57 protein-coding genes, 1 tRNA gene and 1 pseudogene (1 of these 59 running past the window's edge) are annotated in these 55604 nt (G+C 71.2%); 34 read left to right on the top strand and 25 right to left on the bottom strand.

All coding sequences use genetic code 11. The annotated features are described in order from the left end of the window. Together ilvD and PD653B2_RS17785 are read left to right on the top strand one after the other, a co-directional pair. A protein-coding gene (gene ilvD, locus PD653B2_RS17790) for a dihydroxy-acid dehydratase (RefSeq protein WP_085873734.1) crosses the window boundary here: on the top strand, window positions 1-1612 show its 3' portion. The gene continues 71 nt to the left of window position 1, outside the view; the window shows 1612 of its 1683 coding nt (coding positions 72-1683); its start codon lies beyond the left edge, outside the window; its stop codon occupies window positions 1610-1612. Between the two features lies 1 nt (window position 1613). Further along, window positions 1614-2630: a hypothetical protein gene (locus PD653B2_RS17785; RefSeq protein WP_085873733.1), complete on the top strand. Its 1017-nt coding sequence runs from the start codon at window positions 1614-1616 to the stop codon at window positions 2628-2630. On the opposite strand, the gene PD653B2_RS17780 is transcribed toward PD653B2_RS17785, so the two are convergent. Then, window positions 2617-3510, bottom strand: coding sequence for an aldose 1-epimerase family protein (locus PD653B2_RS17780; protein WP_165763529.1), 894 nt, complete (start codon window positions 3508-3510; stop codon window positions 2617-2619). The genes PD653B2_RS17785 and PD653B2_RS17780 overlap by 14 nt on opposite strands. 36 nt (window positions 3511-3546) lie before the next feature. On the opposite strand from PD653B2_RS17780, the gene xylB reads away from it, so the two are divergent. From xylB to PD653B2_RS17760, 4 genes are read left to right on the top strand one after another with little or no spacing between them, the layout of a single operon-like run. Next, window positions 3547-4944 carry a xylulokinase gene (gene xylB, locus PD653B2_RS17775; RefSeq protein WP_085873731.1) on the top strand — a complete coding sequence of 466 codons (1398 nt, stop codon included), beginning with the start codon at window positions 3547-3549 and terminating at the stop codon, window positions 4942-4944. Between the two features lie 46 nt (window positions 4945-4990). Continuing rightward, window positions 4991-6628 (top strand): cadherin repeat domain-containing protein, encoded by a 1638-nt coding sequence (locus tag PD653B2_RS17770; protein WP_085873730.1) that lies wholly within the window; start codon window positions 4991-4993, stop codon window positions 6626-6628. 30 nt (window positions 6629-6658) lie between these two features. Beyond that, window positions 6659-7861 (top strand): kynureninase, encoded by a 1203-nt coding sequence (locus PD653B2_RS17765; RefSeq protein ID WP_085873729.1) that lies wholly within the window; start codon window positions 6659-6661, stop codon window positions 7859-7861. Window positions 7862-7864: 3 nt separating this feature from the next. Then, complete coding sequence (locus PD653B2_RS17760; RefSeq protein ID WP_085873728.1) at window positions 7865-8878, top strand: S66 family peptidase; 1014 nt, start codon at window positions 7865-7867, stop codon at window positions 8876-8878. Between the two features lie 17 nt (window positions 8879-8895). Here PD653B2_RS17760 and PD653B2_RS17755 read toward each other — a convergent pair whose 3' ends face one another. The 3 genes from PD653B2_RS17755 to PD653B2_RS17745 all read right to left on the bottom strand — a co-directional run bounded on the left by PD653B2_RS17755 (window position 8896) and on the right by PD653B2_RS17745 (window position 12334). Then, window positions 8896-9546: a response regulator transcription factor gene (locus PD653B2_RS17755; protein WP_085873776.1), complete on the bottom strand. Its 651-nt coding sequence runs from the start codon at window positions 9544-9546 to the stop codon at window positions 8896-8898. Beyond that, on the bottom strand, window positions 9539-11551 hold the full coding sequence (locus tag PD653B2_RS17750) for a sensor histidine kinase (protein WP_085873727.1): 2013 nt from the start codon (window positions 11549-11551) through the stop codon (window positions 9539-9541). The genes PD653B2_RS17755 and PD653B2_RS17750 overlap by 8 nt, the downstream gene beginning before the upstream one ends. A gap of 63 nt (window positions 11552-11614) precedes the next feature. Next, window positions 11615-12334 (bottom strand): hypothetical protein, encoded by a 720-nt coding sequence (locus PD653B2_RS17745; RefSeq protein ID WP_085873726.1) that lies wholly within the window; start codon window positions 12332-12334, stop codon window positions 11615-11617. 153 nt (window positions 12335-12487) lie between these two features. On the opposite strand from PD653B2_RS17745, the gene PD653B2_RS17740 reads away from it, so the two are divergent. The 5 genes from PD653B2_RS17740 to PD653B2_RS17720 all read left to right on the top strand — a co-directional run bounded on the left by PD653B2_RS17740 (window position 12488) and on the right by PD653B2_RS17720 (window position 17334). Next, window positions 12488-13180 (top strand): 4a-hydroxytetrahydrobiopterin dehydratase, encoded by a 693-nt coding sequence (locus PD653B2_RS17740; RefSeq protein ID WP_085873725.1) that lies wholly within the window; start codon window positions 12488-12490, stop codon window positions 13178-13180. Between the two features lie 222 nt (window positions 13181-13402). Then, window positions 13403-15160: an acetolactate synthase large subunit gene (locus PD653B2_RS17735; protein ID WP_089504009.1), complete on the top strand. Its 1758-nt coding sequence runs from the start codon at window positions 13403-13405 to the stop codon at window positions 15158-15160. Beyond that, complete coding sequence (ilvN, locus tag PD653B2_RS17730) at window positions 15157-15711, top strand: acetolactate synthase small subunit (protein ID WP_085873723.1); 555 nt, start codon at window positions 15157-15159, stop codon at window positions 15709-15711. The genes PD653B2_RS17735 and ilvN overlap by 4 nt, the downstream gene beginning before the upstream one ends. Window positions 15712-15741: 30 nt before the next feature. Beyond that, window positions 15742-16770 (top strand): ketol-acid reductoisomerase, encoded by a 1029-nt coding sequence (ilvC, locus tag PD653B2_RS17725; protein ID WP_085873722.1) that lies wholly within the window; start codon window positions 15742-15744, stop codon window positions 16768-16770. Between the two features lie 99 nt (window positions 16771-16869). Continuing rightward, window positions 16870-17334 carry a hypothetical protein gene (locus PD653B2_RS17720; RefSeq protein ID WP_085873721.1) on the top strand — a complete coding sequence of 155 codons (465 nt, stop codon included), beginning with the start codon at window positions 16870-16872 and terminating at the stop codon, window positions 17332-17334. Window positions 17335-17364: 30 nt separating this feature from the next. On the opposite strand, the gene PD653B2_RS17715 is transcribed toward PD653B2_RS17720, so the two are convergent. Beyond that, on the bottom strand, window positions 17365-17727 hold the full coding sequence (locus PD653B2_RS17715) for a DUF6907 domain-containing protein (RefSeq protein ID WP_085873720.1): 363 nt from the start codon (window positions 17725-17727) through the stop codon (window positions 17365-17367). 170 nt (window positions 17728-17897) lie between these two features. Between PD653B2_RS17715 and PD653B2_RS17710 the strand changes: the two genes are divergently transcribed. From PD653B2_RS17710 to efeB, 5 genes are all read left to right on the top strand, one after another. Next, window positions 17898-18179: a helix-turn-helix domain-containing protein gene (locus tag PD653B2_RS17710; protein WP_242665335.1), complete on the top strand. Its 282-nt coding sequence runs from the start codon at window positions 17898-17900 to the stop codon at window positions 18177-18179. Between the two features lie 75 nt (window positions 18180-18254). Continuing rightward, window positions 18255-18980 carry a DsbA family oxidoreductase gene (locus tag PD653B2_RS17705; protein ID WP_242665334.1) on the top strand — a complete coding sequence of 242 codons (726 nt, stop codon included), beginning with the start codon at window positions 18255-18257 and terminating at the stop codon, window positions 18978-18980. 66 nt (window positions 18981-19046) lie between these two features. After that, window positions 19047-19946: an iron uptake transporter permease EfeU gene (gene efeU, locus PD653B2_RS17700; RefSeq protein WP_085873717.1), complete on the top strand. Its 900-nt coding sequence runs from the start codon at window positions 19047-19049 to the stop codon at window positions 19944-19946. Window positions 19947-19952: 6 nt separating this feature from the next. Then, a complete protein-coding gene (gene efeO, locus PD653B2_RS17695) occupies window positions 19953-21116 on the top strand; it encodes an iron uptake system protein EfeO (RefSeq protein WP_085873716.1) in 1164 nt (387 codons plus the stop codon). Beyond that, window positions 21113-22402, top strand: a complete 1290-nt coding sequence (gene efeB / locus PD653B2_RS17690; protein WP_089504013.1) for an iron uptake transporter deferrochelatase/peroxidase subunit — start codon at window positions 21113-21115, stop codon at window positions 22400-22402. Before efeO ends, efeB begins: the two co-directional genes overlap by 4 nt. On the opposite strand, the gene PD653B2_RS17685 is transcribed toward efeB, so the two are convergent. Next, window positions 22384-22947 (bottom strand): GNAT family N-acetyltransferase, encoded by a 564-nt coding sequence (locus PD653B2_RS17685; protein ID WP_165763528.1) that lies wholly within the window; start codon window positions 22945-22947, stop codon window positions 22384-22386. The two genes, efeB and PD653B2_RS17685, sit on opposite strands and share 19 nt — an antisense overlap. A 176-nt stretch (window positions 22948-23123) precedes the next feature. Beyond that, complete coding sequence (locus tag PD653B2_RS17680; protein ID WP_085873774.1) at window positions 23124-24677, bottom strand: ATP-binding cassette domain-containing protein; 1554 nt, start codon at window positions 24675-24677, stop codon at window positions 23124-23126. A 226-nt stretch (window positions 24678-24903) separates the two neighbouring features. Between PD653B2_RS17680 and serA the strand changes: the two genes are divergently transcribed. Beyond that, complete coding sequence (gene serA, locus PD653B2_RS17675; RefSeq protein ID WP_085873714.1) at window positions 24904-26484, top strand: phosphoglycerate dehydrogenase; 1581 nt, start codon at window positions 24904-24906, stop codon at window positions 26482-26484. Between the two features lie 8 nt (window positions 26485-26492). On the opposite strand, the gene PD653B2_RS17670 is transcribed toward serA, so the two are convergent. Continuing rightward, window positions 26493-26741: a hypothetical protein gene (locus tag PD653B2_RS17670; protein WP_133058859.1), complete on the bottom strand. Its 249-nt coding sequence runs from the start codon at window positions 26739-26741 to the stop codon at window positions 26493-26495. 143 nt (window positions 26742-26884) lie between these two features. Between PD653B2_RS17670 and PD653B2_RS17665 the strand changes: the two genes are divergently transcribed. After that, window positions 26885-27355 carry a tRNA (cytidine(34)-2'-O)-methyltransferase gene (locus PD653B2_RS17665; RefSeq protein ID WP_085873712.1) on the top strand — a complete coding sequence of 157 codons (471 nt, stop codon included), beginning with the start codon at window positions 26885-26887 and terminating at the stop codon, window positions 27353-27355. A gap of 9 nt (window positions 27356-27364) precedes the next feature. On the opposite strand, the gene PD653B2_RS17660 is transcribed toward PD653B2_RS17665, so the two are convergent. Continuing rightward, window positions 27365-27438: transfer RNA gene (locus tag PD653B2_RS17660), tRNA-Gly, on the bottom strand. Window positions 27439-27663: 225 nt separating this feature from the next. On the opposite strand from PD653B2_RS17660, the gene PD653B2_RS17655 reads away from it, so the two are divergent. After that, the gene (locus PD653B2_RS17655) at window positions 27664-28458 is read left to right on the top strand and encodes an SDR family NAD(P)-dependent oxidoreductase (RefSeq protein ID WP_207559224.1); all 795 of its coding nucleotides are present in this window, start codon (window positions 27664-27666) and stop codon (window positions 28456-28458) included. A gap of 67 nt (window positions 28459-28525) precedes the next feature. Here PD653B2_RS17655 and PD653B2_RS17650 read toward each other — a convergent pair whose 3' ends face one another. After that, window positions 28526-29542, bottom strand: a complete 1017-nt coding sequence (locus PD653B2_RS17650) for an FUSC family protein (RefSeq protein ID WP_085873710.1) — start codon at window positions 29540-29542, stop codon at window positions 28526-28528. A 99-nt stretch (window positions 29543-29641) separates the two neighbouring features. Here PD653B2_RS17650 and PD653B2_RS25120 point away from each other — a divergent pair, with 99 nt between their 5' ends. Then, window positions 29642-30166, top strand: coding sequence for a MarR family winged helix-turn-helix transcriptional regulator (locus tag PD653B2_RS25120; RefSeq protein ID WP_165763527.1), 525 nt, complete (start codon window positions 29642-29644; stop codon window positions 30164-30166). Between the two features lie 25 nt (window positions 30167-30191). On the opposite strand, the gene PD653B2_RS17640 is transcribed toward PD653B2_RS25120, so the two are convergent. From PD653B2_RS17640 to PD653B2_RS17620, 5 genes are all read right to left on the bottom strand, one after another. Continuing rightward, window positions 30192-31328: a Gfo/Idh/MocA family protein gene (locus PD653B2_RS17640; protein ID WP_085873708.1), complete on the bottom strand. Its 1137-nt coding sequence runs from the start codon at window positions 31326-31328 to the stop codon at window positions 30192-30194. Further along, window positions 31329-32336: a Gfo/Idh/MocA family protein gene (locus PD653B2_RS17635; protein ID WP_207559223.1), complete on the bottom strand. Its 1008-nt coding sequence runs from the start codon at window positions 32334-32336 to the stop codon at window positions 31329-31331. Continuing rightward, window positions 32333-33223, bottom strand: coding sequence for a ribokinase (locus PD653B2_RS17630; protein WP_085873706.1), 891 nt, complete (start codon window positions 33221-33223; stop codon window positions 32333-32335). Before PD653B2_RS17630 ends, PD653B2_RS17635 begins: the two co-directional genes overlap by 4 nt. Then, on the bottom strand, window positions 33220-34257 hold the full coding sequence (locus tag PD653B2_RS25390; RefSeq protein ID WP_085873705.1) for a nucleoside hydrolase: 1038 nt from the start codon (window positions 34255-34257) through the stop codon (window positions 33220-33222). The genes PD653B2_RS17630 and PD653B2_RS25390 overlap by 4 nt, the downstream gene beginning before the upstream one ends. A 79-nt stretch (window positions 34258-34336) precedes the next feature. Continuing rightward, complete coding sequence (locus PD653B2_RS17620; RefSeq protein WP_165763526.1) at window positions 34337-35311, bottom strand: LacI family DNA-binding transcriptional regulator; 975 nt, start codon at window positions 35309-35311, stop codon at window positions 34337-34339. A gap of 303 nt (window positions 35312-35614) precedes the next feature. On the opposite strand from PD653B2_RS17620, the gene PD653B2_RS17615 reads away from it, so the two are divergent. The 5 genes from PD653B2_RS17615 to PD653B2_RS17595 all read left to right on the top strand — a co-directional run bounded on the left by PD653B2_RS17615 (window position 35615) and on the right by PD653B2_RS17595 (window position 41645). Then, a complete protein-coding gene (locus tag PD653B2_RS17615; protein ID WP_345775753.1) occupies window positions 35615-36559 on the top strand; it encodes a mycofactocin-coupled SDR family oxidoreductase in 945 nt (314 codons plus the stop codon). Window positions 36560-36622: 63 nt separating this feature from the next. Beyond that, on the top strand, window positions 36623-37912 hold the full coding sequence (locus tag PD653B2_RS17610; RefSeq protein WP_085873702.1) for an ABC transporter substrate-binding protein: 1290 nt from the start codon (window positions 36623-36625) through the stop codon (window positions 37910-37912). A 71-nt stretch (window positions 37913-37983) separates the two neighbouring features. Next, window positions 37984-38847, top strand: coding sequence for a carbohydrate ABC transporter permease (locus tag PD653B2_RS17605; protein WP_133058858.1), 864 nt, complete (start codon window positions 37984-37986; stop codon window positions 38845-38847). Beyond that, window positions 38844-39653, top strand: coding sequence for a carbohydrate ABC transporter permease (locus tag PD653B2_RS17600; RefSeq protein ID WP_085873700.1), 810 nt, complete (start codon window positions 38844-38846; stop codon window positions 39651-39653). Before PD653B2_RS17605 ends, PD653B2_RS17600 begins: the two co-directional genes overlap by 4 nt. Before the next feature lie 48 nt (window positions 39654-39701). Continuing rightward, window positions 39702-41645, top strand: coding sequence for a glycoside hydrolase family 127 protein (locus PD653B2_RS17595; protein ID WP_085873699.1), 1944 nt, complete (start codon window positions 39702-39704; stop codon window positions 41643-41645). Window positions 41646-41657: 12 nt separating this feature from the next. On the opposite strand, the gene PD653B2_RS17590 is transcribed toward PD653B2_RS17595, so the two are convergent. Continuing rightward, on the bottom strand, window positions 41658-43094 hold the full coding sequence (locus PD653B2_RS17590; RefSeq protein ID WP_085873698.1) for a PLP-dependent aminotransferase family protein: 1437 nt from the start codon (window positions 43092-43094) through the stop codon (window positions 41658-41660). 61 nt (window positions 43095-43155) lie between these two features. Between PD653B2_RS17590 and PD653B2_RS17585 the strand changes: the two genes are divergently transcribed. Further along, complete coding sequence (locus PD653B2_RS17585; protein WP_085873697.1) at window positions 43156-43815, top strand: YczE/YyaS/YitT family protein; 660 nt, start codon at window positions 43156-43158, stop codon at window positions 43813-43815. A gap of 224 nt (window positions 43816-44039) precedes the next feature. On the opposite strand, the gene PD653B2_RS17580 is transcribed toward PD653B2_RS17585, so the two are convergent. Then, the gene (locus PD653B2_RS17580; protein ID WP_085873696.1) at window positions 44040-44606 is read right to left on the bottom strand and encodes an O-methyltransferase; all 567 of its coding nucleotides are present in this window, start codon (window positions 44604-44606) and stop codon (window positions 44040-44042) included. 389 nt (window positions 44607-44995) lie between these two features. On the opposite strand from PD653B2_RS17580, the gene PD653B2_RS25115 reads away from it, so the two are divergent. The 3 genes from PD653B2_RS25115 (at window position 44996) to PD653B2_RS17570 (ending at window position 47391) form a co-directional block, all read left to right on the top strand. After that, complete coding sequence (locus PD653B2_RS25115; protein ID WP_165763525.1) at window positions 44996-45133, top strand: hypothetical protein; 138 nt, start codon at window positions 44996-44998, stop codon at window positions 45131-45133. A 10-nt stretch (window positions 45134-45143) separates the two neighbouring features. Beyond that, window positions 45144-46223 carry a 3-isopropylmalate dehydrogenase gene (locus tag PD653B2_RS17575; RefSeq protein WP_085873695.1) on the top strand — a complete coding sequence of 360 codons (1080 nt, stop codon included), beginning with the start codon at window positions 45144-45146 and terminating at the stop codon, window positions 46221-46223. A 91-nt stretch (window positions 46224-46314) separates the two neighbouring features. Further along, window positions 46315-47391 carry a branched-chain amino acid aminotransferase gene (locus PD653B2_RS17570; protein ID WP_085873694.1) on the top strand — a complete coding sequence of 359 codons (1077 nt, stop codon included), beginning with the start codon at window positions 46315-46317 and terminating at the stop codon, window positions 47389-47391. Here PD653B2_RS17570 and PD653B2_RS17565 read toward each other — a convergent pair. Both PD653B2_RS17565 and PD653B2_RS17560 read right to left on the bottom strand, forming a co-directional pair. Further along, entirely contained in the window at window positions 47388-47717 is a 330-nt protein-coding gene (locus PD653B2_RS17565; RefSeq protein ID WP_085873693.1) for an ArsR/SmtB family transcription factor, read from the bottom strand. The two genes, PD653B2_RS17570 and PD653B2_RS17565, sit on opposite strands and share 4 nt — an antisense overlap. Window positions 47718-47719: 2 nt before the next feature. Then, window positions 47720-48355 (bottom strand): SRPBCC family protein, encoded by a 636-nt coding sequence (locus PD653B2_RS17560; RefSeq protein WP_085873692.1) that lies wholly within the window; start codon window positions 48353-48355, stop codon window positions 47720-47722. A 103-nt stretch (window positions 48356-48458) separates the two neighbouring features. Between PD653B2_RS17560 and PD653B2_RS17555 the strand changes: the two genes are divergently transcribed. After that, window positions 48459-49517, top strand: a complete 1059-nt coding sequence (locus tag PD653B2_RS17555; RefSeq protein WP_085873691.1) for an ABC transporter substrate-binding protein — start codon at window positions 48459-48461, stop codon at window positions 49515-49517. A 16-nt stretch (window positions 49518-49533) separates the two neighbouring features. Continuing rightward, a complete protein-coding gene (locus tag PD653B2_RS17550) occupies window positions 49534-50445 on the top strand; it encodes an MBL fold metallo-hydrolase (RefSeq protein WP_085873690.1) in 912 nt (303 codons plus the stop codon). A 4-nt stretch (window positions 50446-50449) separates the two neighbouring features. Here PD653B2_RS17550 and PD653B2_RS17545 read toward each other — a convergent pair whose 3' ends face one another. Next, window positions 50450-51154: a lysoplasmalogenase gene (locus PD653B2_RS17545; protein ID WP_165763524.1), complete on the bottom strand. Its 705-nt coding sequence runs from the start codon at window positions 51152-51154 to the stop codon at window positions 50450-50452. A gap of 78 nt (window positions 51155-51232) precedes the next feature. Between PD653B2_RS17545 and arr the strand changes: the two are divergent. Further along, window positions 51233-51625 (top strand): annotated as a pseudogene (gene arr, locus PD653B2_RS25740) (NAD(+)--rifampin ADP-ribosyltransferase); the annotation flags it as partial. Between the two features lie 55 nt (window positions 51626-51680). After that, complete coding sequence (locus PD653B2_RS17535) at window positions 51681-52205, top strand: GNAT family N-acetyltransferase (RefSeq protein WP_207559222.1); 525 nt, start codon at window positions 51681-51683, stop codon at window positions 52203-52205. A 107-nt stretch (window positions 52206-52312) separates the two neighbouring features. Here PD653B2_RS17535 and PD653B2_RS17530 read toward each other — a convergent pair whose 3' ends face one another. Beyond that, window positions 52313-52663: a hypothetical protein gene (locus tag PD653B2_RS17530; RefSeq protein ID WP_085873688.1), complete on the bottom strand. Its 351-nt coding sequence runs from the start codon at window positions 52661-52663 to the stop codon at window positions 52313-52315. Window positions 52664-52745: 82 nt separating this feature from the next. Continuing rightward, window positions 52746-53198 carry an HIT family protein gene (locus PD653B2_RS17525; protein WP_085873687.1) on the bottom strand — a complete coding sequence of 151 codons (453 nt, stop codon included), beginning with the start codon at window positions 53196-53198 and terminating at the stop codon, window positions 52746-52748. 161 nt (window positions 53199-53359) lie between these two features. On the opposite strand from PD653B2_RS17525, the gene PD653B2_RS17520 reads away from it, so the two are divergent. After that, window positions 53360-53785: a DUF4262 domain-containing protein gene (locus PD653B2_RS17520; RefSeq protein ID WP_085873686.1), complete on the top strand. Its 426-nt coding sequence runs from the start codon at window positions 53360-53362 to the stop codon at window positions 53783-53785. 84 nt (window positions 53786-53869) lie between these two features. On the opposite strand, the gene PD653B2_RS17515 is transcribed toward PD653B2_RS17520, so the two are convergent. The 3 genes from PD653B2_RS17515 to PD653B2_RS25385 all read right to left on the bottom strand — a co-directional run. Continuing rightward, complete coding sequence (locus PD653B2_RS17515) at window positions 53870-54787, bottom strand: tyrosine-type recombinase/integrase (RefSeq protein ID WP_085873685.1); 918 nt, start codon at window positions 54785-54787, stop codon at window positions 53870-53872. A gap of 165 nt (window positions 54788-54952) precedes the next feature. After that, complete coding sequence (locus PD653B2_RS17510; RefSeq protein ID WP_085873684.1) at window positions 54953-55327, bottom strand: hypothetical protein; 375 nt, start codon at window positions 55325-55327, stop codon at window positions 54953-54955. A gap of 95 nt (window positions 55328-55422) precedes the next feature. After that, the coding region (locus PD653B2_RS25385) for a hypothetical protein (RefSeq protein WP_207559221.1) at window positions 55423-55604 on the bottom strand (182 nt) is incomplete at its 5' end.

Genomic DNA, 55604 nt, shown 5'->3' with positions numbered 1-55604 from the left:
CATGTTGCGGGCGGTGGGCATGGGCGACGACGACTGGGTCAAGCCGCAGATCGGCGTCGCGTCCAGCTGGAACGAGATCACCCCCTGCAACCTGTCGCTGCAGCGGCTCGCGCAGGCGGTCAAGAACGGCGTGCACGCGGCCGGTGGTTACCCGCTCGAGTTCGGCACCATCTCGGTGTCCGACGGCATCGCGATGGGCCACGAGGGCATGCACTTCTCGCTGGTCTCCCGTGAGGTGATCGCCGACTCGGTCGAGACCGTGATGATGGCCGAACGCCTCGACGGCTCGGTGCTGCTGGCCGGCTGCGACAAGTCGCTGCCCGGCATGATGATGGCCGCCGCGCGCCTCGACCTCTCCAGCGTCTTCCTGTACGCCGGGTCGATCATGCCCGGCCAGGTCGACGGCAACGACGTGACGATCATCGACGCCTTCGAGGCGGTCGGCGCCTGCCTGGCCGGCAAGATCACCCGCGAGGAGGTCGACCGCATCGAGCGGGCGATCTGTCCGGGTGAGGGCGCCTGCGGCGGCATGTACACCGCCAACACGATGGCCGCCGTGGCCGAGGCCATCGGCATGTCGCTGCCCGGGTCGGCCGCGCCGCCGGCCGTCGACCGGCGCCGCGACGGGTTCGCGCACCGCTCCGGCGAGGCCGTGGTCAACCTGCTGCGCAAGGGCATCACCGCGCGCCAGATCATGACCAAGGAGGCGTTCGAGAACGCGATCACCGTGGTGATGGCCCTCGGCGGCTCGACCAACGCCGTGCTGCACCTGCTGGCGATGGCGCGCGAGGCCGACGTCGACCTGACGATCGACGACTTCAACCGGGTCGGCGACAAGGTGCCGCACCTCGCCGACCTCAAGCCGTTCGGCCGCTACGTGATGAACGACGTCGACAAGATCGGCGGCATCCCCGTCGTGATGAAGGCGCTGCTCGACGCCGGCCTGATGCACGGCGACTGCCTGACGGTGACCGGCAAGACCATGGCCGAGAACCTCGCCGAGCTCGCCCCGCCGGCGCTCGACGACGACGTGATCCGCAGGCTCGACCGGCCGATCCACGCGACCGGCGGCCTGACGATCCTCAAGGGGTCGCTGGCCCCCGAGGGCGCGGTCGTCAAGACCGCCGGCTTCGACGACTCCGTCTTCACCGGCACCGCCCGGGTCTTCGACGGGGAGCGCGCCGCCATGGACGCCCTCGAGGAGGGCACGATCGCGCCCCGCGACGTCGTCGTGATCCGCTACGAGGGCCCCAAGGGCGGCCCGGGCATGCGCGAGATGCTCGCGATCACCGGCGCCATCAAGGGCGCCGGGCTCGGCAAGGACGTCCTGCTCATCACCGACGGCCGCTTCTCCGGCGGTACGACGGGCCTCTGCGTCGGCCACATCGCGCCCGAGGCCGTCGACGCCGGCCCGATCGCGTTCGTGCGCGACGGCGACACCATCACGCTCGACGTCGCCAACCGGCTGCTCGAGATCGAGGGTGTCGACGACGAGGAGTGGGAGAAGCGGAAGGTCGGCTGGGAGCCGCTCCCGCCGAAGTACACCCGGGGCGTGCTCGGCAAGTACGCCCAGATGGTGCAGTCGGCGGCGCACGGCGCCATCACCGGCTGACGTGTCCACCGGAGGAGAGCCCGACCAGCGCGGACCCGTCCTCTTCCTGGTGTTCCTGCTGCTGGCCGGGTTCCTCCTGATCGCGTGGGGTCTCGGCCGCGACGAGGCGAACGGCGAGCCCGTACCCCCCTCGGTCGAGCGGGGAGGGGCGCCGCCGCCGACCGAGGTCGAGACGCCCGCGGACGACGCGTCCGCACCCGCGCCGACCACGCGGCCGACCGACCCGCGGCCGGCGACCCTGCCCGACGGCGGCACCCGGGTCTTCGGCGGCCACCACGTCCTCGTGGCCTACTACGGCACCGCGCAGACGGGCGCGATGGGCGTCCTCGGCGAGACCGACCCGGACACGATGGACGCGCGCCTGCACCGGGCGGCCGCACCCTTCCGCCGTCCCGGGCAGCCGGTCCGCCACGTCTACGAGCTGATCGTCACCATCGCCGACGCGAGCGCCGGGCCCGACGGCGACTACAGCCACGACATCCCGCGCGCGGAGGTCGAGCGCTACGTCCGGGCCGCGCACCGCAACCACGCGCTGCTCCTGCTCGACATCCAGCCCGGGCGCTCGCCGTTCCCCGACGTCGTGAAGCGCTGGGCGTGGGCGCTGCGGGACCCGTGGGTCGGGCTGGCGCTCGACCCCGAGTGGCGGATGGGCCCGCACCAGGTCCCGGCCCACACCGTGGGCCAGGTGAGCGCCCGCGAGGTCAACCGCACCTCGTGGTGGCTGGCCCGGCTCACCCGTGCGCAGGGGCTGCCCGAGAAGCTCTTCGTGCTGCACCAGTTCCGCACCGACATGGTCGCGCGCATCGCGCAGGTCAAGAGCCGCCCCGGGCTGGCGATGGTGCAGCACGTCGACGGGTTCGGCACCCCGAGGCAGAAGCTCGCGACCTACCACGCCGTCGCCCGGCCGCGGCAGTTCACGATGGGCTTCAAGCTCTTCTACGACGAGGACGTCCACCGGATGGGCGCGCCCCAGGTGCGCGCCGTGCGCCCGACCGTGCGGTTCGTCAGCTTCCAGTAGCGGCGACCGTGAACGACACCTCATGGGTCTCGCCGGGCTGGAGCACGAGCAGGTCGACCCCGGTGCGGAACGCGTCCGGCGGACACGTCATCGGCTCGATCGCGAGCGCCTGACGGGGCGGGTCGTGCGGGTCGCAGCTGAAGAGGTGCACCCAGTCGAAGCCGTCGCCGAGCGTGAGCTCGATCCCGCGCCCGGACTGCGGGTCGACGACCGAGACGACGCTGTCGGTGAGCCCGCCGAGCGGGTGGTCGAGGACGGTGTCGCCGACCGCCCGCGGCGTGCGGAAGTCGTACGGCGTGCCGGCGACCGGCTCGGCGGCGCTGGGGAGACCGCGGTCGTCCATCGGGCAGTACGTCGTGGCCGGCACGGTCAGCACCAGGTCGTCGACCGGGCGGCCCAGGGTGAAGTAGGGGTGGTGGCCGGTGCCGTACGGCGCCGGCCCGTCGCCGACGTTGTGGGCAGCCAGGGTGACCCGGAGCCCGTCCGGGCCGAGCTCGTAGGTGACGGTGAGGTCGAGGGAGAACGGGTAGCCGGTCTGGGGTGGCATCTCGTAGCGCAGCGTCGTCCGCGACTCGTCGTACGACGCCACCGTCCAGGGGACGAAGCCGACCAGGCCGTGCAGGGCGTTGCCGCGGGCCACCTCGCTGAGAGGGAGCTGCAGCGACGCGCCCGCGAACTCGTAGGCGCCATCGCCGACCCGGTTGGGCCACGGCATCAGCACCCAGCCGCGGAACTGGGGGCACATCGTGCCGGCCGGGTAGCCCGCGACGAGGTCCACGCCGTCGTGGGTCAGGGTCCGCAGGCCGGCACCGACGGTCACCACCTCCGCGCGGTAGGTGTCGTGGGAGAGCAGCAATGTCTGTCCGGCAGGGTCGCGCACGCGCACACACTGACACAAAGTCGGTAGCCTCTGCGCGTGCCTCTCGTTGCCGGCGTCGACTCCTCGACGCAGTCCTGCAAGGTCGTCGTCTGTGACGCGGAGAGTGGTGAGCTGCTCCGCAGCGGCCACGCCCGCCACCCCGAGGGCACCGAGGTGCACCCCGACGCGTGGTGGGAGGCGCTGCAGGAGGCGATCGCCGCGGCCGGCGGTCTCGACGACGTCGAGGCGGTGGCCGTGGGCGGCCAGCAGCACGGGATGGTCTGCCTCGACGAGTCCGGCTCCGTCGTGCGACCTGCCCTGCTGTGGAACGACACCCGCTCGGCCCAGGCCGCGCTCGACCTGACCGCCGAGCTCGGCGGTCCCTCAGCCTGGGTCGACGCCGTCGGCCTGGTGCCGGTCGCGTCGTTCACGGTCACCAAGCTGCGCTGGCTGCGCGACCACGAGCCCGAGAACGCCGCCCGGACGGCTGCGGTCTGCCTGCCGCACGACTGGCTCACCTGGAAGCTCTCCGGCTCGACGTCCCTCGACGACCTGGTCACCGACCGCGGCGACGCGAGCGGCACGGGCTACTGGTCGCCCGCGACGGGGGAGTACCGCCGCGACCTGCTCGAGCTCGGCCTCGGCCACGACGCGATCCTGCCGCGGGTGCTCGGCCCGGCCGAGGTCGCCGGCCGGCTGCCGAGTGGTGCCCTGCTCGGCCCGGGCACCGGCGACAACGCGGCGGCTGCGCTCGGCCTCGGAGCGGTGGCCGGCGACGTCGTCCTCTCGATCGGCACGTCGGGCGTCGCGTGCGCCGTGGCCGACCGCCCGGTCGGTGACGTGTCGGGTGCGGTGGCCGGCTTCGCCGACGCGACCGGTCGCTTCCTGCCGCTGGTCGCGACCCTCAACGCCGCGCGCGTCCTCGACGCCGCCGCGCGGATGCTCGGCGTCGACCACGCCGGGCTCTCCGAGCTTGCGTTGGAGGCGCCCGCCGGCGCCGGGGGCCTGGTCCTGGTGCCCTACCTCGAGGGCGAGCGCACCCCCAACAAGCCCGACGCCACGGGCGCGATCCACGGGCTCCGGCTCGAGACCGCGAACCCGTCCTACCTCGCGCGCGCCGCCGTCGAAGGGATGCTCTGCGGTCTCGCCGACGCCGTCGACGCGGTGCGCGCCCTCGGCACCCCGGTCGAGCGGATCATCATGGTCGGCGGCGCGGCCCGCTCGCGTGCGGTGCAGGAGGTCGCCTCGGCGGTGCTCGGCCTGCCCGTGACGCTGCCGCAGCCGGGGGAGTACGTCGCCCGGGGCGCCGCGCGCCAGGCCGCCTGGGTGCTGGCCGGCGGCGCCGACCCGCCGCCGTGGCCGCTGAGCGACGTGGTGTCGACGGAGGTCGGGCCGACGCCCGCCGTCCGCGACCGGTACGCCGCGGTGCGCGACCTGACCGCGCCGCGACCCTGATCCTCAAAACGGACACGCGGCGACCGAGAATCTGACACGCTGCGGCGTGCGCACTCTCACCTCTGCCCTCGTCACCTCGCTCGTCGCTGCCGGACTGCTGGTCGGGGGTGCTCCGAGCCAGGCCGCGGTCGCCGAGCGACCCGGGCCGATGCGGCTGAGCTCCACGAGCGTGCCGGAGGACGCCGGTGTCGGCACCTCGATCGGCCGGCTCTCCGCGGGCCGCACCGAGTCGACGTTCCGCCTCGTGCCGGGCGCGGGCTCCCGCGACAACGCTCTCGTCGAGATCCGGGAGCGTCGGCTGACGGTGGCCGGGCCGCTGGACTTCGAGACCGCGCCCCAGCTGCGGATCCGGGTGCAGGCCACCAGCCCCGACGGCAAGCACCGGGTGGCCCGCTTCACGGTCCCGGTGCGCGACGTCGTCGACCAGCCGCCGACGGACATCACGCTGACCGGCGGCTCGGTCGCCGAGAACCTGCCCGCCGGCACCCCGGTCGGCACGCTCGGGACCGTCGGCGCGGACGCCACCGGCACGTACGCCGTCGTCGGCGCTCCCGACTTCACGGTCGTCGGCGACCAGCTGCGCACCACCGCACCGCTCGACCACGAGGCCGCGGCGCTGCGCACGGTCCGCGTCCAGGCCACGACGGCTGCCGGCACGGTCGAGAAGGACCTGGACGTCACGGTCACCGACGCCAACGACGCACCGACCGACCTCCAGCTGAGTCCCGCCTCCGTCCCGGAGCTGTCGGCCCCGACCCTGGTCGGCACCCTCGCCGGCACCGACCAGGACCAGCCCGAGACGCTCACCTACGCCCTGGTGGCCGGCGCGGGGGACCGTGACAACGGACTGTTCTCGATCGCCGGAGCCCAGCTGTGGACCGCGAGCCAGCTCGACCACGAGGCCGGCGGCGCCTACAGCGTGCGGGTCCGCGTGACCGACGCGGCCGGCGCGACGTTCGAGAGGTCCCTGACGATCACCGCGACCGACGTCTACGAGGCGCCGTCCGTCAACCAGGCGCCGTACGACCTGCACCTGACCGACGACCACGTGGACGAGAACCAGCCGGCCGGCACCGTCGTCGGCAACGCCGTCGCCACCGACCCCGACGGCGACGCGCTGACCTACGAGCTCGTGGTCCCGGTGCGCTGCCGGGCGGCCGCGCACCGCGGCTGCCGGATGTCGCCCCTCCCCGAGGACCCGTTCGAGGTGTCGGCCGCGGGCGAGGTCACGACCGCCTTCGAGTTCGACCACGAGGACACCCAGACCTGGGCCCTCCGCATCCAGGTCACCGACAGTCGCGGCCTGAGCGTGGAGCAGGACTTCACGGTCACCGTCGACGACGTCAACGAGGCGCCGTTCGGCCTCGCGCTCGACGTCACCTCCCTCCCCGTCGACACGCCGGTGGGCACCGTCGTCGGACACGCGAGCGCCACCGACCACGACGCCGGCGACCAGCTGACCTACACCCTGGTCAGCGGCTGCCCGGTCCGCGCGCGCTGCCGGACGACGACCACGATCGGCGCCTTCTCCATCACCTCGGAGGGTGAGCTCTCGACCGCCACGGCGCTCGACTTCGGCGGGTACTCGGTCAGGATCAGGGTCACCGACCGCGCGGGTCTCAGCCAGACCGAGGTCTTCGGGATCGGCGTGAGCTGCCCGGGGCGCCCCGCGGCGCGCTGCTGATGCCCGGGCCCCTGCGGTAGACATGGGCGCATGAACGCCCTCGATGACGCCGACCCGCTGGCGTCGTACCGCGAACGCTTCGTCGGCGCCTCGTCGCCGCTCGTGTACTTCGACGGCAACTCGCTGGGCCGGCCGCTCTCGGTGACCGGCCCGCGGCTGGCGGCGTTCGTCGAGGAGGAGTGGGGCGGGCGGCTGATCCGCGGCTGGGACGAGCGCTGGATGGAGCTGCCGCACCGGATCGGCGACGAGATCGGCCGGATCGCCGTCGGTGCCGCTCCCGGCCAGACGGCGGTCGGTGACTCGACGACCGTGCTGCTCTACAAGTTGATGCGCGCCGCGGCCGCCGCGCGTCCGGGCCGGACCGAGATCGTCATCGACCGCGACAACTTCCCGACCGACCGCTACGTCGCCGCCGGGGTGGCCCGTGAGTGCGGTCTGACGCTGCGCTGGATCGACGTCGACACCACTGCCGGCGTGACGGCCGCGCTGCTCGAGGAGGCCGTCGGGCCGGCGACCGCCCTGGTCGTGCTCAGCCATGTCGCCTACCGCTCGGCCTGGCTCGCCGACATGGCCGAGCTGACCCGGATCGCCCACGGGGCCGGGGCCCTGGTGCTCTGGGACCTCTGCCACTCGGCGGGGTCGGTGCCGGTCGAGCTGGACGCCTGCGACGTCGACCTGGCCGTCGGGTGCACGTACAAGTACCTCAACGGCGGCCCGGGCTCGCCGGCGTTCGCCTACGTGGCGTCGCGCCACCTGGCGGAGCTGACCCAGCCGATCCAGGGCTGGCTCGGCAGCGTCGACCCGTTCCTGATGGGGCCGAGCTACGCGCCGGCCGAGGGGGTCCGGCGCTTTCTCTCCGGCACCCCGCCGATCGTCGGGATGATCGCGTTGCAGGACATGCTCGCGCTCCTCGACGAGGCCGGGATCGACGCGGTGCGCGCCAAGTCGGTCGCGCTCACGTCGTACGCCGTGGAGGTCGCCGACGAGCTGCTCGCACCGGCGGGCGTCGTGCTGGCGTCGCCGCGCTCTGCCGAGCAGCGAGGTGGGCACGTGACGCTCAACCACCCGCTGATGCGCGAGGTGACCGCGGCCCTGTGGGAGCGCGACGTGATCCCCGACTACCGCGATCCGGGCGGCCTGCGGATCGGGCTGTCGCCGCTGTCGACGTCGTTCGAGGAGGTCCGCCGCGGGCTGGAAATCGTTCGCGAGACGCTCGACGGGCTGACAGCCTGAGGCATGCGCTTCCCACGGCCGCTCGTCCCCGGAGACCGGATCGGCGTGACCGCGCCGTCGAGCGGGGTCCAGCCCGAGATGCGGGCGCGGTTCGAGGTGGCGCTGTCGTCGCTGCGCGACCGCGGCTACGAGCCGGTCGTCGGTGACTGCCTCGGCACGCCGTCGGTGGTGTCCGCGCCCAAGGAGGCGCGGGCGGCCGAGCTGACGGCGATGCTGGTGGACCCGTCGATCCGCGCGGTCGTCCCGCCCTGGGGCGGCGAGCTCGCGATCGACCTCCTCGACCAGCTGGACTGGGACGCGTTGGCCTCCGCCGAGCCGACCTGGTTCGTGGGCTACAGCGACCTGACGACCGTGATGCTGCCGATCACGCTGCGGCTCGGCTGGGCGACCCTGCACGGCAGCAACCTGATGGACACGCCGTACTCGCCCCCGGAGGGGCTGCTGCACTGGACGACCCTGGCCTCGGCTCCCGGCCCGTTCACGCAGTCCAGCCCGGGCCGGTGGCGGTCGACGAGCCGGGACGACTACGTGAGCCGGCCCGCGGTGTCGCGGCTGACCCTCGACGCGGTGGGGTCGTGGCGAGTGCTGGACGGCTCTCCCGTGGATGTCTCGGGCCGGCTGATCGGTGGCTGCATCGAGACCGTCGGGCCGCTCGCGGCCACGCCGTACGGCGACGTGGCGGCCTTCGGCCGGTCGCACGCGCAGGAGGGCCTGGTCGTCTACCTCGAGGCGTGCGAGGACGGCGCCTACACGATCGCGCGGGCCTTGCACTCGCTGCGCTACGCCGGCTGGTTCGAGCACGCGTCGGCGGTGCTCATCGGGCGGACGTCGGCCCCGGCCGTGTCGGACATGACCCAGGCCGAGGCGGTGGCGGACGCCCTCGGCGGCCTCGACGTCCCGGTGGTGCTCGACGTCGAGTGCGGCCACGTCGCGCCGTACCTGCCCCTGGTCAACGGGGCGCTGGCCCATGTCGTGGTCGACGGCGACCGGCGCGAGATCACGCAGACGCTGGCCTGACCGCCCCGGCGGTCAGCTCACGAGGCTCCGAGCCCCTCGTCCCGGGCCCTGATCATCGCCTGCGCCCGGTCGGGCACACCGAGCTTGGTGAGCACGTTCGAGACGTGGTTGCGCACGGTCTTGGGTGACAGCACCATCCGGCGCGCGATGGTCGCGTTGTCGTAGCCCCGCGCCAGCAGGTCGAGCACCTCGCGCTCGCGGTCGGACAGCTCGGGGAAGGGCACCCGCACCGCCGTACGGCCCGACGTCAGCGTCGCCATCGCGCGCGAGGCGACCTGCGGACCGAGGATCGCCTCGCCGTTGGCGACCGCACGGATGCCGCGCTCGACCTCGGTGGGTGACGCGCTCTTGAGCAGGTAGCCGCGGGCGCCGGCGCGCATCGCGGCGACCACCGACTCGTCGTCCTCGTCCATGGTGATCACCAGGACCGCGAGTCCGGGCAGCGCGCGGACCAGGTCGCGGGTCGTCTCGATGCCGGAGTCGGCACCGAGGTGCAGGTCCATGAGGACGACGTCGACGGACGCGTCGATGCGCGCCATCGCCTCGGCGGCGCTCTCGGCCTGGCAGGCGACCTCGATGCCGTCGAGGGAGGCGAGCAGCCCGGCCATCCCCAACCGGAAGACGGGGTGGTCGTCGACGACCGCGACGCGCAGCGTGGGATCAGGCACGGGCAGCTCCCGGGACGGGCAGGACGGCACGGACCTCCGTGCCACCCTCGGGTCGAGGACGGACGTGCAGGCTGCCGTCCTGCTCGGCGGCCCGCTCCCGCATCGAGCGGCTGCCGACGCCCGGCACGGCGTCCGCGTGCACGCCGGTGCCGTCGTCGCCGACGGTCAGCACGAGCCACCCGTCCTCGCGCGCGGCGCGGATCCAGCAGTGCGTCGCTCCCGCGTGGCGCACGACGTTGGTGGTCGCCTCGCTGACGATGCCGTACGCCGCCGCCGCGAGCTGCGGGTCGAGGTCGACGAAGCGGTCGCTGTCGACCGTGACCTCCAGCCCGCTGCCCGCGTAGCGGCCGGCCAGCTCGGTCAGCGCGGCGGCGAGGCCGAGCTCGTCGAGCACCGGTGGCAGCAGGTGGTGGGAGAGGCTGCGGACACCGTTGGTCGCCGCCTCGACCTCGTCCTGCAGGTGGTCGAGCAGGGTCAGCCCGGCCTCCGGGTCGGTGCGCAGCAGGTTGCGGGCGCCCTGGAGGCCGAGCCGGATCCCGGCCAGCGAAGGACCGAGCCCGTCGTGGATCTCGCGCCGGATCACCCGCCGCTCCTCGAGCCGCACCTCCGAGAGCCGGGTGCGCAGGTCGGCCACGTCGGCGGCCGCGCGGGCCACGGCGACGGCGGCGGCGACGACCGACGAGAGGTCGCCGAGCGTCGTCAGGTCGCGCGCGGACAGGGACTCCCCGGGGATCGGCGAGACCTCGAGGACGCCGACCCGCTCGCCCCGGTGCCGGAGGTCGACCCGGGTCGGCGGCTCGGTCGGCTCGCCCCACCCCACCGGGCCGAGGCCTTCGGCGAGGACCGTCACCGACTCGAGGCGCATCGAGCGGCCGATGTCCTCGGTGACGCCGCCGAGCAGCTCCTCGACGGTCGCGCTGCCGACCAGCTGGGAGCCGAGCCGCCGTACGACGCGGCCCGGGTCGGAGGCGTCGCCGTACACGAGCCGGTGCACGCGCCGCGCCAGCACCAGCCGGGCCGGCTGGACGGCCACGGCGACCGCGCCGGCGGCGAGCAGCTGGGGCACGCCGTCGCCGGGCAGGACCTGCGCGAGAAGCAGGGTGGCGACCAGGTAGAGCCCGAGCAGCCCGGTCGCCATCAGGCCGGCCAGCACCGCCCGGCTGACGACCATCCGCAGCCCCCACATCCGGTTGCGGAGCACGGCCACGAGCACCGCGGCCGGGAAGACCGTCTGCGAGGCGAGGTGCAGGATCGGCGTGATCCAGTACGGCAGCCACGTCCACGGCGAGAGGACCGGCACGAACGACACCGACAGGATCGTCGTACCGACCACCAGCCACCCCAGCCCGTTGCGCTCCTCGACCGGCCCGAGCCGGTGCCGCAGCTCGACCGACAGTGCGGTGACGAGCCCCAGACCGATCGCGGTCCAGTAGAGCTCCTCGAGGCCGCTGCCCTCGAGGATCTCGACCGTCGTGATGGTCAGGGTGAGCGCGGAGCCGGCCAGCAGCCCGACCCACTCCAGGCCGAGCGGGTGGTCGCGCACCAGCCACGGGACGACGAGGAAGAGCGCCAGGGTCCCCGGCACCCACGCGGTGTTCTGCAGGAGCGCCACGTGGCTGCTCGGGTCCAGGCCGCCGGGCCGGGCCGACCACAGGTCGTAGGCGTAGCCGAAGGCCGCGAGCCCGCCGCCGACCGCGGCCAGCCCGAGGAGCCACGGCACCGGGTGGGCACGACGGCTCAGGGTGACGGCTGCGACGGTGCCGTACACGCAGGCGACGGCGACGTCGACGACGAAGAACAGGAGGTTCTGGTCGACGGTGGGCCGGGCCAGGACGAGCAGCGCCACCGCGACCACGGCCAGGGCCCAGGCGGCCACGGCGATCGCCGCGGCCGCCCGGGATCGGCCGATGCCGGCACGGGGCCGGTCACGGCGCTCCGGGTCCGCCTGGAGGAGGCCGGCGGGCGCCGGCGGCGGTGGAGCGCCCGGGGCGGTTTCCACACTCATGATGGGCCGAACCCTAGGCTCCGCAGCGGTGGCATCGGACGGATTTCGGTGAACCGGTGCCGGTCAGCCGACGGCTCGGTTGTGGCGGTCGCCGAAGGCGAAGCCGACGCCGAGGAGCAGGACGAGGACGGGGCCGGTGAAGCCCGCCATGTACTGGAGCGGCGAGATGCCGAACAGCATCGTGATCCCGCCGAGGACGGCGGCGGTCCAGCCGATCCACCGCGGTGCGGCGGCGTGCCGCAGGGCCGCGACGGCGACGGTGACGCCGGTGACGCCCGCGCCGACCCACAGCCACGGGATGGTGCCGACCCAGTGGCCGACGAGCGCCGCGAACTCCGGGTCGAGCCGGACGTCGTCGTTGCTGACGCCGAAGACGATCTCGGTCGTGAAGCCGGCACCCAGGACGGCGACCACGGCGGTGAGCAACAGCCCACCCGCGGCGACCTCCGGCAGCAGGCTGTCGGCCGGCGCCTGGGCCCGGAGCCGCCGCCGCAGACCGGCGGCGAAGACGAGCATGAGGAGGGCCGCCCCGACCATCGAGAAGTGCAGGGCGAGGAGCTGCGGCACGAAGTCGCCGAGCCGGTCCGCGATCCGCTCGGCGTCGCCGGCGTACGTCTCGTCGTAGACGGCGTCGATCTGGAGCGACGCCTGGATGCCGACGACGCCGGCGAGGCCGGCGGCGGCACCGGCGAAGGCCCATGCGCGGCCGGCGGTGGGGGTGACGCGCCGCGGGCGGAGCTCGAGCTCGTCGCGCTGCTGGCCGGTGGTGCTGGTGGTGGTCACGGTGGTTCTCCTGGGTCGTGGTGGTGGACGACCTCCAGGCTGGGCCACCCGGCGTCCCGGTCGTCAGGGCAGCGCGTCCCGACTTGTCGGGATGCTGTGCGAGGGTGGAGAGGCAGCCGTCAAACCCGGACCGATCGGACAGGTGGTGCTCCCATGAGCGAGCGAGACATCCAGGACCGCGACCCGAAGCAGCCCCTCCGCTACCCCGAGGTGGTGGCCGAGGAGGGTCTCGACGACTGGCGCTTCTTCCTCATGAAGCTGCACGCCCGCTTCAAGACCGGCAGCTTCGCGAAGGGCCTCGAGCTGGTCACCCGGATCGCCCAGGCTGCCGAGGAGGCCGACCACCACCCCGACGTCGCGCTGACCTACCCCCAGGTGGACGTCGACCTGCAGAGCCACGACGTGCACGGCGTGACCAGCCGCGACCTCGCCCTGGCCCGCAGGATCTCCGAGATCGCCGCCGAGCTCGGCGTCGAGGCGGCACCGCGGGAGGTCTCCACCCTCGAGCTCGCCCTCGACGTGCCCGACGCCGGCGAGGTGCAGCCGTTCTGGGCGGCCGTGCTCGGCTACGACGCCGGCCCGGGTGACGTCGTCGACCCGGGCGGCCGCAACAACGCGCTCTGGTTCCAGCCCGCCCCCGACGCGACCGGCGAGGTGCAGCAGCGCTTCCACCTCGACATCGTGGTCCCGCGCGAGGTCGCCGAGGAGCGGGTGGCGGCCGCGGTCGCCGCCGGCGGGACCCTGGTCAGCACCGACGACGTGCCGGCCTTCTGGGTGCTCGCCGACGCGCACGGCAACAAGGTCTGCGTGTGCACCGCGGACGGCCGCGAGCCCGCCACGGAGTGAGACGCCCGTCCCGCATGTTGGGACGCGTGGCACACTCGGATGACGGCTGCGAGGGCGAGCGGCTACCGTGAGCCCATGCGCAAGGACATTCTTGTACGCACGCGACGTGTGGGCTGAGTCGACCTCGACTCGAGCGCGCACGTCACCCCTCGCCGCCCCACCGGGCCGAGGGGTTTTTTGTTGGGCAGGGCACGGGCAGCAGCGAGACAGGAAGCAGATCCGATGAGCGAGCAGATGACGGGCGCACAGAGCCTGATCAGGTCGCTGGAGGCCGCAGGGACCGAGCACATCTTCGGGATCCCGGGCGGCGCGATCCTCCCGGCGTACGACCCCCTCATGGACTCCTCGATCCGCCACATTCTGGTGCGGCACGAGCAGGGCGCGGGTCACGCCGCCCAGGGGTACGCCGCCGCCACCGGGCGGGTGGGCGTCTGCATGGCGACCTCCGGTCCCGGGGCCACGAACCTGGTCACCCCCCTGGCGGACGCGCACATGGACTCCGTGCCGATGGTGGCCGTCACCGGCCAGGTCGGCGCGATGCAGATCGGGACCGACGCCTTCCAGGAGGCCGACATCCGCGGCATCACGATGCCGATCACCAAGCACAACTTCCTGGTCACCGACCCGGCCGACATCCCGCGCACCGTCGCCGAGGCGTTCTACATCGCCTCGACCGGTCGCCCCGGCCCGGTGCTCGTCGACGTCGCGAAGTCCGCGCTCCAGGCGATGACGACGTACGCCTGGCCCGCCGAGCTCAACCTGCCCGGCTACCGCCCGGTGACCCGGCCGCACTCGAAGCAGATCCGGGAGGCCGCGAAGCTGATCCTCGAGGCCCGACGCCCGGTGCTGTACGTCGGCGGCGGCGTCATCCGCGCGCGGGCGTCGAAGGAGCTGCGCGCGCTCGCGGAATTCACCGGCATCCCCGTGGTCACGACCCTGATGGCCCGGGGGGCGTTCCCCGACAGCCACCCGCAGCACCTCGGCATGCCCGGGATGCACGGCACCGTCCCGGCGGTCGCCAGCCTCCAGCGCAGCGATCTGATCATCAGCCTCGGCGCCCGCTTCGACGACCGGGTGACCGGCAACCTCGACACGTTCGCCCCCGGCGCCCGGATCATCCACGCCGACATCGACCCGGCCGAGATCGGCAAGAACCGCGCCGTCGACGTGCCGATCGTCGGCGACTGCCGCGAGGTCATCGGCGACCTCGTCGTGGCGCTCCGGGCCGAGGCCGACGCTGGCCACACCGGGGACTACGAGTCCTGGGTCGAGTTCCTCGCGGGCGTGAAGAAGAAGTACGCACTCGGCTACGACAAGCCCACCGACGGCGGGCTCTCCCCGCAGTACGTCATCGAGCGGCTCGGCGCGATCGCCGGCCCGGAGGCGATCTACACCTCCGGGGTCGGCCAGCACCAGATGTGGGCCGCGCAGTTCATCGGCTACGAGCACCCGAACACCTGGATCAACTCCGGTGGGCTCGGCACCATGGGCTTCTCGGTGCCCGCCGCGATGGGCGCGAAGGTCGGCATGCCCGACTCCACCGTCTGGTCGATCGACGGCGACGGCTGCTTCCAGATGACCAACCAGGAGCTCGCCACCTGCGCGATCAACGACATCCCGATCAAGGTCGCGATCATCAACAACGAGTCGCTGGGCATGGTCCGCCAGTGGCAGACGCTCTTCTACAACGAGCGCTACTCCAACACCGACCTGCACTCCAAGCGGATCCCCGACTTCGTGAAGCTGGCCGAGGCCTACGGCTGCGTGGGCCTCGCGTGCGAGAGCCCCGAGGACGTCGACGCCACCATCACCAAGGCGATGGGGATCAACGACGTGCCGGTGGTGGTCGACTTCCGGGTCCACCGCGACGCGATGGTCTGGCCGATGGTCGCCGCCGGCACCAGCAACGACGACATCAAGTACGCCCGCGACATGGCGCCGAGGTTCGACGACGACGATGACCTGGAGGTGCGGCCGTGAACGCCGTTCCCGACTCGAAGCACACGCTCTCGGTCCTGGTGGAGAACAAGCCCGGCGTGCTCGCCCGGATCGCCGGCCTCTTCAGCCGCCGCGGCTTCAACATCGACTCGCTCGCGGTCGGCCCGACCGAGCACCCCGAGGTCTCGCGGATGACGATCGTGGTCAACGTCGAGGGCTCGCCGCTCGAGCAGGTCACCAAGCAGCTCAACAAGCTGGTCGAGGTGATCAAGATCGTCGAGCTCGACGGCCCCGCGTCGGTCAACCGCGAGCTGCTCCTGGTCAAGGTCAGGGCGGACGCCGAGTCCCGCGGCCAGGTCCTCGACACCGTGCAGCTCTTCCGGGCCAAGGTCGTCGACATCGCTCCCGACGCCGTGACGATCCAGGCCGTCGGCAACGCCGACAAGCTCGCCGACCTGCTCCGCGTGCTCGAGCCGTTCGGTATCCGCGAGCTCGTCCAGTCCGGCATGGTCGCGATCGGTCGCGGCTCCCGCTCCATCTCCGAGCGCAACCTGCGCCCGGTCACCATCCCTGCCCCGCCCGCAGCGGGCTGACGTAACACCCCTACAGAAGGAGAAGCCCCCGTGGCTGAGATGTTCTACGACGACGACGCCGACCTGTCCCTGATCCAGGGCAAGAACGTCGCGGTGATCGGGTACGGCAGCCAAGGCCACGCCCACGCGCTGTCCCTCCGCGACTCGGGCGTCGACGTCCGCATCGGCCTGCAGCCGGGCTCGAAGAGCCGGGCCAAGGCCGAGGCCGAGGGCCTGCGCGTCCTGACCCCCGCCGAGGCGGCCGAAGAGGCCGACGTCATCGTGATCCTGGCGCCGGACCAGCACCAGCGCAAGCTCTACGCCGAGGAGATCGAGCCGCAGCTCGCCGAGGGCGACACCCTCGTCTTCGGCCACGGCTTCAACATCCGCTTCGGCTACATCACCCCGCCCGAGGGTGTCGACGTCTTCATGGTCGCCCCGAAGGGCCCCGGCCACCTGGTCCGTCGCGAGTACGTCGACGGGCGCGGCGTCCCGGTGCTCGTCGCGGTCGAGAAGGACGCGTCCGGCAACGCCTGGCCGCTCGCCCTGTCGTACGCGAAGGGGATCGGCGGCCTGCGCGCCGGCGGCATCAAGACGACCTTCACCGAGGAGACCGAGACCGACCTGTTCGGTGAGCAGGCGGTCCTCTGCGGTGGCGCCTCGCAGCTGGTGATGTACGGCTTCGAGGTCCTCACCGAGGCCGGCTACCAGCCCGAGGTCGCCTACTTCGAGTGCCTCCACGAGCTCAAGCTGATCGTCGACCTCATGTACGAGGGCGGTATCGCCAAGCAGCGCTGGTCGGTCTCCGACACCGCCGAGTTCGGCGACTACGTCTCCGGCCCCCGCGTCATCACGCCCGACGTGAAGGCCAACATGGAGGCGGTCCTCGAGGACATCAAGAACGGCAAGTTCGCGGAGCGCTTCATCTCCGACATGGACAACGGCTCGCCGGAGTTCACGGAGTTCCGCAAGAAGGGGGAGGCGCACCCGATCGAGCAGACGGGCCGCGAGCTCCGCAAGCTGATGGCCTGGGTGAAGTCGCACGACTCCGACTACGTCGAGGGCACCTCAGCCCGCTGACCACCTGCCGAGCCGGCGTGGGTGACCGCCCACGCCGGCCGGTGTCGACCGCTCGCCGCATCGACGCGTATGGCCATACAGGTATGGTACCTTGCCCGGGTGGACATCGACGTGCCGCCGGGCAGCAGCTGCCGTACGGCGGTCGTCGCGGGCCTGGTCGCCGCGGCCCGGGCCACCGGGGACGCCGCGATGGTGACCGTCGGCCGGTCGACCCACGAGCGGGTCCGCGAGGCGCTCGACCCGAGGCTCGCCGGCCGGGAGGTGATGCTGTCGTTCCCCACCTCGGTGCTCCAGTCGGACCTCCGGTGCGAATGCCTGGTGGTGGTCGTCCCGGACGCGATCCTCGTTGCGTCGACGTCACCGCTGCGGCACCCGCGGACCGAGGTCCTGGAGATCCGGCGCTCGGAGATCACCCGGGTCGAGCTCGAGGCGGGCCCGAGGGCCGGGCGGACGTGCCTGGTCGCGACGCTCGAGGGTGCCTTCGGGTCGTGCTCGCTGATCCTGCCCCCGGGTGCCGGCCTGTTCGCGGGGTGGATGACCGGTCCGAGCCCCCGAGCGCCCTGACATCGCACCGGAGACCTCGGGCGGAGCCCGTCAGTCCTCGCCGGGGAGGCAGTGCCGGAGCCGGGTTGCGCTCTCACGAGTCAGGATCATCGCGCGGTCGGCGTCCTCGCTCTCGGCGATGACGACCCAGGCGTCCGCGTCTGCCGGGCCCTGGACCAGCTGCACCACGATCTCCGACGGGCGAGGCAGGTGGCGCAGCGTCGTCGCGTCGACATCGGCGAGCACCGCGGCGAAGACCGCGCCGCGGTCGCGGTGGACGTGGTCCTCGGGGTGGACGACCTCGCGGTGCTCGCCCGTGCACCACGAGGGGCAGGTCTCGCTCCGGCGGGAGTGGCGATGCGCCTCGCCGTCACCGTCACCGTCACCTGGAGGGTGGTGGTTGCCGTTCGTCATGCCTGTGCCTTCCCGGCGGGGAGTGGGGCTGGTCCCTGGTTGGTGACCGTAGGACTCGCAGCCGACATCGGGCCTCCGATCTCGCGCGTTGTCCACAGGTGAGGCGATCATCAGCCGTTTCCCATACTGGTATGACCATCTCCGACCTGTCGACAGGCAACGCTGGACGCGTGCCTGGCCGCGAATCACGTCCGACCTGGGAGGCGTTCGCGCGCGAGCTGGGCCACAACCTGGTGCGAGCGCGTGAAGCGACCGGCCTCAGCCAGGAGCGGGTCGCGCACGCGGCGGGCATCGCGTCGTACACGTACCAGAAGTTCGAGAAGGGCGAGTCCAAGCCGGGGACGCCGATGAACCCGCGCCTCACGACGCTGGTCGCGCTCAGCCAGGTCCTGGACGTGCCGCTGGTCGACCTGCTGCCCCGCGACCTGCCGGACCAGACGTCCGGGCGCTGACCGCGGACCCGTCGAGGGCGCGGTTGGGGGCGCCGGGGGACGCGGCACCCGGCAGGCCGGGAATGTGCGGCCCGGGTGGCTGGTTCCACCGACATGCGCATCGAGATCTGGAGTGACGTCGTCTGCCCGTGGTGCTATGTCGGGAAGCGTCGTCTCGAGACCGCCCTGTCGACGTTCGACCACGCCGACGAGGTCGAGGTGGTCTACCGCTCCTTCGAGCTCGACCCGAGCGCTCCGCACCACGGCCACGAGCTGTCGACCGCCGTGATCGCGCGCAAGTACGGCCGCAGCGAGGACGAGATGCGCGACATGCAGCAGCAGCTCGTCGACCTCGCCGCCGAGGAGGGCCTCGCCTTCCGGCTCTTCGAGACCGTGCACACCAACACCGTCGACGCGCACCGACTGCTCCAGCTCGCCCTGGAGACCGGTGGCCCCGCCCTGCAGCGCGAGCTCAAGGAGGCGCTCCTCGCGGCGTACTTCCTGCGCGCCGAGGACGTCGGCGACCACGCCGTGCTGACCGCCGTCGCGACCTCCGCCGGCCTCGACGAGGCCCGGGTGGGCGAGGTGCTGGCGAGCGACGAGTACGCCGAGGCGGTCGCCGCCGACATCGCCCAGGCCCGCGCGTACGGCGCGACCGGCGTGCCGTTCTTCGTGATCGATCGCAAGTACGGCGTCGCGGGCGCCCAGCCCGCCGCGGCGTTCAGCCAGGTGCTCGACCAGGCGTGGAGCGAGGCGCACCCCACCCTGCAGATGGCCGGTGGCGACGCGGAGGCCTGCGGGCCCGACGGCTGCGCGATCTGACCCACCAGGCGAGAAGTCCCAACAATGGTTAGGCAAACCTAACTCCTCGGCGTACGATCGGGTTTCGTGTTCGCGAACTACCTGATCGGCCTGCGTGAGGGCCTCGAGGCGGCGCTCGTCGTCAGCATCCTCGTGGCCTACCTCGTCAAGACCCGCCGACGCCACCTGCTGCCGCGGATCTGGGCCGGCGTCGCCATCGCCGTCCTCGTGTCGCTCGGCTTCGGCTTCGCGCTGTTCTACGGTCCACGCGGTCTGACGTTCGAGGCCCAGGAGGCCATCGGCGGCACGCTGTCGATCGTCGCGGTCGCCCTCGTCACCTGGATGATCTTCTGGATGGCCCGCGCCGCCCGGGGCCTCAGCGGCGAGCTGCGCGGCCAGATCGACGACGCGGCCGAGGGCACGTGGTTCGGCCTCGTGGTGGTCGCGATGCTGGCCGTGGGCCGCGAGGGGCTCGAGACCGCGCTCTTCCTCTGGTCGACGACCGAAGCCGCCACCCGCGACAGCAACGCGTCCTGGCAGCCGCTGGCCGGCGCCGCCCTGGGCATCGCCACCGCGGTCGTCCTCGGCTACCTCATCTACCGCGGCGCGATCTCGATCAACCTCAGCAAGTTCTTCGCCTGGACCGGCGGCTTCCTGATCCTGGTCGCGGGCGGCGTGCTGTCGTACGGCGCCCACGACCTCCAGGAGGCCGGCATCCTGCCCGGCGTCGACGACCTGGCGTGGGACGTCTCCGACACGGTCGACCCCACCAGCTGGTACGCCACGATCCTCAAGGGCGTCTTCAACTTCTCGCCGGCCACGACCTGGCTGGAGGCAGTGGTCTGGGTCCTCTACGTCGCCGTGACGATGACCCTCTTCATCCGCGGCGTCCGCCGCCGCAGCGCTCCCGTCGCCCCCACCGGCACGCCCGCCGACCACCCCGTCCCCGCAGCCGCCGAGTCGGCTCCGACGACCGAAGGATCCTGACACCCGATGCGCACGCCCCTGATCGTGGCCCTGCTGCTGGCCACGCCCCTCGTCGCCGCCTGCACCGAGAACGCCCCGGCCGGCGGCGGCGACGCCGGTGACGCCCGCACCGTCTCGGTCACCTCGACCGACGACGGCTGCGACGTCTCGACGGCCGAGGCTCCCTCGGGCACCCTCACCTTCGACGTCACCAACGCCGGCTCCCAGGTCACCGAGTTCTACCTGCTGGGCGAGGACGGCCTCCGGATCGTCGCCGAGGTCGAGAACGTCGGCCCGCAGCTGTCGCGCCAGCTGGTCGTGAACGCGCCCGCGGGGTCGTACTTCACCGCCTGCAAGCCGGGCATGAAGGGGGACGGCATCCGCGCCGACTTCACGGTCACCGAGTCCGCCGACGAGCCGAGCGTCTCCGCCGACGACCAGGAGCTGGTCGACGCCGCGCTGACGAACTACTCGGCGTACGTCCAGGACCAGTCCGACCAGCTGGTCGCGAAGACCCGGGAGTTCGTCGACCTCTACGAGGCCGGCAAGGACGACGAGGCCCGCGCGCTCTACCCCGAGGCCCGCACGCACTGGGAGCGGATCGAGACCGTGGCCGAGTCGTTCGGCGACCTCGACCCGCGGACCGACGCCCGCGAGGCCGACCTCGAGCCCGGGCAGAAGTGGACCGGCTGGCACCGCATCGAGAAGGACCTGTGGCCCCAGCTCGCGGAGGACTACACGCCGCTCACCCCCAAGCAGCGCGCCTTCTACGCCGACGACCTGATGAAGAACATCACCACGCTCGACAACCGGGTCCAGGGCCTCGACTACACGGTCGACCAGATCGCCAACGGCTCGCGCGGCCTGCTCGAGGAGGTCGCGGCCGGCAAGGTCACCGGCGAGGAGGAGTACTGGTCGCACACCGATCTATGGGACTTCCAGGCCAACGTCGACGGCGCCCGGGTGGGCTTCGAGGGCCTCGAGCCGATCGTCGAGCAGAAGGACCCCGCGCTCGCGAAGACGCTGACCGCCCGCTTCGCCGACCTGCAGACGCTGCTCGACGCGCAGAAGACCGACACCGGCTTCACGTTCTACGACCAGCTCGGCCAGGACGAGATCAAGGATCTCGCCAACGCCGTCAACGCGCTCTCCGAGCCGCTGTCCCGGCTCACCGCGGCGGTGCTGTCCTGAACGAGCAGCAGCCTCAGGAGAAGCAGGGCCGCGGGCTCTCCCGGCGCGGCCTGGTCGGCGGCGGCGTCGCCGCGGCCGGGCTGGCCGCGGGCGCGTTCGCGGCCGGTCGGGCGACCGCGGCCGACGGTGAGCCCGCTCCCGGCGGCGGCGACGCCTTCGCGTTCCGCGGGGAGCACCAGGCCGGCATCGTCACGCCCGCCCAGGATCGGCTGCACTTCGCGGCGTTCGACGTCACCACCAGCTCGCGCGGCCAGCTGGTCGCGCTGCTGAAGGCCTGGACCGAGGCCGCGGACCGGATGACCCGGGGCCTGCCCGCCGGCGAGATCGGCCCGACCGAGGGCTCGGTCAACCTGCCGCCCGACGACACCGGCGAGGCCATCGGCCTGCCCGCCGGCGGGCTCACGATCACCTTCGGCTTCGGCCCGACGCTCTTCCGCGACGACGACGGCCGCGACCGGTTCGGCCTCGCCGACCGCCAGCCCCAGGCGCTGCGCACGCTGCCGCACTTCCCGGCCGACGTGCTCGACCCCGCCAAGTCGTACGGCGACCTCTGCGTCCAGGCGTGCGCCGACGACCCGCAGGTCGCCGTGCACGCGATCCGCAACCTGGCCCGGATCGGCTTCGGCACCGTGGCGGTGCGCTGGTCCCAGCTCGGCTTCGGCCGCACGTCGACCACCTCGACGGCCCAGTCCACGCCGCGCAACCTCTTCGGCTTCAAGGACGGCACGTCCAACATCAAGTCCGAGGAGACGAAGGACGTCGAGGAGCACGTCTGGGTCGCCCCCGGCGCCGACGCGAAGGCCGACTGGCTGGCCGGCGGCTCCTACCTGGTGGCCCGCCGCTTCAACATGAACATCGAGATCTGGGACCGGCAGACCCTCGGCGACCAGGAGGACTTCATCGGCCGCACCAAGGACACCGGTGCCCCGCTGTCCGGCGGCACCGAGTTCACCGAGCCGGACTTCTCGATGCCCGGCAGCAACGGCCCGGTCATCGCCAAGGACGCGCACGTCCGGCTGGTGCACCCCGACTTCAACCACGGGGCCCGGATGCTGCGCCGCGGCTACAACTTCGTCGACGGCTCCAACGCGATCGGCGGCCTCGACGCGGGGCTCTTCTTCATCGCCTACGTCTGCGACCCCGACACGCACTTCATCCCGATCCAGAACGCGATGGCGAAGTCCGACGCGCTGATGGAGTACCTCAAGGTGACCGGCTCCGCACTGTTCGCCGTACCGTCCGGCATCAAGCCGGGGGAGTACGTCGGTCAGTCGCTCTTCGCCTGATCCCGCCACGCGTCGGCGGTCATGACGAAGCAGGCCGACTCGCCCTCGTACCAGGTGTCAACGATGCCGCGGTCCTCCATGCCGAGGCGGCGCATCACCGCCTGCGACGCGACGTTGTCGGTGTGGCTGACGGCGATGATCTCCGGGAGCCCGGCGTCGAAGCCGTGGCCGAGCACCGCCCGCGCGGCCTCGCTGGCGTAGCCGTGTCCCCACGAGTCGGGGTGCAGGTGCCAGCCGATCTCGACCTCGCCGTGATCGGCGTGCGGGAGGGTCAGCAGCAGCACCGTGCCGAGCACGACACCGTCGGCGACCCGCTCGACCGACCAGAAGCCGAGCGGCGGGGTGGCGCTGAGCTCGGCGTACCGGTCGATCCTCCGGTGCGCCTCGTCGAGGTCCTTCATCAGCACGGGCTCGCCGTCGCCCAGCCACTTGACGACCTCGATCCGGCTCTGGATGTCGAGCAGTCGGGCGGCGTCCTCGTGGCGCCAGGGCCGGATCAGCAGGCGGTCGGTCTCCAGGTGCACGACGCTCAGCCTGTCAGTCACCCGGCCGATCGCTTTGCGGTTTGGTCCCAAACCGCAAAGATTCAGGCCGAAATCCTGCGGTTTGTGACCAAGGGAGCGCTCCCGCGACCGGGGCGGCGACGCCGCGCGTGCGACGACCGGCCGGCGGTGAGCCCGCAACCGATGTTCGTCCGGGCCGGGTGCTCACTCACCGCTGGTCAGGTCGCCCGGCGCGAAGGACCGCCCTCGGCCCCGAGGTCCAGCACCCGCTCGACCCCGATGTCCTCGAGGAACCCCTCGTCGTGGCTGGCCACGACCAGCGCCCCGCGGTACGACTCGAGCGCGGAGACCAGGGCGTCGTACGACGCGAAGTCGAGGTTGTTGGTGGGCTCGTCGAGCAGCAGTAGCTGCGGCGCCGGGTCGGCCAACAGCAGCGCGGCCAGGGTCGCCCGGAAGCGCTCACCCCCGGACAGGTCTCCGACCCGCTTGTCGGCGAGCGCGCCCCGGAAGAGGAAGCGCGCGAGCCGGGCGCGGACGAGGTTGGGGTCGGCGCCGGGTGACCGCGCCGCCACGTTCGCGTAGACCGACCCGTCGTCGTCGAGCACGTCGAGCCGCTGGGGGAGGAGCGCGACCGGCACCCGCGCCTGGCCGGCGAGCCGCCGCAGGAGCGTGGTCTTGCCCGAGCCGTTGGGCCCGACGACCGCGATCCGGTCCGGGCCGGCGACCGCGAGGTCGTCGCCGTCCAGCACCACCCGGCCGCGGGGCACCTCCGTGCCGGGCAGGTCGATGCGGATCTCCCGGTCCTCGCGCAGCCGCGACTCCGCGTCGGTGAGCCGCTCGCGCGCCTGGTCGAGCCGGTCGTCGTGGACGTGGCGGTACTTCGCGGCGGACTTCTCGGCCTGGTTGCGCTTGGTGTTGATCGCCGCCTTGCCCAGGCCCGTGGTGGCCTCCGCCTTCCTGGCGGTACGGCGGCGCTGGGCGAGCACCCGCTCGGCCTCGGCCCGGTCGTTGCGCTGCCGGCGCACGTCGGACCGGGCGCTCGTCACGGCCTGCTCGGCCGCCGCCTGCTCGGCGGCGACCTGGGCGGCGTACGCCGAGTGACCGCCGCCGTACCAGCGCACCACGCCGTCGCGCAGGTCGCCGATCCGGTCCATCCGCTCGAGCAGGTCGCGGTCGTGGCTGACGACGAGCAGCGATCGGGTCCAGCCCTCGACGACGTCGTACAGGCGTGCTCGTGCGTCGGTGTCGAGGTTGTTGGTCGGCTCGTCGAGGAGGAGCACGTCGGGACGGCGCAGCAGCAGGCGCGCCAGCCCGAGCTGGGTGACCTCGCCGCCGGACATCTCGCCGAGCCTCCGGTCGAGCAGGTCGCCGGGGAGACCGAGCCGGCCGAGCTCGGCGACGGCGCGGTCCTCGACGTCCCAGTCGTCGCCGATCGTCTCGAAGAGGTGCTCGTCGACGGCGCCCCCCTCGACGGCACGCACCGCGCGTCGTACCTCGCCGATGCCGAGGAAGTCGGCGACCGGCTGGTCGACGGCGAGGGTGAGGTCCTGCGGGAGGTAGCCGACCTCGCCGGCGACGTGGACGTGCCCGCCGGTGGGTTGCAGCACGCCGGCGGCGAGACGCAGCAGGGTGGACTTCCCGGCGCCGTTGACACCGACGAGGCCGGAGCGTCCGGGGCTGACGAGGAGGTCGAGGCCGCGGAGGACCGACGTGCCGTCCGGCCAGGTGAAGTCGAGCCGGGAGGCGCTGATGACAGGGGTGGGTGAGGACATGACGAAGCTCTCGGTGGGAGGGAGGACGGCCTGCACCTCAGAGCTTCAAATCGACCTGCCACCGGGAGGGGATACGACCTCTCGAGGGTAGGCACTCCGGGCTGTGGACGCCACCGGTTATCCCGGACCGGTCGGGTACAGTTTCGCGAAGCACAGCGCCGTGCCCGACCGGTCCACCGGTCGTTATTCATCCCGCACCAATGCCGAGGAATGAACCGCTGTGAGCATGCCTGTCGTCCTGATCGCCGAAGAGCTGAGCCCCGCGACCGTCGAGGCGCTCGGTCCCGACTTCGAGATCCGGCACTGCAACGGCGCCGACCGCGGCGAGCTCCTCGAGGCCATCGCCACCGCCGACGCGATCCTGGTCCGCTCGGCCACGAAGGTCGACGCCGAAGCGCTGGCCGCCGCGCCCCGCCTCAAGGTCGTCGCGCGCGCCGGGGTCGGCCTCGACAACGTCGACGTCCGCGCTGCGACCCAGTCCGGGGTGATGGTCGTCAACGCGCCCACCTCCAACATCGTCTCCGCCGCCGAGCTCGCCGTCGCGCTGATGCTCGCCGCGGCCCGCCACGTCTCGCCGGCCCACGCCGCGCTCAAGAACGGCGAGTGGAAGCGGTCGCGCTACACCGGCATCGAGCTCTACGAGAAAACCGTCGGCATCGTCGGCTTGGGCCGGATCGGGGTGCTCGTCGCCCAGCGCCTGTCGGCCTTCGGCATGAAGGTCATCGCCTACGACCCCTACGTCCAGGCCGGTCGCGCCGCCCAGATGGGCGTCCGCCTGGTCGACCTCGACACCCTGCTCGCGGAGTCCGACTTCATGTCGGTGCACCTCCCCAAGACCTCCGAGACCGTCGGCCTGATCGGCGTCGAGCAGCTCCACCGGGTCAAGCCGTCGCTGGTCCTGGTCAACGCGGCGCGGGGCGGCATCGTCGACGAGGCCGCGCTCTACTCCGCGCTCAAGGAGGGCCGGGTCGCCGCAGCCGGCCTCGACGTCTTCGCCCAGGAGCCGTGCACCGACAGCCCGCTCTTCGAGCTCGAGAACGTCGTCGCGACGCCCCATCTGGGTGCCTCCACCGACGAGGCACAGGAGAAGGCCGGCATCGCCGTGGCCCGCTCGGTCCGGCTCGCGCTGTCGGGCGAGCTGGTGCCCGACGCCGTCAACGTCCAGGGCGGCGTGATCGCCGAGGACGTCCGGCCCGGCATCCCGCTGTCCGAGAAGCTCGGCCGGATCTTCACCGGTCTGGCCGGCGAGGTCGCCCAGCAGATCGACGTCGAGGTGCGCGGCGAGATCACCGACTTCGACGTCAAGGTGCTCGAGCTGGCCGCCCTCAAGGGCGTCTTCGCCGACATCGTCGAGGAGCAGGTCTCCTATGTGAACGCGCCGCTGCTCGCGGCCGAGCGCGGGACCGCCGTACGCCTCGTGGTCGACCCGGAGAGCCCCGACCACCGCAACCTGATCACCATCCGCGGCACGCTCGGCGACGGCTCACAGGTCTCGGTCAGTGGCACCCTGGTCGGGATCAACCAGCGGGAGCGGATCGTCGAGGTCAACGGCTTCGACGTCGACCTCGAGCCCACCCAGCACCTCGCGTTCCTGACGTACGGCGACCGCCCCGGCATGGTCGGCACCGTCGGCGGCATCCTGGGTGACGCCGGCGTCAACATCGCCGGCATGCAGGTCTCCCGCGACGCCAAGGGCGGCCAGGCCCTCGTCGCGCTGTCCGTCGACTCGGCCATCTCGGCCGACACGCTCGCGGACATCCAGCACGCCATGGACGCCGCCTCGGTGCGCGCCGTAGACCTCGTCTGACGACCCGGCTACGAGGTCCCGCGGGGGACGGCCCGGTACTCGGTGGCCGGACCACCCGTGACCGGGTTGGTCCATTTCTCGCTGTCGCGGGTCTCGTACAGCCCGAGCTCGAGGCCGTGCAGGAAGGCGAGTCGGACGGTCACCCGGTGGAAGCCGATGCGCTTGCCCATGGCAGCCGGCGTGGTGAAGTCGCCGAAGGCGAGCATGTGCTCGTAGATGACCTCGTCGTTCAGTCTCTTGGTTTCTCTCTGTGGCACACCAGCACCGTAGCCGGAGGCGCCGACCATCGATCTCGTCGAGACGCCCGGGCTGCTCGCTCCCGATGCCCGAGGAGCCGGTCACGAGCCAGGCTCCAGGAGGCTGCATCGCGGCACGCGGAGGTCGGCCGATAGTTTGAGGCGTGTTCCACGTGATGTTCCTCGAGCCCCGCATCCCACCCAACACGGGCAACGCGATCCGGATGGTGGCCGGGACCGGCGCCAGCCTGCACCTGGTCGAACCCCTCGGGTTCGACCTGTCGGAGCCCAAGCTGAAGCGCGCGGGACTCGACTACCACGACCTCGCGTCGATCACGGTGCACCCCGACCTCGACACCGCGCTGACCGGTGCGGCGCTGGCGTCGTCGCGGGTCTTCGCCTTCACCGCCCACGCCACCCGGTGGTACACCGACGTCGAGTTCCAGCCCGGCGACGTGCTGCTCTTCGGCCCCGAACCGACCGGCCTGTCGGACGAGGTGCTGAGCCACGAGCGCGTCACGGACCGACTCCGCATCCCCATGGTGGCCGGGCGCCGGTCCCTCAACCTGTCCAACTCGGCGGCGGTGGTGACCTACGAGGCGTGGCGCCAACACGGGTTCCCCGGCGCGACGTAGCCGAGAGGGTGGAGCGGACGCGAGGATTTGAACCTCGACCCCTTCCCTGGAAGGGAAGCGTGCTGCAACTACACCACGTCCGCGAAGCCAGCCTCTGTCGAGCCTGACACGTTCGTAGTATGAACCACCTCTCGGACCGTCCGGGCGCCAGGGTGAGACCCCCGGCCCGGGACATGCGGCGGCAGACTTCCGCGAGGTCGACCAGCATCCGCACGGTGCCCGTGGGGTAATGACGAGTCATGGACGAGAATTCGAACGCCTCTCCTCCGCGAGGGCGCGCAGGCGACATCCAGCCACTCGAGGAGCCGGTGGCACCCGAGTTCCGCGCGGACGGCGTACGCGTGCTCGTCACCGGCGGCACCAGCGGCCTCGGTCACGCCATGGCCGCCGCGCTCATCGAGGCCGGCGCCCACGTGGCGATCACGGGCCGGGACCCCGCGCGTACCGCGGACGCCGCGGCGCGGCTCGCCGCGGACGGTGGCGTGGAGGACACCCGAGTGGTCGGTGTCGCCATGGACGTGCGCGACGAGGAGAGCGTCGAGCGCGGGGTGGAGGAGACCGTCCGCGCCTTCGGCGGCATCGATGTGGTGGTCAACAACGCCGGGATCGGCATGCGGACGGTGAACCCTCGGTTCCTCACCGACCCGCAGCCGTTCTGGCAGGTCAGCCCGCCCGGGTTCCGCGACCTGGTCGCCACCAACCTGACCGGGTACTTCCTGGTGGCCCGCGCCGTGGTGCCGCGGATGCTCTCGGCCGGCCGGGGCCGCATCGTCAACGTGACGATGAACCACTCCACCATGGTCCGACGCGGTTTCGTCCCGTACGGGCCGGCGCGGGCCGGCGCGGAGGCCTTGGCGCGGATCATGGCGGCCGACTTGGCGGACACGCCGATCACGGTGAACCAGGTGTTGCCCGGCGGCGCCACCGAGAGCGGCATGATCCCCGAGGACCTGCCGCTCGAGGCACGGGAGGGGTTGCTGCCGGCGGACGTGATGGCGGGCCCGATCCGCTGGCTGTGCTCGCCGGAGGCGGCCGGCGTCCACGACGAGCGGATCGTCGCGACGGAGTTCGCCAGCTGGTTGGCCTCCCGGTCCGCGCGCTGAGCTCCGCGCCGGCTCGGACGCCGGCGGGCGACCGGCGCGTAGCGCGACCGCGGCAGAGCCGGATGTCTCACTCTCGCGGATCGGTGATGAGGGTGGCGGCCAGCGCGATCGCGAGGCCGAGGAGGGTCTCGAGGGCGCGCTGAGCCAGCAGGGTGCCGATCGAGGCGGGCAGCATGAGGTCGCCGAGCACAAGCGCCATCGGGGTGAAGAAGACCAGGCCGAGGCTGTAGTTGCGCCCGGTGGTCAGCTCGGTGCAGGCCTGGAGCGCGGCGATCACGATGATCGCGGTGTAGCCGGTGGGATGGGCGGCCAGGACGAGGGCTGCGACGCCGAGCCCGGTGGCCGTGCCGATCACCCGCTGGGCGGCGCGCGCGAGGCGGGCGTGCAGGTCGGGTGCGGACATGGGCACGGATGCCGTGACGAAGGTCCAGTAGGGGTGGCCGATGCCGGTGGTCGCGACGGCGACGCCCGCGGCGCCGATGCCGAGCACGTAGCGGGCGGCGTGGCGGCCCGCCTGGTCGGGCGGGCGCAGGCCGCGCGTCGGCAGCCGACGCCGCGCCGGTTCGTCGCGGGCGCTGCACCCCGGGAGGGCCAGCAGGAGCGCGAAGGCGGCCGCGCCGGCCGCAGTGAGGGCGGCCGCGGGCACCGTGCTCAGCGGGATCGGGACGGTGGCCGAGGCAGTGAGGGCGAAGACCGGGTTGAGCGCTCCGGCCGGATGCCATCGTCCCCACTCGGCCAGCAGCACCGCGACCCCGGCCCAGGCGGCCCCGACCGGGATGAGCAGCCAGAGGCGGAACGGGAGGGTCGCCACCAGGGCACCGACGGCGACGCCGACCACCAGGACGACGCTCGCCTGCGCCTGCATGGCCAGGCGTGCCCGGGCCGGCTCGTGTCGTCCGTACAGGGCGGCGAAGGCGCCGATCGCCGCATACAGCAGCAGCTCGCCGCGGCCCGACGCCCAACAGGCCACCAGGGGCACGAGGATCGCCAGGCTCGCGCGCCCGGCGGTCCAGTGGGCGCCGGCGTGCGGGCCCAGGTCGAAGACCGTCGCCCACCAGGAGCGAGGCGGGGTGGCCTGCGTCATGGGGTCGCTCCGAGTTGCTACATGAGTGAAGTACCACCAGGTTACTACAGTGATGAACTAATCTGGGCAGGACCGGGGCCACGGATCGGGAGGACACGGATGGACCAGGACGCAGACGGCATGCCCGCCGGCGACGACGTCGTGGACCGGATGCAGCGCGAGTGGGCCCGGCTGCGCCCGGACCTGAGCTTCACGAGCCTCGGGGTGATCCACCGGCTGCTGCGCGCTGCCCGGCTCGTCCTCGAGGCCAGCGACGCCTTCCTCGCCGGCTACGGGCTGACCCGCGGTGAGCTGGACGTGCTGTCTGCCCTGCGCCGTTCGGACGAACCCCTGAGCCCGACATCGCTGGCCCAGACGCTGTTGGCCCCCCGCTCCGCGATCACCATGCGGCTGAACGCCCTCCAGGCTCGGGGGCTGCTGAGCCGGTCGACGAACCCGGCCGACGGCCGCTCGTCCCTGGTGGTCCTCACCGACGCCGGGGTCGCGCTCGTGGACGACGTGGTCCCCGCGCAGCTCGCCTTCGAAGACGCGCTGCTCGCCGAAGCCCCGGCCGGGGACATCGAGGGCCTCGCCGGCCGGCTGCGCGCGCTGACCTCGGCCTGGGAGCAGCGACGCAGCCCCTAGCCGGCTCCAGCGGAGCGACGGCCGGCTAGTCGAAGGTCGGGACCGACATCGTGGTGCCGCCTGCGATCGCCGACCGGTGGGCCGTGAGGCCGGCCGCCGTCCAGCGCGCCGCCGTCTGTGCGTCCACCAGCGACGGCCTGTCCTCCACGATGGAGCGGATGAACTCGTGGACGAGGTGGGGGTGCGACCCCCCGTGTCCGCTGCCCTGGGCCACCGACAGGTGTCCGTCCGCGCCGTAGACACCCTCGCGGGTGAACCTCGCGAGGCTGGGAGGGAGCAGGTCGCCGGTCTCGGGTGCCTTCAGGCGGGTCACCGTGATCGGGCGGTGCCGCGTGTGCTCCGGGTCGCCCATGGCGAAGAGCAGTGGGGTCTCGTCCTCCTCCAGCTGGCTCCACTCGAAGCCGCCGCGGTCGCCGTACAGGTCGAAGGACTCGGTGTACGGCCGCGCCACGCGCGACAGCGACCGGGTCACCTCGAGGGCGGCGTCATGCCCGTGCAGGCGGAAGATCGCCGTCTCCGCAGGGTAGGGGTTGCCGTACCTCGACTCCTCGGCCGGGTCCAACCGGCCCGAGCCGAAGCAGTGCACCTCGACCGCATGGGTGTCGAGCAGGGCCAGCAAGGGCGCGACGGCATGGGTCCCGTACCACATCGGGGGGAGTCCCTCCCAGTACGGCGGCCACCCGGACATGTCCTGGTAGTGCGCACCGCGAGCGAAGGTGATGCTGCCCAGCTCGCCCCGGGCGACGAGCCCCTTGACGTGGAGGAACTCGCGGGTGAAGACCGCCGTCTCCATCATCATGTACGTGAGGCCGGTCGACCGCTCGAGGGCGATGATCTCGCTGAGGTCCCGCTCGTCGACCGCCATCGGGACCGTCGAGGCGCAGTGCTTGCCGGCCCGGAGCGTCGCGATGCTCTGGAGGCCGTGCTCGGTGAGCGGCGTGACCAGGTGCACGGCGTCCACCTCGTCGTCATCGAGGACCGCCTCGAGCGAGGGATAGACCCGGTCGGCACCGTAGGTCGCGGCGAGCCGGTCGGCCCGCTCGGCGTCGACGTCACACAGACCCACCGTGGCCACGTCGGGGTGGACGCGGTAGATCGGGACGAACTCGGCGCCGAAGCCGAGGCCGACGACGACAACGTTCAGACGCTGGGGGGATGCCACTCAGCTCACTCCTCTGTCCGGGTTCTCACTCGGGAACCTCAATCCGATGGCGGTGCGGATGCCGTCCAGCGTCTCCATCACCGCCACTGTCTCTGCTGTCGGGCGTTGGGTGCTCTCGAGCAGGCCCTCCTCGATGCATCGGCGTGCCTCGGCCGCCTCGACGTGGAGCCCCACGCCGGGCACCGGTCGTTCGAAGAGCTCGGTCTCACCGGTCTCGCCCGTCAGCTCGAGCCGGTTCGGCCGGTACCAGACGGCCGGGATCTCCACCCGGCCGCGAGTGCCGGACACCGCCGCCCGGTTGGAGGTGTCCGCGCCGATGGTGGCAGTGAGCACCGCCTGGGCATCGCCGTACTCGAGCACGACCGAGGTCTGACGGTCGACGCCCGTGGACGTCATCACGGCTTGCGCGGTGATCCGCGTCGGCTTCCCGCCGAAGGCGAGCACAGCAAGCGAGACGGGGTACACGCCGAAGTCGAGGAGGGCGCCGCCGCCCAGCGACGGCTCATAGAGACGGGCCGCCAGCGCCGACGGCAGGTTCAGCCCGTGGTCCGCGGTCACGAGCCGCACGTCGCCGAGGGCTCCGGTGCCGAGCAGCTCGCGCAGTCGCCCGATGTGGGGCAGGTGCCAGGACCACATGGCCTCCATCAGGAACACCCCTGCCGCCCGGGCGGCGTCGACCAGGCCGACGGCCTGGGCCGCGTCGAGCGTGAAGGGCTTCTCGATGAGCACGTGCTTGCCGGCCGCGATGGCACCGTGCCCGAGCGCGGCGTGCGTGGCGGGCGGGGTGGCGACGTACACGATGTCGACCTGATCGTCGGCGAACAGGTCGTCGTGCGAGCCGTGGCAGCGCGGGACGCCCAGGCGATCGCCGAAGGCGCGAGCGCTCTCCTGGGAGCGGGACGCGACCGCGGTGACCACGGAGCCCGGTTCGTGGCGCAGGTCCTCCACGAACAGTGAGGCGATCGTGCCCGTGCCCAGGACCCCCCACCGCAGCGGGCGCGCGCTCACGGATGTGCCCCGTGCCAGGTCGTCGCCTCGGAGCCGGCTGCGGTCGCCGAGGCCAGAGCCTGGTCCGCGCTCCGGCCGGCGAGGAGGTCGGCGGCGAGCGTGCCGGCGAAGGCGTCACCGGCGCCCGTGGTGTCGGCGACCGCGACCCGCGGGGCGGGCGCCGTCAGGTAGCGCTGGTGGTCGCGCCACACCGCGCCCCCAGCACCCCAGGTCACCACCACCGACTGGGCTCCCAGGCCCAGCAGGTCGGAGCTGAGCTGTCGCAGGTCGTCCGACCCGGCCACGTCGCGCTCGTCGTCCCCGAGCAGGCGGAGCGCCTCTCGTGCGTTCACCACGAGGGGGTCACAGAGCCGGAGGAGGTCCTGGGGGAGCTCGGTGACGGGGCTGGCGTTGAGGATCACCCGGACTCCCTGATCCGCGGCGATGGTCGCCGCCGCGAGAACCGTCGCCAACGGCACCTCGAGCTGGCAGAGGAGGACGCTGCCCGGGGGGAGCGCCCGCAGTGGTGCGAGGCAGTCCGAGTCCAGTGCTCCATTGCTGCCCGGCAGCACCACGATGGCGTTCTCGCCGTCCTCGGTCACGGTGATGAAGGCGCTACCGGTGGACTGCTCCGGCAGCGTCCGCACGTGCGTCGCGTCCACGCCGTACCGCGTCAGCGCCTCGCGTAGCTCCGCGCCGTCCCGGTCGTCCCCGACCCCACCGATCATCGTGGTCGGCGCACCTGCTCGGGAGGCCGCCACCGCCTGGTTGAGTCCCTTGCCTCCGGCGGAACGTCTCACGGACGCGCTGAGCACCGTCTCTCCGGGCTCCGGCCGGCGCTCGAGTCCCACCACGGTGTCCATGTTGAGCGAGCCGAGGACCACGACCCGGGGCTGGGGACCGGTCACGGGACGGACGGCTGCTCGGCGGCAAGCAGACGCTGCATGAAGAGGGTGGTGAAGGCGTCGACGTCGGTGTCCACGGCCACCTCGGCGTTCGCGGGCGGCGCCGGGGCGAGGGCCAGGGAACGGTCCACGACGACGAGGCCCCGCGCCAGGCCGTCGGCGCATTCGACGTCGACTCGCGCGGGCTCCCACGTCAGGATCTCGCGGCCGAGGAGGGCGGCGACCGTCAGCGGGTCGTGCAGGAAGCAGCCGTCAGCGTGCTCGGGCCGGTTCGGCCACGCCTGGTGGAGGAAGTCGATCCACTGCTCCGCGCAGTCGGCGACCCACGTGGCGAAGGCGGACCCGTGGGCGCGCAGCGTACGGACGTGGTCGCGGGTCATGCGCACCCGAGAGGTCTGGTCGATCCCGACGGTGCGGATCTTCGCGCCACTGTCGAGGACCCGCTGCAGTGCCTCGGGGTCGACGAAGGCGTTGAAGTCACCCACCGTCGTCACGTTGTGGGCGTAGTTGGTCGCTGAGCCGACCATCAGGACGAACTCGCGCGCCGCCTGGGCGATGCGAGGCTCGAGCGCCAGGGCCAGGGCGACGTTGGTCATCGGCCCGATCGCCACCACGGTGATCTCACCCGGGTTCGCCATCACGGTCTCGACGATGTAGTTCGCCGCGTGGAGCCGCTCCGGAGTACGAGTCGTGTGGGGGAGCTCGACCCGGGCGGACGCCAGGTGCGGAGCGTAGAGCTCGTGGACGTCGTCGACGTTCTTGACCAGGGGCCGGTCGGCCCCGGCGTAGACGCCGACGTCCTCTCGCCCGAGGCGCTCCAGGAGGTACAGCGCGCACTGCACGCCCGTCTCCAGCTTCGAGTTGCCGTTGACGATGGTGATGCCCTCGACGGAGATCTCCGGAGAGGTCAGGGCCAGGGCGATGGCCAGACCGTCATCGATGTCGGCGTTCGGAACGCCGAGAGCCGGGTCGGTGTCGATGATGATGCGGAAAGGGCCCTCGGGGCGCTCAGCATCCTGCCCTGCACGTTCTTCCATGGTGGGTCTGTTCTCCTCGTTCGCGTATGACGTCAGGTCGGTGGTGCCAGTTCGGGTCCAGAGAGAGCAACGGTGCGGGTCATGCGGTGTCGCGGACCACGAGACTGTGCTCGATCAGCACGGTCTGTCGGGCCCCCAGGCGCCCGGCTCCCAGGCGGTTGAGCAGCAGTCGGCCCGCCACGCGGCCCAGCTCCCGGTAGGGGATGCGGATCGTCGTCAGCTGCGGGGACACCAGGGACGCGACCTCGATGTCGTCGTTGCCGATGATGGCGAAGTCGTCGGGGATGCGCAGCCCGGCGGCCCGGGTGGCGTCGATGGCGCCGATGGCCATGAGGTCGTTGGCCACGTAGACGGCGCTCGGCCGCTCCGGGAGTGCGAGTAGCCGGCTGGTCGCGGCGCGCCCGCTGTCGCGCGTCCAGTCGCCCTCGACGACCACCTCGTCCGACGTGGGGAGGCCCAGGCGGCGGCACGCGGCGTGGAACCCGGCCAGCCGCTGCTGGGCGACATCGGATGCGGCCGGGCCCGCGATGGTCGCGATGTGTCGGTGACCTCGCTCGAAGAGGTACTGGACGGCGTCGACGGCCATGCGGTGGTCGTCGCCCGAGACGATGTCGATGCCGGCGCCGGACAGCTGGTGACCGATCCCGATCACCGGGATGTTGGCGACGTGCAGCCGCTCGAACTCCTCGCTGCGCAGCGCGAAGGCGGAGATGACGACGGCGTCGACGCCGCGACGGGTGAACTCGGTGAGGAGCGCCAGCTCACGCCCGCGCTCCGAGTCCGAACCCGCGACGAACGTCAGGTAGCCGTCGGTCATCACGGTCTCCTGCAGCCCGGCCGCCACGCCGGTGAAGAACGGGTTGGTCAGGTCGGACACGATGAGCGCGACGGTGTGGGAGCGCTTCGAGCGCAGCGCCTGCGCCGCCCCGTTGGGCTGGTAGTCGAGCTCCGAGATGGCGCGGTTGACCCGGCGACGCGTGGCCGTCGAGACCGGCCGCTTGCCGGTCAGGACGTTGGACACCGTCGCCTTGCTGACGCCGGCCCGCTCCGCCACGGCTCCGATGGTCGCGAGCCGAGGAGGGCTTCCTCGGTCTTCGGACTCTGTCACTCCCCGCCTCGTTCACTCGACGTGCAAACCGTTTCAATAAACCGTGGCCTATCCGGGCCCTCACGTCAACACAGAAGACGGCCCCGATTTCCGTCCGCGCACCCCGACCTCAACCGCCTCTGAGGCGCTGAGTCCAGGGTGAGTAGCGGTTTCCGGAAGATGACGGCCAGGTTGAAAAGTTGTTGCGAAGTGCTTGACGAACACTCCGCTGGACAGGCAGATTGCGTGTGAACCGATTTATACCGATCGGTGAAACACGTGGCCGCAGGGTGCGGGCCGGGATGCGCGGACGAGCTACCTGCTGGTCCGAGTCCCGGAGAGCGTCAGGAAAGGGCGGGGTCCGAGTTGGCCAGGTTCGAGGGCAAGAAAGTGTTCATCACCGGGGCCGCGCGCGGTCAGGGTCGCTCGCACGCGCTTGCATTCGCACGCGAGGGCGCAGACATCATCGCCGTGGACGTGCCTGCAGAGGTCGCCACGTCGCCGTACGCCATGGCCTCCGAGGAGGACCTCCAGGAGACGGTCCGCCTCGTGGAGGAGTGCGGAGCGCGCATCGTGGCGCAGCAGGCCGACGTCCGGTCGCAGGAGGACCTGGACGCCGCAGTGACGGCGGGCCTCGCTGCCTTCGGGCACATCGACGTGGTCGTCGCCAACGCGGGCATCTACTCGGCCGCCCCCGCCTGGGAGCAGACGGAGCAGCAGTGGACCGAGATGGTGGACATCAACCTCAACGGTGTGTGGAGGACCGCGAAGGCCGCGATCCCGTCGATGATCGACGCCGGTCGCGGGGGCTCGATCATCTTGACCAGCTCGAACCTGGGCCTCGTGGGAGCGCTGAACTCCAGCTCGTACGTCTCCTCGAAGCACGGAGTCGTCGGTCTGATGCGCGCGCTCGCGAACGATCTCGGTCGGTACCGGATCCGGGTCAACACCGTGAACCCGACCAACGTCCCGACCGACATGATCATGAACCCCACCCTTTTGAAGATCTTCCGGCCCGACCTCGACGACCCGAAGCCGGCCGACGTGGTGGACGCACTCTCAGCAGGGCACCTGCTCCCCGTTCCGTGGGTGGAGCCCGAGGACATCAGCAGCGCAGTGCTCTGGCTGGCGTCCGACGAGTCGCGGTTCGTCACCGGCACGACCCTCCAGGTCGACGCAGGGGCGGTTGGACAGCTCGGGAATGTGCGCCAGTAGCACCAGCACCACGGTCCACGTCCAGTGGGTCGCCTTCGTAGAGGTGAGAAAAGGGAGATTCCAATGATCCGCAAGCTGTGGATCCCGATCGTCGCGATGGCCATGTTGCTCTCGGCCTGCGGCTCGGGTTCCGACGACGACCAGGCGGCGGACGGCAGCATCCGCGTCCACATCTGGTCCAACTTCGTCCCCGACATCCCGCGCGGCAAGGTGCTCGACGAGCTCATTGCCGAGTTCAACAAGGAGCACAAGGGGGAGATCGAAGTCGTCTCGGACCCCGAGCCCGATTGGCTCACGCTCCAGCAGAAGATCCGTTCCTCGATCTCTGCCGGAGACGCGCCCGACGTGTTCCTGTACAACTTCAACCCGAACGACATGTCGCGGGAGTCCTCGGGCCAGCTCATGGACCTGACGCCGTACATGGATGCGGACCCGGAGTGGAAGGCCCGTTTCAAGCCGGAGCAGCTCGAGGCGATCCAGTCCGACGGCAACCTCGGCGGTATCCCGAGCGACCAGTCCCCGGTGCTGTTCTACTACCACAAGGACCTGTTCGAGAAGGCCGGCATCACCGAGTTCCCCCAGACCTGGGACGAGTTCACCGCTGCGGCCGACAAGCTCAAGGCCAGCGGCGTGGCGCCGATCGCACTGTTCACCGGTGACGACGCCTGGTACTCGATGAACGCCTTCAGCTACTACGCGATGAGCGTGGGCGGCCCCGACGCCTGGCTGCCGGGCACCGACCTGGACTCCGACGCGGTCGTCGAAGGCGCCCGCTTCACGCAGAAGCTCTTCGAGGACTACACGACGCCGGACGCCGTGGGCTCCAACTACTCCGTGGCGGTGCAGAACTTCCTCTCGAAGAAGGCTGCGATGGTCGTCGACGGACCGTGGCTCATCGGTCCGATCCAGGAGCAGGTCGACTCGCCGTGCGACGTCGGTGTCGCTGTCGCCCCGACCATGGGTGACGGGACCGTCGAGCCGGGCACCAACCTCACCGACTCCATCAACACCTGGGGAGTCGGGAAGCAGGACAGCCAGGAGAAGGCGGACGCCGTCGTCGAGTGGCTCAAGTTCATGACGTCGCAGGACAACGCGGTGAAGTTCTCGATCGAGGGCCAGTACCCGCAGGCGCTCAACACCGAGTTCTCGGACGAGGACCTCGCGAAGACGTCGTGCCAGATGGCGTCGGTCCTGGAGATCCAGGCCGACGCGCCGGCCTCCGTCGTGCAGCTGCAGCGGTCGATCACCGCCCCTGCCCAGGAGAAGGTGAACGGCATGCTCGAGCAGTTGGCGCTGGGGGACATGACGCCCGAGGACTTCGCCTCGCAGCTCCAGGCAGCCAACCAACCCTGAGAAATCGATGAGTCCGGCTGGTGACCCGCCCGCAAGGGCGGGTCACCAGCTGCTCAGAGGAGACGACTTGCGTGAGCAACCGTAGACACGCCTACTTGTACCTGGCTCCAGGTGCCGCACTGGTGACCCTGTTCCTGGTGGGACCGATGGTCGCGCTGATCTACCTGGGCATGACGCGTTGGGTCGGCGTCGGCACGCCGGAGTTCGTGGGTTTCGCAAACTACCGGCAGCTGGTGGAGGACCCCTCGTTCCGTCAGGCGGTGGGGAACACCATCAAGTGGGCCGCCGTGGGCGTCTTCATCCACACCCCGCTCTGCCTGCTGGTTGCGTTGATCCTGGCTCGTCAGCCCCGGTTCTGGAAGTTCTTCCGCACGGTCTTCTTCCTCCCGAGCGTCATCTCGACCACGGCGATCGCGTTCCTCTGGTACTTCATCCTCCACGTGGATCTCGGCATGCTGAACAAGACCCTCGAGGTGGTCGGACTCGGTTCGCTCACCCGGGCGTGGCTCTTCGACCCGAGCACTGCTCTCATCTCGACCCAGCTTCCGTTCATCATCTACATCGGCTTCGGGATGGTGCTGTTGATGACGCAGATCTCCACCATCCCCGCGGAGGTGTACGAGGCGGCCGTCCTGGACGGCGCCTCCACCCTGCGCCAGGAGCTCTCCATCACCATCCCGCTGATCAGGAGAGGCATCGCCTTGCAGTGTCTGTTCGTGATCGCCTACGCGCTGCGCGCGTTCGAGTACCCGTTCATCATGACCAGCGGTGGTCCGGGTGATCGCACGACCAACCTCTCGTTCTACATCTACCGCCAGATGATGACCGCCAACCAGTACGGGCTGGCAGCTGCTGCCGGCGTGGTGACTCTCGTCCTCGGCGCCGCGATGGTCGCGGCGGTCTTCGTATTCCTCAACAGAGCGGAGCGGGCATGATTGGCCGGCTGTTCCGATGGGTCGTGCTCATCGGCTTCACTGTTGTCACGATCGTCCCGTTCCTCTGGCTGGTGATGTCGTCGTTCAAGACGAACGCCGAGATCTTCGCCGGCCCCTTCGAGCTGCCGTCCAAGTGGTCGCTCGACAACTACACGAGCGCGCTCGACGCGCACCCCATCTTGGTGTTCCTCCGGAACAGCTTCGTGATCGCGGCCTTCTCCGCCCTGGTCACCATCGCGGCGTCGCTCCTCGCGTCGTACGCCCTGCTCCACAAGTTCGTGCTCAGCAGGTTGGCGTACCTCTACCTGATGTTCGGCATCCTGCTTCCGGTCAACGCCTTCATCACGCCGATCTTCTTCCTGGTGCGCTGGTCCGGGCTCTACAACTCGGTGTGGGGCGTGGGTCTGGTCTACGCCGGGATCTTCTTCCCCACCGGCTTCCTGATCATCAAGGTGTACGTCGACACCATCCCGCACGAGCTGCTCGAGGCGGCGCGCATCGACGGCGCGTCCTACCACGCCATCTTCCGGCGCATCGTGGTGCCGCTGAGCGTCCCGGGCGTCGTCACCGCCGGCATCTTCTTGATGATGCTGGCCTGGAACGAGCTGCTGTTCGCCAGCATCCTCACCCAGGACGAGAGCTCACAGACGGTCCAGGTCGGAGTCCGCTACTTCCTGACGACCTACGCCGCGCAGTACCCCCAGGCCTTTGCCGCCACGGTCATGGCGATCGTGCCGCCGGTGCTGGTCTACGTCTTCTTGAGCAACCGCGTCATTGCCGGCATGACCGCCGGCAGCGTGAAGTGACCTCCGCCTTCAGCCACTGAACTCCTAGAGGAAGCACGTTCTATCACCATGCCCATGCGACATGTCCCGGTCTCTCTCACGCGATCCTCGATCGAGGACCACTTCTGGTCTCCGAAGATCCAGCAGATGCGCGAGGTGACGCTCCCGGTCCAGCACGCCATGCTGCAGGAGACCGGGCGGTTCGACGCGCTGCGCCTCCAGTGGAAGCCCGGTGACGACCAGCCGCATCCCTTCTGGGAGAGCGATGTCGCGAAGTGGATCGAGGCAGCGAGCTACGTCCTGGCCAAGCACCACGATCCGGACCTCGAGTCCAAGGTGGACGCCGCCATCGACCTGCTGGCGGGAGCGCAGCAGCCCGACGGCTACCTGAACGTGTTCTTCACGGTCGTCAAGCCGGGCGAGCGCTGGACCGACCTGCTCGACGCGCACGAGCTCTACGGGGCCGGGCACCTCATCGAGGCCGGCGTCGCGCACCATGCGGCGACGGGGAAGCGCACCCTCCTCGAGATCGTGATGCGGTACGCCGACCACATCGCCTCCGTGTTCGGACGTGGCCCGGGACAGAAGCGGGGGTACTGCGGACACGAGGAGATCGAGCTCGCCCTGGTGCGCCTCTACCGGGCGACCGGTGTCTCGCGCTACCTGGAGCTGGCCACCTACTTCGTCGACGAGCGGGGCCAGCAGCCGTTCTACTTCGACCTGGAGGACGCCGAGCGTCCCTCGCCGAGCTACTTCGCCGACGAGTGGCGCTTCGCCACCCGGGCCGAGGAGGTGCAGCTCTTCCGCGAGTACAACCAGGCCCATGCGCCCGTGCGGGAGCAGGCGGATCCGGTGGGGCACGCGGTCCGGGCGATGTACCTCTACAGCGCGATGGCGGACCTGGCGGGCGAGAACGACGACGCGTCGCTCCTCGAGGCGTGTGAGCGTCTCTGGTCCCGGCTGACGGGGCGTCGGATGTACGTCACCGGTGGGCTGGGTTCGTCGGCGCTCCTCGAGGGCTTCACCGAGGACTACGACCTTCCGGACGAGACGGCGTACGCCGAGACCTGTGCTGCGATCGGCCTGGTGTTCTGGGCGCACCGGATGCTGATGCTCCGCCGCAAGAGCTCCTACGGAGACATCCTCGAGCGGGCGCTGTACAACGGCGTGCTGAGCGGGATCTCGCTGGACGGGCGGTCGTTCTTCTACGACAACCCGCTGGCGAGCAAGGGCGCGGCCCACCGCCACGAGTGGTTCGGCGTCGCCTGCTGCCCGCCGAACCTGGCTCGCCTCCTCACCTCGCTCTCCTCCTACGTGTACTCGCACGGCGACGACGGCGTGGCCGTGCACCTCTACGTCTCGGGGACAGGTGCCTTCGAGGTAGGGGGAACCGAGGTCACGATCCGCCAGGAGACGAGCTACCCCTGGGACGGGTCGGTGAAGCTGTCGCTGGCGATGGGCGCGCCGGCCGAGTTCCCGCTCGCCGTGCGGCTGCCCGGGTGGTGCGACCGCCCGTCGCTCTCCGTGAACGGACACGAGGTGGACCTCGCGTCGGTCACCGTCGACGGCTACGCGGTGCTGGACCGGGCCTGGAACGACGGTGACGAGGTGACGCTCGACCTGCCGATGCCGGCGGTGCTCGTGCGCGCCCACCCGCTCGTGTCGGCCGCGTCGGGTCGCGGCGCCCTCATGAGGGGGCCGCTGGTCTACTGCGTCGAACAGGTGGACGTGGGCGTCGACCCGCTGCAGGTCGTCCTCGCGTCGGAGGTCACCTCCGCGACGACGGGGGTGGACGAATCGCTCGGCGGTGCGGTGACGGTCTGCGTGCCCGGGCACACGACATCGCTGGTCGGCTGGGAGGACGAGCTGTACCGGTCCGACGGTGGACCGGTGCTCGAGGAGGCGGAGATCGTGGCCGTCCCCTACCACCTCTGGGCCAATCGTGGCGACGGGGCGATGCGGGTGTGGCTCAGGTCGGCATCGTCGACCGGCGAGGCGAGCCGGTCGGCCTAGGCGCCCTGGCCCTCACGCCACCATCACCCGCCCGGAAGGGGCGCCCCGCCCCGGCGGCCGGTCGCGTACGGCGGACCACGCGTCGGCGAGCCGGCGGACCACCTCGACCAGCTCGTCGGTGGGCCGGGTCCAGGGGACCCGGACGAAGCGGTCGAGCCCGCCCTCCGCGGCGAACACCGGACCCGGCGCCACGATGAGCCCGCGTCGCTCGGCCTCGGCCGCGACGGCGGTGCCGTGCGGGCCGGGCAGCTGGCACCAGAGCGCCAGGCCGCCGGTCGGCACCCGGAAGCGCCAGTCGGGCAGGTCGTCGCCGATGGCCGCGACCAGGGCGTCGCGCTGCTCGCGCAGCCGCTCGCGGTGCGCCGTCAGGAGTGCGTCGGGTCCGGCCAGCAGGCGCAGCAGCACCAGCTGCTCCAGCACCGGGGCGCCGAGGTCCATGCTGACCCGCGCCCGGGTGAGGCGGTCGAGCTGACCGTGCGGCGCGCGGATCCAGCCGAGCCGCAGGCCGCCCCAGAAGCTCTTGCTCGCGCTGCCGATCGTGATCGTGTCGGGGGCGAACGCCGCGAACGGCCGCGGCATCACCTGCCCCTCGAGCGCCAGAGCCTGGTGGGCCTCGTCGACGATCGCGACGGTGTGGGCGCGGCGCAGGTGGGCGGCGTACTCCTCGCGCTGCGCGTCGGTCATCAGGTGGCCGGTCGGGTTCTGGAAGTCGGGGATCAGGTACGCCAGCCGCGGCGACGTCTGGCGCAGTGTCGCGCCGACCGCGTCGAGGTCCCAGCCCTCGGGGTCGACGGGCGACGGGGTGAGCCGCGCGCCGCCCTGCCGCAGCGCGTCGGTGGCGTTCGGGTAGACCGGGGACTCGACGAGCACCCGGTCGCCGGCCCGCGTGAACGCCTGGGCGACGATCGACGCTGCGGACAGCGCGCCCGCGGTCACCATGATCTGGTCGGGGTCGGTCGGCAGCCCTCGCTCGTCGTACCCCCGCGCGATGGCCTGCTGCAGCTGCGGGAGGCCGGTGGGGAAGTAGCCGTGCCCGCCGAGGTACGCCGGCAGGTCGGCGGCCGCGTCGACGTAGGCCTTGGCCAGCCCGGCCGGGGCCGAGTGTGCGGCGCAGTTGAGGTCGATCGCGTCGTGGTCGCCGGGGCGGGGGAGGAGCGCGCGGTCGTGGGCCCGGGCCCGGCCGCCCGGGACCCGGGTGAAGGTGCCGGACCCGCGCCGGGCGACGGCGTACCCGGCGTCGCGCAGCTCGGCGTAGGCCCGGGTGACGGTGGTGCGCGAGACGCCCAGGACCTCGGTGAGCTCGCGCTCGCTCGGCAGCCGGGTGTCGAGGGCGATCCGGCCGTCGCCGATCAGGAGGGTGAGCGCGTCGGCGAGGCCGGCGTACGCCGGGGAGCGGTCGAAGTCGCCCACGAGGGTGGCCACCCGGCCGGCGCTGATGAGGGAGGACATGCAGGCCACCCTTCCACGATTGGCTATTCAGGAGAAGGCCAATCTCCGCCAGGATGGGCCCGTGACCACGACCGCCACCGCCCGCCCGGGCCTGACCGACCTCGGCCCGATCGCGCAGTTCCGCGCCGGACGGCTCGCTCGTCGCCTGCCGCAGCTGTACGTCGGCCTCGTCCTGTACGGCGTCTCGCTGGGCCTGATGATCCGCGGCGACCTCGGCCTGGCGCCCTGGGACGTGCTCCACTCCGGGCTCACCCACCACCTGCCGATCACCATCGGCCAGGCGGTCGTGCTGATGAGCTTCGTGGTGCTGATCGGATGGATCCCGCTGCGCGAGATGCCGGGCATCGGCACCATCTCCAACGCCCTGGTCGTCGGCTTCGCGGCCGACGCCACGCTGGCGCTGCTGGACCGGCCCGACCTGCTGGTGCTCCGCATCGCGCTGATGCTCGGCGGCGTGGCGCTCTGCGCCCTGGCGACCGCGCTCTACATCGGGGCGCAGTTCGGCCGCGGCCCGCGGGACGGGCTGATGACCGGTCTGGCCCGGCGTACCGGGCTCTCGCTGCGGCTGGTGCGCACCGGCCTCGAGGTGAGCGTGGTGCTGATCGGCCTGCTCCTCGGCGGCACGCTCGGCATCGGGACGGTCCTCTTCGCGCTGGCGATCGGCCCGCTCACCCAGCTCTGGCTGCCCTTCTGGACCATCGACGCCACGGTGCAGGGCTGAGGGCTCGACGTCGGGAGGTTTCGAGGCTCAGGCGCCAGAGCGCCTTCGCACCTCAACCACCGAGACGGGGGTTGACGTGTGAGGAGCGCCAGCGACGAGCCTCGAAACCACCCAGACGGTGGTTGAGGTGTGAGGAGCGCCAGCGACGAGCCTCGAAACCACCCAGACGGTGGTTGAGGTGTGAGGAGCGCCAGCGACGAGCCTCGAAACCACCCGAGCCGCCGTCAGCGCTTGGTGGCGACGATCGCGGACGCGTCGGGGGCGACCATCACCTCGACGGCGGTGAAGCGCTCGTCGGTGAGCCACTGCTCGCGCAGGGTGTCGACCCGGCCGTAGGTGATCGGCGGCCAGATCTCGCACGGCGTGAAGTCGTCGAGCACCACGATCCCGCCCGCCTCCACCAGGTCGGCGACCGAGTCGACGCTGACCTCGGTCGGCTCGCCCGAGTCGAGGAAGAGGAGCGAGAACGGGCCCTTGTCGAGCAGCGTCGACCAGTCCGCGGAGAGCACCTCGACCTGCGGGTCGTCCTCGAAGATCTCGGCCGCGGCGTCGGCCAGCTTGGCGTCGAGCTCGGCGGTGATGATCCGGGCGTCGCCGCGGACACCGGAGCGCAGCCACGCCGTCCCCACCCCGCAGCCGGTGCCGAACTCGGCCATCGTGCCGCCGCGGGTGGCGGCCAGGGTGGCCAGCAGGCGGCCGGTCTCGTTGCGGCAGAACGACGCGTAGCCGGCCTTCCGGGAGACGGCGAACGCGCGGGACACCACGTCGGGCAGCTCGGGTGGGGCGCTCATGCGTGGGAGTCTTTCATTCCGGGACGGCCGTCTCGCATACCGAACACTCCGTGGAATGTCGTGGCCGTACGGCGCGAGGTGGCCTACGGTTGCGTCACCATGCGGAGCATTTTCGTACTCATCGAGTGCCGCGGCGAGGCCTGTTAAGAGAGGCCACCTCGTCGCGGTGTTCGGCGTTGCGGTCTCTCGGCACATCTCAATCGAAGATGTCTCCGTTGTGAGATCGCCCAGCCAGCACCGCGCGATCCGCACTCTGGATGGTTTCTCCCTCTCGTGCGACCCATGAGTCGACTGTTCTCGCACGGAGTCTCTTCGTTTCAGGTGTGTCGAGCCGAATGGCAGTCCGACACCCAGCCCACGAAACACGAGACTCAGAGAGAGCGATTCCGATGTACGACATGTACCCCGAGTGGGGACCCGCCAGCCACCACCCCGACAACCCGCGCAGCCACGAGAACGTGATCGCGGCCCTGCAGGAGTCGCTCGACCTGCGGGACAACGGCGGCCAGCGCCCCGACGACAACTAGCGTTGCTGCCATGAGCGACTCGAACCCGACCACCAGCACCGGCACGCTGAAGCTCGCCGTCATCCCCGGCGACGGCATCGGCCAGGAGGTGACCGCCGAGGCCCTCAAGGTGCTCGAGGTCGCGGCACCTGCCGGCGTGAAGTTCGAGCCGACCCGCTACGACCTCGGCGCCGAGCGCTACCTCGCCACCGGCGAGGTGCTGCCCGACTCCGTGCTCAGCGAGATCCGCGAGCACGACGCCATCCTCCTCGGTGCGGTGGGCGGCAAGCCCAACGACCCGAACCTGCCCCCGGGCATCCTCGAGCGCGGGCTGCTGCTGCGGCTGCGCTTCGAGCTCGACCACTACGTCAACCTGCGACCGTCCCGCATCTTCCCGGGGGTGGTCTCACCGCTGGCAGACCCTGGCGAGGTCGACTTCGTGGTCGTCCGCGAGGGCACCGAGGGGCCCTACACCGGCAACGGCGGCGCCCTGCGCGTCGGCACTCCGCAGGAGGTCGCGACCGAGGTCTCGGTCAATACCGCCTTCGGTGTCGAGCGCGTCGTCCGCGACGCCTTCGCCCGGGCCCAGCGCCGACCGCGCCAGAAGCTCACCCTGGTCCACAAGACCAACGTGCTCGTGAACGCCGGCTCCGTCTGGTGGCGGCTCTTCCAGCAGGTCGCCGCGGAGTACCCCGACGTCACGACCGACTACATGCACATCGACGCGGCCATGATCTTCATGACGACCGACCCGTCCCGCTTCGACGTGATCGTCACCGACAACCTCTTCGGCGACATCATCACCGACCTCGCCGCCGCCATCACCGGCGGCATCGGGCTCGCGGCGTCCGGCAACGTGAACCCGGACCGCACCGCGCCCAGCATGTTCGAGCCGGTCCACGGCTCTGCGCCCGACATCGCGGGCCAGCAGAAGGCCGACCCGACGGCAGCCATCCTGTCCGTCGCGCTCCTGCTCGACCACCTCGGACACCCCGACGCCGCCGCGGCGGTCGAGGCCGCCGCCATCGCGGACCTGGCCGACCGCCGGCCCGGTACCACCCGCCGTACGGCGGAGGTCGGCGACGCCATCGCCGCCCGAGTAGGCAGCTGACGCCCCCTCGTCGGCTCCCACCGACGGCCGGGCCCACATTGGGGTGCCCGGCCGGCGGCATTTCGTAGGAAGGCCTACTAAGTTGTCCCCCATGGAGATCAGCACCACCCCGTCCACCACCGTCGTCGACGACACCCGCCTCGCCGAGATCCTCGCGAACCCGGGCTTCGGCAACCACTTCACCGACCACATGTTCACCGTCGAGTGGACCCCCGACGCGGGCTGGCACGACGCCCGCATCGAGCCGTACGGCCCGCTCACCCTCGACCCGGCCACGGCGGTCCTGCACTACGCGCAGGAGACCTTCGAGGGCATGAAGGCCTACCGCCATCAGGACGGGTCGATCTGGTCGTTCCGGCCGGAGGAGAACGCCGCCCGCATGGTGCGCTCGAGCCACCGGCTCGCGCTCCCGGTGCTCGACGTCGACGACTTCGTGCAGGCGGTCGACGCGCTGGTGACCGTCGACCAGCGATGGGTGCCGGACCCGGCGGGGGAGAAGAGCCTCTACGTGAGGCCGTTCATGATCGCCACCGAGAAGTTCCTCGGCGTCCGCCCGTCGCAGCACGTCACCTTCATGGTCATCGCGAGCCCGGCCGGCGCCTACTTCAAGGGCGGCGTGAAGCCGGTGACGCTCTGGCTCACCGAGGAGTACACCCGCGCCGGGCGCGGCGGCATGGGTGCGGCCAAGACCGGCGGCAACTACGCCAGCTCGCTGGTCGCGCAGCAGGAGGCCACCAGCCACGGCTGCGACCAGGTCGTCTTCCTCGACGGCCAGGAGGGCAAGTACATCGAAGAGCTCGGCGGCATGAACATGTACTTCGTCTACGACGACGGCCGCATCGTCACGCCCGCGACCGGCACCATCCTCGAGGGCATCACCCGGGCCAGCATCATCGAGCTCGCCGGCAAGCTCGGCCACCAGGTCGAGGAGCGCAAGATCTCCATCGACGAGTGGCGCGACGGCGTCACCAGCGGCGCGATCACCGAGATCTTCGCCTGCGGCACCGCCGCGGTCGTCACCCCGGTCGGCGCCCTGAAGTGGGCCGGCGGCGAGGTGCCCTGCGCGGCCGAGGCCGGCGAGGTGACCATGCAGCTGCGCAAGGCGCTCGTCGACATCCAGTACGGCCGCGCCGAGGACACGTTCGGCTGGATGCACCGCATCGTCTAGGGCCGAGTCGTACGGCGTCCTCTGTTGATCTCGGTCTCGAGGGCGTCGAGGCGCTGCTCCCAGAAGCCACGGAAGCGCGCCAGCCAGGCGTCGACCTCCGCCATCGGGCCGGCGTCGATTGCGTAGAGCCGGCGCGGGCCCTCGGCCCGCACGGTCGCGAAGCCGCTCTCGCGCAGCACCCGCAGCTGCATCGACACGGCCGGCTGGCCGATGCCGAACTCGGCGGAGATCACGTCGACGACCTCGCCCGAGGCATGCTCGCCGGTCGCGAGGAGCTCGAGGATCCGGCGCCGCACCGGGTCGCCGAGGACGTCGAACGCCTGCACCCTCAGTCCTCGGGCGGGGCCTCGGGTGCCCCGGTGTACGCAGCCGTGCAGCGCGCGCCGGCGGCCCGTGCGGCGTCCGGGTCGGTGCCGGCGGCGATGCTGGCCTCCGCCCACGCCGCGCTGCTGCGCGTCAGGTAGTCGCCCAGGTCCGGGAGGTCGTCGCGCGGCGCCGGTCCGGCCGGGTCCGCGAGGTGCTCGGCGAGTCCCATCAGGCCCATCTCCCAGCCGATCCCGACCGCACCGGGGCCGTACTGCTCCCACATCGCCGGGTCGACCGGTGCGGAGTGGTCGAGCTGGAGCAGCGTGCCGCCGTCGGTCGGGCGCAGGCTGACGTCCACCCAGCTGACCTGGTCGCCGTCCTCCCACGTCAGGGCGAGTCGCTCGGGCGGGTCGCAGGCGAGCACCTCGCCGCCGGCGTTGCCCTCGAGCTGGTAGCGGCCGCCCGGCTCGAGGTCGCCGGTGACCGGCGTCATCCACGTCGAGATCCGCTCGGCGGTCGTCAGCGCGTCCCACACCTCCTCGAGCGTGGCGTCGAAGGTCCGCTCGACGGTGAGGAGCCGCAGCTCCTGGCCGTCGCGCGTGGTCGTCGAGAGGGCTCGGCGCACCTGGCCGAGGTGGTCGGCGGGGGAGGTCTTCATGGCCATCATCGTCGTATCAATGCTGCTGATATCAACCCGGGTGGACGACAGGGACGAGCGATGTAGATAAGGTTAGGCTCACCTAACTAACCCAAGGAGCACGATGAACCCCACCCGCCGCCGCTTCCTCGCCGGCCTCTCCGTCCTGGCCGTCGCCCCGGTCCTCGCCGCGTGCGGGTCGGGCAGCGACTCGACCGCGACGCCCTCGTCCGGCGGTTCGTCCGGTGGCGGCACCTCGGAGGAGGCCGCCTTCCCGGCGACGATCACCCACAAGTTCGGCGAGACCACGGTCGAGGCCGCTCCGACGCGGGTCGTCTGCGTCGGGCTCACCGAGCAGGACGCCCTGATGGCGCTGGGGATCGTGCCGGTCGGCGTCACGTACTGGTTCGGCGACAAGGAGCTCCAGGGCGTCTACCCGTGGGCGCAGGACAAGCTCGGTGATGCGGCGCTGCCGACGGTCCTGGACTCCACGAACGGCATCGACATCGAGCAGGTCGCCGCGCTGGCGCCCGACCTCATCATCGGGCAGTACGCCGGCATCACCGGCAAGGAGTACGAGCTCCTGTCGAAGATCGCGCCGACCGTCGCGCAGTCCGGCGACTACGCCGACTACGGCATGCCCTGGGACGAGATGGCGCTCAACATCGCCACCGCGGTCGGCCGGCCCGAGGCCATGCGGGCCATCATCGACGGCGTCAACGGGCAGGTCGCCCAGGCCGCCGCCGACCACCCCGAGTTCCAGGGCCAGACCGCCGCCGTGGTCACGCCGTACGAGGGCCTCTTCCTCTACGGCCCCGAGGACCCGCGCTCGCGGATGCTCCAGGACCTCGGCTTCGACCTGCACCCGCTTATCACCGACGCCGACGACAGCGAGTTCGGCGTCTCGCTGAGCTCCGAGCGCACCGCCGACCTCGGCGACATCGGCGTCGCGGTCTGGCTGGATCTGGCGGCCGACCAGCAGGTCGAGCAGATCTTCGACAAGACGAAGGCCCACGACGAGGGTCGGTGGGTCGACATCAGCGACGCGGACGGCAGCTACTACGTCGCGCACAGCTTCGTGACGCCGCTGAGCATCCCGTACCTCCTCGAGCGCTACGTGCCGCAGCTCGCCGCGGCCGCCGACGGCGACCCGAAGACGGAGCCGCCGGTCGTCACCGGCTGACCGGTAGCGTGCGCGCATGCGTCTCAAGCTCGGCCGGCCCGACCTGGGTCGGTACGCCGACCGCTTCGACGTACCGGCCGCCACCGGCGCTCTCGGCGTCACGTTCCTCGGTGTCGCGAGCCTGCTGATCGACGACGGCGAGACCGCGCTGATGACCGACGGCTTCTTCTCCCGGCCGTCGCTGGCGAAGGTCGCGCTCGCCAGGATCGCGCCCGACCCGGCGCGCATCGACGCCGTGCTGACCCGGGCCGGCGTCGACCGGCTGGCCGCGGTGCTCCCGGTGCACACGCACTTCGACCACGCCATGGACTCGGCGGTCGTCGCGGAGCGGACCGGCGCCGACCTGGTCGGCGGCGCGTCGACGGCGTACGTCGGTCGCGGGCACGGACTGCCCGACGACCGGATCCGGGTGGTCACGCCCGGCGAGCCGCTGACGTACGGCGGGTTCACGCTGACGCTCGTCGAGTCGCACCACTGCCCGCCGGACCGGTTCCCGGGCGAGATCACCGAGCCCGTCGTGCCGCCGGTGAAGGCCGGCGCCTACAAGTGCGGCGAGGCCTGGTCGATCCTGGTCGAGCACGTGAGCGGGGCGACTGCGCTGCTGCAGGGCAGCGCCGGCTTCGTCGAGGGGTCGCTGGCCGGGCGGCGCGCCGACGTGGCCTATCTCGGGGTCGGCCAGCTCGGCGTGCAGAGCGAGGACTACCTCCGCACCTACTGGGCCGAGACGGTCGAGGCCGTCGGTGCCCGCCGGGTGGTGCTGACCCACTGGGACGACTTCTTCCGCCCGCTCGACCGCGACCTGCGCGCGCTGCCCTACGCCGGCGACGACCTCGACGTCACGATGCGGGTGCTCGACGAGCTCGCCACGAGCTCGGGAGTGACCGTGCACCTCCCGACGGTGTGGCGGCGCGAGGACCCCTGGCGGTAGCGGGTCAGGTCGCGCTCGCCACTCCCGCGGCGATCAGGCCCTGGGCCGCCGTGTAGGTCGCCATGACGACCGACTCGACGACAGGCCGGGGCTCGGTGAGCAGGAACTTCTGGACCGCGAGCACGCTGTCGGAGACGAGGAACAGCGCGGTGCCGACCTGGAGCGTCCGGCGCGCCCCCCGCGGCAACGCGGGGTCGAGCATGCGTGAGCTCGCGAACATCCCCGCCAGGATCGTGGCGTACGCCGCCACCGGCGCCCGGAGGGCCGGGTCCTGCCGCCCGGCCGCGATACTCATCAGGGGAGTGGCGGTCAGCCACAGGCCGAGCGCGACCTCGAGGCCTGCGGTGTCGTAGTCCTCGGGCTCGCCGCGCACCGACAAGAACGCGGCGAGGTAGGCGACGTGCGCCCCGAAGAACGACCCGACGCCGGTGAGGAACGACCGCTCGCTGGTGCCGAGCAGTGCCACGTCACCACCCCAGGAGAACGCCTGGGCCGCGGCCGTCCCGGTGCGGAGCCGGCCGGTGCCGGCGCGCGCTCCACTGCCCCGGGTGCCGTCGAGGAAGGCGGTCGCCAGTGCCGGCATCAACGCCGGCTTGAGCACGTACCTCAGCCGCCGGGCCGTGGCGCTGCTCCTCCCGGCCGCCACGCTGTCGGTGATCGCGAGGGCGGCGTACGCAGCGCTGGGCAGCACGGTCCTGGCTCGGGGCATGCCGCTCATCCTGGGGCCTCCCGGCAGCGCCCGCCAGCGCTCCACTCCGGCAGGCTCCGGTCCACGTAGGCTGGGGCGGTGAGTGAGGTGCTGGACGAGGGGCCGTTCTTCCACGGCACGAAGGCCGATCTGCAGGTGGGCGACCTCCTCACGGCGGGCTTCCCGTCGAACTACCGGCCCGAGATCCTGATGAACCACATCTACTTCACGGCGCTGCGCGATGGCGCCGGACTCGCCGCCGAGCTCGCGGCGGGTGACGGTGCCCCGCGCGTGTACGTCGTCGAGCCGACCGGGGCGTACGAGAACGACCCGAACGTGACCGACAAGAAGTTCCCCGGCAACCCCACCCGGTCCTACCGCAGCCGTGACCCCCTGCGGGTCGTGGGCGAGGTCGACGACTGGACCCGACTGCGCCCGAGGCGCTCCAGGCGTGGCGCGACCGGCTGGCCACGATCCTCGCGGACGAGCGCGGCGAGATCATCAACTGAACGGCGAGTCCGTGGCCGCGGCGTGGGACCATCCAGCGGTGGACCTCCACGAGCTGAGGACCGCGCGGCTGCGGTTGACCCGGCCCACGGCGACCGATGCGGCGGGCGTGTTCGCGATCCTCGGGGACCCGCGCACGGTCGAGCACAACCCGTCCGACCGGCTCGAGGATCACGGCGAGGCGGCCGAGCTGGTGGCCCGGTGGGTCCGCCACTGGGAGGAGCACGGCTTCGGCTACTGGTGTGTGCGCGAGTCCGGCTCGGATCGCATCATCGGGTACGCCGGCGTGAAGTGGATGCAGATCCACGAACGACCGGTGCTGAACCTGGTCTACCGCTTCGTGCCCGAGGTGTGGGGACGCGGCTTCGCCACCGAGGCCGCCTCCGCCGTGGTGTCGAGGGCCTTGCACGAGATGCCGGCCGAGTCCGTAGTGGCACGGGTGCGACCCGACAACCTGGCCAGCCAGAACGTGGCGGTGAAGGTCGGACTGCAACGCGACGCCACGATGGACTGCCAGGGCGAGGATGGCCTCGACTGGGCCTTCACGAGCCCGGAGATCCATTGAACGCGTGTCCGCGCTGCGGACATGCGGAAGGCTGTTGTACGCGCCCCACTGGCGGCGACATGGAACTCATCGCGGCAGAAGCGGACGCTTCTCAAGCGCGATGCCTGTTACTCGCCTTGGGCCCAAGCGGCGACGGGCAAGGAGAGGTACACCCCAACAGCGTTCGTTCCGGCGGCTTCGACCACCGCATCACGGAGCCGGTCGCACCGCTCCTGACCTGAATCGGCACGACTAGCGAACCACTTCGAACGAACCTCGACCACGACGTCGAGATCGCCGGAATCGTAGAGACCTCGTGGGCGGAATCGAACGTCCACGTCACCTGGCTGAAGCATGCCGTCGTACGGCTCTTCAGGACATTTGACAGCAAGCGAGACGGCGTGCGGGAGGACTTCGGCGAGGGTCCGCAACCTTGCCGCCGCAATCTGAGGGTCGTGGGTGACCTCAACGATGGGCATGGGGTGACGTTAGTTCCTCGCAAGGAGGAGGTGGTCGGCACGACCGATTCGCGGCAGATCCGGACGAAACGAAGCGCCGTCCTCAACTCATCGCTGAGATGGAGTTTCTGATCGCCTGCGCTTCCCTGTCGAGCGACGACCTTTCGCGTTCCACCGGGTCGGGCACGATGGTCCAGCCGTCTCCCGCGTACCGAGGGATGACGTGGAGATGGAAGTGGAAGACCGTCTGGAAGGCGGCTTCGCCGTCACAGACGAGGAAGTTGATCCCGTCGCAAAGCAGGGTTGATCGCCGGAGGGCCAGCGACAGGTCGTGACCGACTGACCAAACGTGAGCGCTCGTCTCTCCGTCCAGGTCTTCGAGGCCGACTGCATGCTTGCGAGGCACGACAACAAGGTGGCCAGGCACGACGGGGTACAGGTCCATGAAGGCCACTGCAATGTCGTCCTCGTACACCACGCTTGCTTCGGCCCGTCCGGCCGCGATGTCGCAGAAGATGCACTCTTGTCGGGTCGCCTGTGCCGCATCCGCCGTCATGCTCGCGATACTCCCAGCCCACCCAGATGGGTGCTACCGAGTTGCGCGAATACCCGCTCATCGGCATGACAGCTCAGATTCATCTGAGTAGAAGGCACAGAACCTTCCTGTCATGCCGATGAGCGTGCACCTCAGCGACCTCGCTCGCCTAAGGTCGACCCGTGGACCCGATAGACGATCTGCGGACGAAGATCGACACCTTCGGGTGGGCCGTCAGGAACGTCTCTGACGCCGACCCAGCAAGATGCCTGTCCTACACCGTCGGCCTGACTGCCTACGGGCACCCTGAGGTCGTTATGACGGGGCTTCCGCCAGAGGCTGGACATGCGTTCTTGAACATCGTCGGGGAAATCGTCGTTCGTGAAGGCGGACGGTTCACCGCTGGTGAGACGACAACGGAACTCGCAGATGGTCCAGCGATGCCAGTGATCGCAGTTGCCGACACGTCCGACCTCACAGCCGTGGAGGCGATCTACGGCGGCGTCCACGCCCTCCAGATCGTGTGGACGGATTCCAATGGCCGACTTCCATGGGAGCCCGGCTACGCCAATTCGCCCGGCTCTCAGCGGCTACTCGGGTCGCACTGATTCCCGCTGCAGCATCCGCTCATGCCGCGTTGAGGGCGGCGGCGCTTGCCCGGATCGGCGGTGCTGGTGTCGTTCGGCCCTCGTCTATGTCCCGGATGCCATGTAGGCGGCGAGGATGTAGTTGGGGTGTCGGTCGAGGTTCTTGCGTGCTCGGTCGTAGCGCATCGTGGTTCGGGGGTCGGCGTGGCGGGCGGCGATCTGGACGTCGCGGAGTGGGACGCCGGCGTCGAGCATCGTGGTGACGTAGGTGTGGCGCAGCATGTGTGGGTGCATTCGTGGCAGTCGGATGCCGGCTGTGGAAGCGAGAGCGCGCAGGCGTCTGGTGGCCGCGTGCCTGTCCATCCGGTTGCCGGTGTGGCTGAGCAGGATCGCTCCGTCGGATCGGTCGGCGACGGCACGGTCGATCGCGCGAGCCACGGCTGGCGGGAGAGGGGTCAGGACGACTTTGTCGCCCTTGCCGTGGACGCGGAGCACCCGATGACCATGGCTGTCTCCGAGGTTGGTGATGTCGCTGCCCGTTGCTTCGAAGATGCGGAGTCCAAGGAGCCCCAGCATCGTCACGAGGGCGAAATCGAACGGATTGGTCGACTCGTGGGCACTGGTGAGGATGGCTTCGAACTGCAGGTGACTGAGTCCGAGTGTTGGTGATTCGGGCGGGACGTGGGGTCGTCGGACGTAGTCGGCGGGTGAGTGTTCAAGGACGCCGTCAATGACGCAGGTTCGATAGAAGCCCACCAGGACGGAGAGTCTTCTAGACACCGTCGATGGCTTGTAGTGCTGGACTTCCTGCATCCATCGCACGTAGAGCTCGACTTGGGGTCGGGTGGCGGCGAGCGGTGGGACGTTCCGGTGCAGGGACCAGGTGATGAAGCTTCGGAGATCGGAGTGAACGTGCTCGCGCGATTGGCCTTTGTAGCGGGCGAGGTGGGCAGCAATCGCGAGACGAAGTAGTGGGTCGTCGTGTGGGTCGGTGGGGAACAGGAGTTTGGTCGTAGTAGTCATCACTCGAATGCGCCACACGACCGCGGCCCGCGCAAGCCGGGTAGAAGCAGTCGCAGCAATCCTCAACGCGGCAGATCCGGACGCTAGCGGGCGCGCATCAACCCACTGGTCTGCGGCGGAGCGCCAAAACCGGAGCGACGGTTCGTGGTTGAGGTGCGTTGGCAGTCAGGTTGTTTCGTCGGGGCGATCCGGGTCGACGAGGAAGTCCAGTACAAGGCCACCGATGAACAGGCCGCCAAGGCTGGCGCCGAGTCCCAGGAAGACCAGCGGGTCAATCGCCTCGGAGTCCCCTCGCAGCGTCCACAACAGCCACGCCTCCACTAGGGCCAGGCTGGCGAACAACCCCACGGGGGCGAAGAAGCCCACGCGCCGTGTCCTCCGGTAGGCGATGACACTCACGAGCAGGCCCGCTACACCAGCACACAGCCCTGACCATTCCCAGTTGAGGATGATCAGACCGAGCGCTCCGAGGACAAGGATGCTCGCCAGCAACCCTGTGACGGCGGCGAGCCCAATGCTGGTACGGGTGTCGCGAAGCACTCGCTCAGGCTAGTCATGGTTCGACGACCGCACATCGGCAGATCTGCGCACACCTCGCGGCAGATGAGTGCGCTCCTCAGGCTGGTGCACGCGCTTCAATCGCTGGGATAGGCGAACACCGCGCCCTCGGCTCCGGTGTCACGCATGCAGCGAAGCACCGTCTGGTTGTCGAGACTCTCCATGTCCCGGATGTTGTCCGGAGAGTAGAAGCCACCGCCACCAGTGAACTCCTCGCCGACAGGTACTGCGGAGGAAGGGGACTGCTGAAGGTCTGGTT

The organism is Nocardioides sp. PD653-B2 (assembly GCF_002117935.1).
Lineage (GTDB): Bacteria > Actinomycetota > Actinomycetes > Propionibacteriales > Nocardioidaceae > Nocardioides.
This window is presented reverse-complemented; position numbering and strand designations above follow the sequence as displayed.

Bases quoted from the DNA above. Each gene is read 5' to 3' on its own strand.
- PD653B2_RS17765 (WP_085873729.1), top strand. From the start codon at position 6,659: ATGAACGCCCTCGATGACGCCGACCCGCTGGCGTCGTACCGCGAACGC.
- PD653B2_RS17760 (WP_085873728.1), top strand. From the start codon at position 7,865: ATGCGCTTCCCACGGCCGCTCGTCCCCGGAGACCGGATCGGCGTGACC.
- PD653B2_RS17750 (WP_085873727.1), bottom strand. From the start codon at position 11,551: ATGAGTGTGGAAACCGCCCCGGGCGCTCCACCGCCGCCGGCGCCCGCC.
- PD653B2_RS17740 (WP_085873725.1), top strand. From the start codon at position 12,488: ATGAGCGAGCGAGACATCCAGGACCGCGACCCGAAGCAGCCCCTCCGC.
- PD653B2_RS17735 (WP_089504009.1), top strand. From the start codon at position 13,403: ATGAGCGAGCAGATGACGGGCGCACAGAGCCTGATCAGGTCGCTGGAG.
- PD653B2_RS17715 (WP_085873720.1), bottom strand. From the start codon at position 17,727: ATGACGAACGGCAACCACCACCCTCCAGGTGACGGTGACGGTGACGGC.
- efeO (WP_085873716.1), top strand. From the start codon at position 19,953: ATGCGCACGCCCCTGATCGTGGCCCTGCTGCTGGCCACGCCCCTCGTC.
- PD653B2_RS17680 (WP_085873774.1), bottom strand. From the start codon at position 24,677: ATGTCCTCACCCACCCCTGTCATCAGCGCCTCCCGGCTCGACTTCACC.
- serA (WP_085873714.1), top strand. From the start codon at position 24,904: ATGCCTGTCGTCCTGATCGCCGAAGAGCTGAGCCCCGCGACCGTCGAG.
- PD653B2_RS17650 (WP_085873710.1), bottom strand. From the start codon at position 29,542: ATGACGCAGGCCACCCCGCCTCGCTCCTGGTGGGCGACGGTCTTCGAC.
- PD653B2_RS25120 (WP_165763527.1), top strand. From the start codon at position 29,642: ATGGACCAGGACGCAGACGGCATGCCCGCCGGCGACGACGTCGTGGAC.
- PD653B2_RS25390 (WP_085873705.1), bottom strand. From the start codon at position 34,257: ATGGAAGAACGTGCAGGGCAGGATGCTGAGCGCCCCGAGGGCCCTTTC.
- PD653B2_RS17610 (WP_085873702.1), top strand. From the start codon at position 36,623: ATGATCCGCAAGCTGTGGATCCCGATCGTCGCGATGGCCATGTTGCTC.
- PD653B2_RS17600 (WP_085873700.1), top strand. From the start codon at position 38,844: ATGATTGGCCGGCTGTTCCGATGGGTCGTGCTCATCGGCTTCACTGTT.
- PD653B2_RS17595 (WP_085873699.1), top strand. From the start codon at position 39,702: ATGCCCATGCGACATGTCCCGGTCTCTCTCACGCGATCCTCGATCGAG.
- PD653B2_RS17590 (WP_085873698.1), bottom strand. From the start codon at position 43,094: ATGTCCTCCCTCATCAGCGCCGGCCGGGTGGCCACCCTCGTGGGCGAC.
- PD653B2_RS17580 (WP_085873696.1), bottom strand. From the start codon at position 44,606: ATGAGCGCCCCACCCGAGCTGCCCGACGTGGTGTCCCGCGCGTTCGCC.
- PD653B2_RS25115 (WP_165763525.1), top strand. From the start codon at position 44,996: ATGTACGACATGTACCCCGAGTGGGGACCCGCCAGCCACCACCCCGAC.
- PD653B2_RS17575 (WP_085873695.1), top strand. From the start codon at position 45,144: ATGAGCGACTCGAACCCGACCACCAGCACCGGCACGCTGAAGCTCGCC.
- PD653B2_RS17570 (WP_085873694.1), top strand. From the start codon at position 46,315: ATGGAGATCAGCACCACCCCGTCCACCACCGTCGTCGACGACACCCGC.
- PD653B2_RS17560 (WP_085873692.1), bottom strand. From the start codon at position 48,355: ATGAAGACCTCCCCCGCCGACCACCTCGGCCAGGTGCGCCGAGCCCTC.
- PD653B2_RS17555 (WP_085873691.1), top strand. From the start codon at position 48,459: ATGAACCCCACCCGCCGCCGCTTCCTCGCCGGCCTCTCCGTCCTGGCC.
- PD653B2_RS17550 (WP_085873690.1), top strand. From the start codon at position 49,534: ATGCGTCTCAAGCTCGGCCGGCCCGACCTGGGTCGGTACGCCGACCGC.
- PD653B2_RS17545 (WP_165763524.1), bottom strand. From the start codon at position 51,154: ATGCCCCGAGCCAGGACCGTGCTGCCCAGCGCTGCGTACGCCGCCCTC.
- PD653B2_RS17530 (WP_085873688.1), bottom strand. From the start codon at position 52,663: ATGCCCATCGTTGAGGTCACCCACGACCCTCAGATTGCGGCGGCAAGG.
- PD653B2_RS17525 (WP_085873687.1), bottom strand. From the start codon at position 53,198: ATGACGGCGGATGCGGCACAGGCGACCCGACAAGAGTGCATCTTCTGC.
- PD653B2_RS17515 (WP_085873685.1), bottom strand. From the start codon at position 54,787: ATGACTACTACGACCAAACTCCTGTTCCCCACCGACCCACACGACGAC.